Here is a 57,671-nt window from a genome sequence, read left to right on the forward strand (position 1 = left end):
CGGAGGCTGTCACGACGGTGGACGATGGTGACGGACTTGGCGAAGCGGGAGAGGAAGGTCGCTTCCTCCATCGCGGTGTCGCCGCCACCGACGACCGCGATGTCCTGGTCCTTGAAGAAGAAGCCGTCGCAGGTGGCGCACCATGAGACACCACGTCCCGAGAGGGTGTCCTCGTTCGGCAGGCCGAGCTTCCGGTGCTGGGAACCGGTGGTGACGATGACGGCCTTGGCACGGTGCACCGTACCGGCGGTGTCCGTCACGGTCTTGATCTCGCCTGCCAGGTCGACGGCGACGACATCGTCCGGGACCAGCTCAGCGCCGAAGCGCTCAGCCTGTGCCCGCATGTTGTCCATGAGATCCGGGCCCATGATCCCGTCGCGGAAACCGGGGAAGTTCTCCACATCGGTGGTGTTCATCAGCGCGCCACCGGCGGTCACGGCGCCCTCGAACACCAGCGGGTTCAGCGACGCACGCGCGGTGTACAGCGCGGCCGTGTAGCCGGCCGGCCCGGAGCCGATGATGATCACGTTACGGACGTCGCTCACGGGTTTCTTCCTCGTCTCTGCAGATTGCTGCCTACTGGGGCCGGTCAACGACTCTCACCCCACCCAACGGATCCTACGGGGCATGCATTCCCGCCATGGCCGAGCGGCACGGAGGCTGTTTCAGGGGCGAGCGTAGGCATGAGTCAGCAGCAGCTCGCCCTTGCCTGCGGGGGCCGTTTCCACACATGCCGCTGCCACGACATATGCCTGTACCCGGGAGGCGTCCTCGGCGTGCGGCAGCACCACGAGAAAGGCCGGGGTGCCGTCGAAAGTGCCCTGATCGATCGCGATCGCCGCGTCGGTGCGGCCCGTGCCCTTCTGGACACAGGGAGGCACCGGAAAGTCCGGCGAGCGCAGGGGGGTGGATTCCGAGCCGACGGAGGCGTCCTTCTCCACCCGGGGTCGGGTTGCCGTCCAGCTCCCGGAGTCCTGGGGAGCCGCCCCCTCGGAGGACAGGAGCGAGTGCACCCTTGTCTGCAGAGTCGCCGCCGTGAAGTCATGACCGCCCGACGCGGTGCTCGCAGTGGCGTCCGCCTTCTTCTCGGAGGTGTCGCTGCTCGGGCCTCCGAGAGTCTGCAGCAGCACCACACTCAGGCCGACGGCGGCAGCGCTGAACGCGGCAGTGACCACGGTGACCCGCCGCCGACGACCGGCCGAGGGGGCGCGGCCCGGTCCCGCGGCCGCGCGGGCGTGTCCCGCGGGGCGATCGGACGCCGAGGTCTCGGGGCGCTGTGCCGTCGGCGCTGTTTCACGTGAAACATCGGTGGGCTCATCAGCCGGGGCAGTGGCATTCAGCAGAGCTTCGGCCGCCAACGCCGCGTCGATACGGCCGGCGATATCGGCGGGCATGCTCGGCGGGCCGGGCAGGGTGCCGAGCAAGCCGCGGATCTCCTCCAGCGAGGTGCGCACGTCGGCACACAGATCGCAGTCTTCGAGATGCTTCCTCACGGCCGCCTGGCGGGTCGGCGGGAGAAGTCCCTCGGCGAGATCGGCGATCTCGGATACCTCCGGGTGCCGAGCCGTGCCGGTCGTGGAGGTCACGTGCGTCCACCTCCGCCCTTCACAGCAGCAGGTCCATTCGGCCCTGCGTCCCTTTCTCCGGTCGCCGGTGGGACGGATGTCCCAGGCGTCCGGTTCCTTCCCTCATCGGGGACGCCGTTATCCCTCGTATCACCGCGTAGATGTCTGAGCAGAGGAACGAGGCGGGCACGGCCGCGGGCGCATCTGCTCTTCACGGTGCCCGTCGGGACGTCCAGCACACGGGCTGCCTCCGCAACCGGGTATCCCTGCATATCGACCAGCACCAGCGCGGCACGCTGGTCGACGGGAAGTGTGGCGAGCGCCGCCAGGAGTTCGCGATGGAGGTCCTGGCGTTCTGCGGGCGCCTCGGCGGACTCATGGGGCTCGAGGAGCTGCTCCAGCCGCTCGGTGTCGTCCACCGGCGAGGTCTTGCGGGACGCCGCCTTGCGGGCCCGGTCGAGACAGGCGTTGACGGTGATGCGGTGCAGCCAGGTCGTCACGGCGGATTGTCCCCGGAACGTGTGGGCGGCCCGGAAGGCGGAGACGAAAGCGTCCTGTACGGCGTCCGCCGCTTCCTCCCGGTCCCCCAGCGTGCGCAGGGCCACCGCCCAGAGCCGATCGCGGTGGCGCCGTACGAGCTCACCGAAGGCATCCGGATCCCCGGCGACGTGGCGATCCAGGAGTTCCTGATCGTTCGCGCTGCCGAGTGTGGCGTTGTCCAACGGTGAGCCCCCTCCCCATCGTCGTGCTGGTGTCAGCCGGTGAACTGCACGTCGGTGATCGCCTGCTTGTAGCCGGCATTGCTGAAGCGGTCCTGCGGCGAGTAGGGCATCGCGGTCATCCACAGGAGCACATAGCGGCTCTTGACCGGTTCCGCGGCTGTGAGCTTCAGCGATGTACTGCTGGTCTGACCATTCGCGATCTTCTTCATGGAGTCGACGGAGCCGGACGGTGACAAGCGGTCCGTCGCGTACAGCGCGATCTTGGTGTAGTCGCCACCGTGGCGAAGCATTATCGAGGCCGATGTGACCTCCCGCTCCGCGCCCAGGTCGTAGACGATACCCACGCCCTTCTTGACCTGAGGATGCAGGTCGGGGCCGTCTTGGAAGCTGTTGGTGCGCCAGTAGGAGCCGGGATCGTCGTCGTGGGTGCTCCGGGCGTCTTCCGCGTTCTGAGGAGTGCCGTCCGGTGCGTACTCCTGGGCACCCCGGATGGCCAGCGTTACCGGCTCCTTGGGCTTGTCGTTCTGCTTCTCGTCCGTGGTCTGGCTGTTCCCGGGTTCGTCGGGCGTCTGGTCACGATCCAGCAGCTTGTCGGCGATCTGCCAACTGCCCAGTCCCAGTGCGGCGATGAGCAGAGCTGACACCGTCCACTTCAGGAGCTTTCCGGTGCGGCTCTCCAGGGGCGCCGGCGGGACCACCACCGGCTGCGTCAGGCCGCTGCCCGGGTGGGCCGACGTACGGCCGTATGTGCCCTGTTGGTACGTGGTGCGCTGGTACTCCGGCGGGGCGGTGAAGGCCGGCTCCGGCGGACGGATGCGTGGCATTGCCGCCACCGCCTTGGCGAGCTCGTCCGGAGTGGTGCAGGGCGGCTCCTGGCGGGATGCGGTGGCCCCGTCGTTGACCAGGGCACGCATGGCCAGTTCGGAGAGCCCGCGGTGGACGCCGGCGCGCACCTGGTCGGGTGCGATCAGCCCGACGCCCTTGGGAAGCCCGGAGAGGCCGTACGCGTCGCTCTCGTAGGGCCACCGCTGAGTCAGCGCGGCGTACAGCAGAGCCCCGATCGCCTCGGTGTCCGTCCGCTGCGGCCGGTCGGCGCTGATGCCCCGCAGAGCGGCGTTCACGGCAAGGCCGCGGATCCTGTACTGCCCCGTGGAGCTGCGGAGTACGGCGCCGGGGGTGAGCCTCAGATGAGCGAGCCCCTCCCGATGGGCCGCTGCCATGGCCTGGGAGAGCTGGCTCACCAACTGGTAGGCGTCATGGGCCTCCATCGGCCCTGCGGCGAGCAGCGCGGTGAGTTCGGTGGCGTCGGGCAGCCACTCGTGTACGACATAGACGAGGTCGTTCTCCTCGACGGCGTCCAGCACCTGAACGAAACGGGGGTCGCCCAGCAGAGCCGCCGACCGGGCCGCGGCCAGCACGGATCGAGCCCGGGGGTGGTCGGCAGGCAGAATGTGCACGCCGACGGCGCGGCGCAGTTTCTCGTCGACAGCACGCCAACTGCTGAATCCGTCCAGACGGGTGACGCATTCCTCGAGCCGGTAACGTCTGGCGAGTTTGTGGCCGCTGTGCAGTTCGGGCGCGCTGATGGCCGACTGCTCCCGGGTCTTCCGTTCGCCGCCCGTGTCCTGAGCGCCCTGCTCCGCCGCCTCGTCGGCGTGCGCCTCCCCGTCGGTCGCGGCCTTGTCCGCCTGGGCGGCCAGCGGGTCGTCACCGCTGTTGTCGGCCACGTCGACGGCAGCCGTGCTACGTTCTGCCACCGTCGTTCCCTGCCTCCCCATCCGTTGCGCCAAATCCAACAGCCATGCCAATTGTGCCCACAGTCCGCTGCTATGCACGACACACGGTGGCGGACGATGGTTGTGCAGGGACGGCCGGTCCCTACCGACCGAGTCGGCCGCGCACCATGCCGACCAGGGTGTTGAGCTCCTGGATCCTCATCCTTCTCGCCGCGACGAAGAAGACTCCGAGCAGGATCGCACCACCCGCGACGAGTGCGACGAGCGACCCGAGCGCGCCCTCGCCGAAGGCCTTCAGCACGAAGTAGCCCACGGCGCCACCCGCCGCGGCCGCCGGCACGGATGCCAGGCACAGCCGGGCGTAGGTGCGCACCACCTGGGTGCCGTCGAGGTCGCCGCCCAGCCTGTTCCGCAGCCGCCGCCAGGCGACCCCGACGCCGACCGCGTACGCGAGGCCGTAGGAGCCGGCCATGCCGACCACGGCCCACCGGGCCGGAAGGAGGAAGTAGCAGGCAGCCGAGGCGGCTGCGTTCACCGCGGCCACGATCACGGTGTTGTAGAAGGGCGTGCGGGTGTCCTCGTAGGCGTAGAAGCCGCGCAGGACCACGTACTGGACCGAATAAGGGATCAGACCGAGGCCGAACGCCATCAGGATGAAGCCCATCGAGCGGGCCGCCTCGGTGCCCGCCGACGCGTACAGCAGGGTGCACATCGGGACGCCCAGCGCCAGGAAGGAGAACGCGACCGGCACGATCGCGACCGCCGAGTTCCGCAGCCCCTGGGAGATGTCGTCGCGGACCGCGCCGGGGTCGTCGTCGTGAGCGGCTCGGGAGATCCTCGGGAGCAGAGCCGCCATCACCGACACGGTGATGATCGCCTGCGGCATGCCCCAGATCAGCTGGGCGTTCGAGTAGGCGAGGAATCCCGCTCCGTCCTTGCCGGACGCCGCACCGGCGGCGGTGGAGAGCTGGGTGACCACGAGCACGCCGGCCTGGTTGGCGAGGACGAACAGCACCGTCCACTTGGCGAGCCTGACGGTCTTGCCCAGGCCCTGGCCCTTCCAGTCGAAGCGGGGGCGGAAACGGAAACCCGTCTCTCTGAGGTACGGAAGCATCGCGAGAGCCTGGACGACGAGACCCAGCAGGGTTCCGATGGCCAGCAGCCGCACGCCTTCCGGCGGGATCGTCCGGACGCTCATCTGCGACTCGGCGAAGCTGCCGTAGACCCAGATGAACAGGCCGAAGGTGAAGATGATGACGATGTTGTTGAGGACCGGCGTCCACATCATCGCGCCGAACCTGCCGCGGGCATTCAGGATCTGCCCCATGACCACGTGCACACCCATGAAGAAGATCGTGGGCAGGCAGAAGCGGGCGAACGTGACGGCGACGCTGTTCGCCGGGGGATCGCCGGCGATCGTCGGCGACAGGGCCTTGATCAGCAGCGGGGCCGCGAACACGGCGATGAGAACGATCGCGCCGAGGGCGACCATGACGAGGGTCAGCAGCCGGTTGGCAAACGCCTCCCCGCCATCCTCGTCGTTCTTCATGGCCCGGACGAGTTGCGGGACGAACACAGAGTTCAGTCCGCCACCCACCGTGAGGATGTAGATCATCGTCGGCAAAGTCAGGGCGATCGTGTAGGCGTCACCGAGCAGTGCGGCGCCGAGCGCAGCGGTGATCACCAGGCTGCGGACGAAACCGGTGAGGCGGGACACCATGGTTCCGGCGGCCATGACGGCGCTGGATTTCAGCAGGCTGGAGGCCCGGCCGCCGCCCCCTTTCCGGGCGGCGGGCGCAGGGGCGGGCTCCGGCTCCCGTTCAGGTTCGGCAGGAGCCGTGGCGCGCCCGGTGGCCTGCTGGTCCCGGTAGAGGTGGGCGAATGCGTCGGGCTCCGGCTTGTCCTCGCCGGCCCTGGTCACCAGGTCGTCCACGCCGGTGAACTGCACGGTCCGCGCATCGTCCCCGTAGGGCAGATGGCGGGACGGGCCGTCCGGCTCGGGCGGCGGGGTCTGCGCCCAGATCCGGGGGTCGGGAGCGTGCTGCTGAGCCGGAGGTTGCTGATACAGCGGCTGAGGCTGCTGAACGCTGCCCGGCGGTGGTGGGGGGTGCGCGGCACGGTCGTAGAGCGCCTCCGACACGGGATCCTGGGCTGAGAGATCACGGGACCGGTACGGATCGTGGTCGTACGCGTCCTGGATGTACGGGTCGTCGGACGCCTCGCCGGCCTGCGGCGGCACCTGGGCCGTCGACGGCTGCTCCGCCTGCTGAGGACCGTGCGAGGGGTACGGAGCGCCCGAGGAGGGCGCGGTGCCGTCCGCGCCCTGCCCGCGGTCACCGTCGTACGGCGCGTTCATGGTTACCCCACCTCATCGTCCGGCCCGCCGGCCACGACATCGCTCAACGGTCCACCTTCTCACCCGCACCCGACGGGTCGGCGTTTTCCGGTCCGGTGTCCGGTGTCGGGTCACTCTGCTGCGCCGGGGTGCCGGGCACCGCGCTGTCGTGGGTCTCATCAGCCGCTTCGCCTGCGGTGGCAGCCTCCCGGGCCGCTGCCCGCTTGCGCTGGGTGTACATCCTGACGCCTGCGAGGACGAGCAGGAGCACACCGCCGGCAATGACAAGCATCACGGTCGGAGTGATCTCGGAAGCCTTGACCGTGAAGGTCATCGGTCCGCCGTAGAGCTTGCCGTCCTCGGTGTACAGCTGGGCCGTGACCTGGACCGGACCGTTGGCGTTGGCGGCCGCCGTGAACTTCACCGACTGGCTGTGCCCGCCGTTGATCTTGATGGGCTGTTCGGCGACCACACTGCCGTCGTCGAGCTTGAGCCTGGTCGGGTTCGAGGACTTCAGCCGGAGGACGAGGTTATCGACCCCCTGGACCAGCTTGTTCTGCACCGTCACGGGAATCGTGGCGCTGCGGCCCGACAGGGTCAGAGCCGATTTCTGGATCAGCCGCACCTCGGTGGTGAGATCCTCCAGGTAGCTCTGCACGCCGTTGCGGTACTGGGCAGCCACACCAGCCTTACCGCGCCAGGACGTGGACATCTCGCGGTTGATCGCGTTGCCGAACGGGGTCACGACCCGGTCCGGGGACGTGAGGATGACCTTGAAGCTGTCCAGGGTCCCCTGCGTGCTCTTGATGTCCTGGAAGGTCTGGACGGGCAGCTCGCGGGCCCTGAGCTTCTTCGGGTACTGGGATGCGGCCGGTACCCGGGTCGTGGCGTCCGGGTCGGGCTTGGCCTCGGCGGCCCCGATCAGATCCAGCGGCTGGGTCCAGCGCTGGCCGGCCAGTCCCTGCAGCGCCTTGGCCATCGTCTGTGCCTGGCCTGCCGTCGGCATCCGCTGAGGAGCGACCACGATGCTGCGCTGGGCGTCCGGTGCCTGCCGCGTGAGAGCCAGTGACTGGGCCAGGAACTGCTGGACCGCGAGAGTGGAGGTACCGGCCTTGCTCAGGTCCCCGTAGAAGGCCTTGGAGAGCCGTGCGTCCGCGACCACGGCCGTCGTGCCACCGCCGATGGGGCGTGCGGCGGAAGGCGTGTAAGCGACCGATCCGGTCTCCTTGAGGCTGTCGCTGCGGGCGATGATGTTGTGGGCGCCCGCGGAGGTGGCGACGTCGACGACCGACGGATCGACGGCGCCCTCCACAGGCCAGGCGAAGTCCGTCGACGGCTTCACGTGGAGGACGGTCTCCACCGTCGTCTCCGCCACCGCCGTCGCCCGCTGCAGATGGCCGAGCGAACCGGAGACGTCCTTGCCGCGGTGTGCGAGGGACGCCAGGTCGGGGTCAGCGAACGGAAGCGCGACGACCTGACGGTCCTGGACCACCTTCTCCAGGGAGCTCAGCCACTGCTTGGCCACGGCCTGGTTCCGGCCCGGCACGGTGTCCCCCGTCTCCGTCCTGACCTCATAGTTCCGGGTCATCGCATCGACCGTGGCAAGCAGATCCGGATCGATGACCCAGGTGATGGGGAGCTGACTGCCGAGCGAGACGAGCTGATCCAGCCGGCCTCCCGGCGCGAGTTCGGCGGCGAGCGCGTCGTTCTCGAAGACCGGGGTCTGCTGTTCGTCCGATCCGGTCTCCGCCGACAGATGGGTGGTGGAGATCAAGGGCCAGAGGAAGGTGAGCTGCGTCCTCTTGCCCACGGACTCCGGCTGCCAGGGGAGGAAGGTGCGCTCGATACCGAGCACCTGGTCGTAGGAGTCGCCGGCGGCCTGCCCGGAGAGTGACACACCCAGCTGGTAGACCCCTGCCTCGTCCAGCTTCAGCTTGCTGACCGGGACGGTGAGCGTGAAGTCCTCGCTGATCCCGGTGGCGAGCCGGTCGATCTTGACGCTGTACGGGCCGCCGAGTGCCTTGGCGTCGGCCCCCGGGGTGTAGCCGGTGGCCTTCGAGACCTCGTCGATGTCAGGACGGCCCGACAGACGAGGTCCGACGCGCAGATCGACCTCTGCGTCGGTGATGGTCTTCTTGCCCTTGTTGGTGACGGTGCCCGAGATGGTGAGCGTGTCATCCTTCACGGGGGCGCTGGGAGAGAGGCTGTTCAGCGCGACGTCGACGGTGTCGGCGTCGCTCGCCCTGCTCGCGGCGTGCGTGACCGGTGCCGCCGGCAGGTACAGCAGTCCGGCGAGCAACGGAGTCCCTGCGAGGAGGGCGGCTGCGCGCCGCAACCACCGGCGGGCAGGAGAGGGAGCCATCCCCTGGAATTCTGCCGCCTCGGCCACGCGCTCGTCCGTCCCTCGTCGTCTCTTGCCGTTGGTGGGTGTCGCTAGGTGCGTCCCCGCATGGTAACGAGGTGCGCTGTGGCGAAGTGCTCGGGACTGCTCCACATGATCGGAAGGGCGGAGCCGGCGGGCGGAAACAGGGACGCCGCGGGGCCGTAGGTGCACGTACCCTTTTCTGTTGTGCCGAACGCCAACGAAGACAACCTCACCGAACTGAGCCAGGTGCAGCGCCGCGCCGTGAGCGAGCTGCTGCGCGTGTCCCCGGTCGCCGATGATCTCGCCCGTCGATTCCAGGATGCCGGATTCCGTCTGGCGCTGGTCGGTGGCTCCGTACGGGACGCTTTGCTCGGCCGACTCGGCAACGATCTCGACTTCACCACAGATGCCCTTCCTGAGGACGTTCTGAAGATCGTCCGTCCCTGGGCGGACTCCGTGTGGGAAGTGGGGATCGCCTTCGGCACGGTCGGCTGCCAGAAGGACGGTCACGTCGGTGACGGAGTTCAGCGCTTTCAGATCGAGATCACGACCTACCGCTCCGAGGCATACGACCGGACCTCACGGAAGCCGGAGGTCTCCTATGGCGACTCCATCGAGGAAGACCTGGTCCGTCGCGACTTCACCGTGAACGCCATGGCCGTCGCTCTTCCGGAGAAGGAGTTCATCGACCCTCACGGAGGGTTGCAGGACCTTGCCTCACAGGTGCTGCGTACTCCGGGGACCCCGGAGGACTCTTTCTCTGACGATCCGCTGCGCATGCTGCGTGCGGCACGTTTCGCCGCCCAGCTCGACTTCGAGGTCGCGCCCGAGGTCATCGCCGCGATGCGCGAGATGTCCGACCGTATCGACATCGTTTCGGCCGAGCGGGTCCGTGATGAGTTCAACAAGCTGATCCTCGCTCCGAACCCCCGCAAGGGCCTCGCGCTGCTCGTGGACACGGGGCTCGCCGAATGCTTCATGCCGGAACTGCCGGCCCTGCGGCTGGAGCGTGACGAGCACCACCGACACAAGGACGTGTACGAGCACTCACTGATCGTGCTGGAGCAGGCCATCGCCCTGGAGGAGGACGGGCCGGATCTCGTGCTGCGTCTCGCCGCTCTCCTCCACGACATCGGCAAGCCGAGGACCCGGCGCTTCGAGCCGGACGGGCGCGTCTCCTTCCACCACCACGAGGTGGTGGGTGCCAAGATGACGAAGAAGCGACTCACGGCACTGAAGTACTCCAACGACATGGTCAAGGACATCGCCCGCCTTGTGGAGCTGCATCTGCGTTTCCACGGGTACGGCACCGGCGAGTGGACCGACTCGGCCGTGCGGCGTTATGTGCGCGACGCCGGGCCGCTGCTCGAGCGCCTGCACAAGCTGACCCGCTCCGACTGCACTACGCGTAACAAGAGGAAGGCGAGCGCCCTTTCGCGCACCTACGACGGACTGGAGGAGCGCATCGCCCAGCTGCAGGAGCAGGAAGAGCTGGACGCGATCCGTCCGGACCTGGACGGCAACCAGATCATGGAGATCCTGGGGGTCGGCCCTGGACCTGTCATCGGGAAGGCCTATGCGTTCCTGCTCGAGCTGCGACTCGAGAACGGACCGATGGTCCACGACGACGCGGTGGCGGCGCTCAAGGAGTGGTGGGCGACTCAAGGCTGACCGCAAGCGAGGGCATGTTTCACGTGAAACACGCCCTCGCGCCGAGGGTCCCCGGGCGATGTTTCACGTGAAACATCGCCCGTACCTCTTCAAGGGTTTCACTGGCTCGCTCCGGTTCGGCGCCAGTGCAGAAGTGTTGCGGCACTCAGACCGTAGAGCGCGGCAAGCAGGGTGACCAGCGGGACGGATCGCCCGTCCGGGGGCAGCATCAGTGCCGTCACTCCGGCAGCGCCGACGAAGGCGACGTTGAAGAGCATGTCGTAGAGGGAGAAGACACGGCCTCGGTACTCATCGTCGACAGAGGTCTGCACGACCGTGTCCGTAGTGATCTTGGAGCCCTGGGTGACCAGCCCCAGGGCGAACGCTGCGGTGAGGATCGGCGCGGGAGCGAAGGTCAGCCCCAGGGCGGGTTCCAGAACGGCGGCCGCGGCTGCGAGGGTCGCGATCCATCCGTAGTGGCCGAGTCGGTCGACCCCCCAGGGAGTGATGACGGCTGCGGCGAAGAATCCGGCGCCGGAGAGTGCCACGGCCAGGCCGAGGAGCTTCAGACCCTGCGACTCCGTCGAGGACCAGGTGTACCTGCAGAGCATGAGGACCATCACGGTCAGTGCGCCGTAGCAGAAGCGCAACATGGTCATGGCGGCGAGGGCGCGGGCGGCGGTGCGTCGCTCGGCCAGATGGCGTAGTCCGCTGGCGAGGCCGCGGACCGTCGAAGCCAGGGCCGCACTGAGTCGTGGCTGCAGCAATTCCGGGTCGGGGCCGAGGAGTTCGCGACCCATGCGAAGGGAAGCGAGAGCCGCGCAGAGATAGAGCGTCGCCCCGAGGAGTACGACGATCGCGTCCGAGTCGGAGCCGGCGATGCGTACGGCGAATGCGAGGCCGCCGCCGGCCGTGGCTGCGAGCGTGCCGGCCGTCGGCGAGAGGGAGTTGGCCATGACGAGCCGTTCCTCGTCGACGACGCGCGGAAGCGCCGCGGAGAGTCCCGCCAGGACGAAGCGGTTGACTGCCGTGACGCAGAGCGCGGAAGCGTAGAAGAGCCATTCCGGGACCGGGGCGAGCATCAGCATGGCCGTGCAGCAGGCGAGGACGGCTCGCAGGAGATTCCCGTGGAGGAAGACCTGTCGGCGCGGCCATCGGTCCAGAAGGACGCCTGCGAACGGACCGATGAGGGAGTAGGGCAGGAGCAGTACCGCCATGGCAGCGGCGATCGCTCCTGGGGAGGCCTCTTTCTCCGGCGAGAAGACCACGTACGTGGCGAGCGCGACCTGGTACACACCGTCGGCCGACTGCGACAGCAGCCGTACGGTGAGCAGACGGCGGAAGTTCGTCAGGCGCAGGAGTACGCGCAGATCACGTACGACAGGCATGTGGGCAAGCGTCACACACGAAGAGAGCCCCCGGGCAGATGCCACGGGGACTCTCGACAGGGCGGGAGGACGGCGGAGTACGCGGTCCGGTGTCGAACTAGCGCTCGACCTCGCCCTTGATGAACTTCTCGACGTTCTCGCGGGCCACGTCGTCGAAGTACTGGACCGGCGGGGACTTCATGAAGTACGAGGACGCGGAGAGGATCGGGCCGCCGATGCCGCGGTCCTTGGCGATCTTCGCGGCGCGCAGCGCGTCGATGATGACGCCGGCGGAGTTCGGGGAGTCCCAGACCTCGAGCTTGTACTCCAGGTTCAGCGGGACGTCGCCGAAGGCGCGGCCCTCCAGGCGGACGTAGGCCCACTTGCGGTCGTCCAGCCATGCGACGTAGTCGGACGGGCCGATGTGGACGTTCTTCTCGCCGAGCTCCCGGTCGGGGATCTGCGAGGTGACGGCCTGGGTCTTGGAGATCTTCTTGGACTCCAGCCGCTCGCGCTCGAGCATGTTCTTGAAGTCCATGTTTCCGCCGACGTTCAGCTGCATCGTGCGGTCCAGGATGACGCCGCGGTCCTCGAAGAGCTTCGCCATCACACGGTGCGTGATCGTGGCGCCGACCTGCGACTTGATGTCGTCACCGACGATCGGCACACCGGCGGCGGTGAACTTGTCCGCCCACTCCTTGGTGCCCGCGATGAACACCGGGAGGGCGTTGACGAAGGCGACCTTGGCGTCGATGGCGCACTGGGCGTAGAACTTGGCGGCGTCCTCGGAGCCCACCGGGAGGTAGCAGACGAGAACGTCGACCTGCTTGTCCTTGAGGACCTGGACGACGTCGACCGGAGCCTCGGCGGACTCCTCGATGGTCTCGCGGTAGTACTTGCCGAGACCGTCGAGGGTGTGACCGCGCTGGACGGTCACGCCGGTGGACGGCACGTCGCAGATCTTGATGGTGTTGTTCTCGCTGGCACCGATGGCGTCCGCGAGGTCGAGGCCGACCTTCTTCGCGTCGACGTCGAAGGCGGCGACGAACTCGACGTCACGGACGTGGTAGTCGCCGAACTGGACGTGCATCAGACCCGGCACCTTGCTGCCCGGGTCGGCGTCCTTGTAGTACTCGACGCCCTGCACCAGCGAGGCGGCGCAGTTGCCCACGCCGACGATGGCTACGCGAACCGAACCCATTCCGGCTGCTCCCTGTGTGTTCTCGTGCGAGACCCTGCTCAGGCGCGGGGTCTCAGTTGGTGGTGTCTTCGGACGGATCCGGCGGGGTGGGGCGCCGCGGTGCGACACCCTCGGGGGAGGCTTCGTCCCCGTGCCGGGGCAGGCCGCCCGACTCTCCAGAAGTGTTGTCCTGCCGAGCGGCTTCCCCGGTGGCCGTGGACCGTCGCTGGTCCCGCCCCGCCCGCTCGCTCTCGATGAGTTCGTTCAGCCAGCGCACCTCGCGCTCGACGGACTCCATGCCGTGCCGTTGAAGCTCCAGCGTGTAGTCGTCCAGGCGCTCTCGTGTACGGGCGAGGGAGGCGCGCATCTTCTCCAGACGCTCCTCCAGCCGACTGCGCCGGCCTTCCAGCACTCGCATCCGCACCTCGCGCTCCGTCTGGCCGAAGAACGCGAAGCGGGCCGCGAAGTGCTCGTCCTCCCAGGTGTCGGGGCCGGTGTGGGACAGGAGCTCTTCGAAGTGCTCCTTGCCTTCGGCCGTCAGCCTGTAGACGATCTTGGCCCGGCGCCCCGCGAGCGAGGCGGCGAGGGCGTCCTCGGGTGCGCTGCCCGGCTCCTCGATCAACCAGCCGTTGGCGACCAGCGTCTTGAGGCAGGGGTAGAGGGTCCCGTAACTGAAGGCCCGGAAGATCCCCAGCGAGGTGTTGAGCCGCTTACGCAGCTCGTACCCGTGCATGGGGGCCTCACGGAGCAGGCCGAGAACGGCGAACTCGAGGATGCCGGAACGTCGGCTCATCGGTCGCCTCCTCTGCCTTCCCGGATGGTTATGCCGTGCTGATGTATCGAATCGATACATCCAGACGATAGAGCGACGCTCCTGTTGCGACAAGAGGGGCCCTTGTGACCGGCATCACATCACCGATTCGCAGCAAGTGAGTTGCCTTATTTGGGATGAATTTTCAGCCCAAGAGGTTTTTGTTCGTGCGTAGTCTGTGCGCCATGCAGACCACCGGGAACCGTGTGACACCAGGAGGCGTCCTCGTTCTGGATGCATTGCGGATGAGCCCTCCGCCGGGCTGGTCCGTACTGATGTCGGGGGGACCGGATCTCAACTGCCGCTTCCAGGCGTTCGCGCCTGCTCGAGGAGTAGTCGTTCGATGAGCGAGCACCGTCGCAAACCGCCGCAGTCCGAGGGTGGCGGACGTACCGCGGCCCGGCGCGCCGCCCAGCAGCCTCCGACTGGCCGCCGTGCGGCCCGGGGCGCAAGCACCAGTTCTCCCTCCGCGCCGCACGGAGAAGAGCAACCGTACGGAGGCCGGGCTGCCGCCCGGCGCGCCGCCCAGCGCGGTGGGGGCGGCCGCAGAAGGGCCTCGGAGGCCGGCGGCGCCGGGATCGGCGGTCACGGTGGTGGCCGCCGCGGTGGCGGCGGTCCGGGAGGACCGGGGCGCGGTCGGGGCGGTGGGCCCGGGAAGAAGCGGCTGATCGACTATCCGCGCCACGACAAGTACGGCTGGCGCCGCTGGGTGCCGTCGTGGAAGCTCGTGGCCGGCCTCTGCCTCGCGTTCCTCGGCAGTCTGATGACCGCCGGCACCATCGCGTACGCGGTGGTGGGGATTCCCGAGCAGGACAAGGCCGCCAAGGCGCAGAACAACGTCTACTACTGGGCCGACAAGTCGCAGATGGCCGCGACCGGTGGCGAGGTCAACCGTCAGATCATCTTGATCGACAACATCCCCTCCCACATGCAGAACGCGGTGATCTCGGCCGAGAACAAGACGTTCGAGACCGACAAGGGCATCGATCCGATGGGTATCGCCCGTGCCGTGGTCAACATGGCGAAGGGCGGCCAGACCCAGGGTGGCTCGACCATCACCCAGCAGTACGTGAAGAACGCCATGCTCGGCGACCAGTCCCAGACCTTGAGCCGCAAGGTCAAGGAGCTCTTCATCTCCATGAAGGTCGGAACCGAGGTCGAGAAGCCCAAGATCATGGAGGGCTACCTCAACACGTCGTACTACGGCCGCGGCGCCTACGGGATCCAGGCTGCCGCCCGCACCTACTACGGCAAGAACGCGAAGGACCTCACCGCGAGCCAGTGCGCCTTCCTCGCCTCGCTCCTCAAGGGCGCGACGTACTACGACCCCGCCGGCGCGACGGAGATCGACCCCAAGGCCACGCCGAAGGCCAACACCGAGCGCGCCACCAAGCGCTGGATGTGGATCCTCGGCGAGATGCGCAAGGACGGGCACCTGACGGACGCGGAGTACACGGAGGCCGTCAAGGAGTTCCCGAAGCCCGACAAGCCGAAGAAGAACGCGCAGCTCGGCGGTCAGACCGGTTACCTGGTCGACCTCGCGAAGGCCTACTTCATCAACAACAACGACCAGGGCATCACCGCCGAAGAACTCGCCAAGGGCGGCTACGAGATCCACACGACCTTCGACAAGAAGAAGGTCGACAAGCTGACCAAGGCCGTCGAGGACGTCCGCAAGAGGAACATCGACGCGAAGAAGCGCCCGGAGACGGACACCCACGTCCAGTTCGGCGGCGCCTCCGTGAACCCCAAGACCGGGGCGATCGTCGCCATCTACGGCGGTGAGGACGCGACGAAGCACTTCACCAACAACGCGGACAAGACCGGTGCCCAGGTCGGCTCGACCTTCAAGCCGTTCGTACTCGCCGCGGCCATGCGGGACGGCGTGCGCGACCCCAACTCCGGACCCGTCCAGGGCCCGGACGAGCGCAGGATCCTCGACCCGGACAAGAGCCGGTACAACGGCGTCAACAAGCTCAAGATCAAGCAGTACGACGGCAGCGTCTGGCAGAACGAGAAGGGCGAGGAGTGGCTGCAGCGCAACGACGGTGACGAGTCCTACAAGGACATCAGCCTCCGCGAAGCGATGATCCACTCTGCCAACTCGCCCTTCGTCCAGCTGGGCATGGACGTCGGTATCGACAAGGTGCGCGAGGCGGCGATGGACGCCGGACTGCGCGAGGACTCGCTGGTCGAGTCCGACGTCCCCTCCTTCTCGATCGGTATCTCCGACCCCAGCGCGATCCGCATGGCGGGTGCGTACGCCACCTTCGCCGCCAACGGCGAGCAGCGCGAGCCGTACTCGGTGAAGGAGGTGAAGCACAGCGGCGAGGTGATCTTCAAGCACGAGGACAAGTCGGAGCGGAAGTTCTCATCGGCCGTCGCCAGCAACGTCACCGACGTGCTGCGGGACGTCGTCGAGGACCCCGAGGGCACGGGCCGCAACGCCCGTCTCCCCGGTCGTGACGTGGCCGGCAAGACCGGCACCACCGACGGCAACAAGTCGGCGTGGTTCGTGGGCTACACGCCGCAGCTGGCCACCGCCATCGACATGTACCGGATGGACGACAACGCGGAGAACAAGAACCGCAAGTTCCTGGAGATGTTCGGAACGGGCGGTCAGCAGAAGATCCACGGTTCGTCGTTCCCGTCCGAGATCTGGCACGACTACATGGAGGACGCGCTCAAGGGCACCGAGGTCGAGCGCTTCTCCGAGCCCGAGTCCCTCGACGGCGACGCCGTCTACGGCGGCGGTCTCACCAGCCCCGAGCCGACCCCGTCCGAGATCCCGTCGGAGACGCCCTCCGAGACGCCGTCGGAGACGCCCTCCGAGACCCCGTCCAAGTCCCCGAAGCCCTCGAAGTCCTGTGACCGGTTCGACTGGACCTGCGACCCGACCGCCGGGCAGGACGGAGATCCGAGCAACGGCGGGACCGACACGGGCACCACGGACGGCGGCGTGACGGACGGTGGTGTGAGCACCAGCCCGTCACCGTCGGACGGCGGCAACGGCAACGGCACGCAAGGAAACGGGAGCGACGGCGGCTGGCTGGGAGGACCGGAGGGCTGACGCCGCGCTGGTGAACACGCCGAGAGGGCCGTGGCACCCGGAGTCCTCCTCCGGGTGCCACGGCCCTCTTTCGTTGTCCACAGGCCGTTGTCCACAGGTCGTACGCGGTGGCGGCCCCGTACGGCAGGATGTGCTCCATGGCGAGCCCGGAGAAGACGATGCCGCAGCACGACGAGGCGCCGGTCAGTCCCACGCGGAGGGACGAGATCGCGGCCGCCGGCAGTGAGCTGATCGGGGGTCCTCTCGGCCGCTGGGCGCGGGTCGGCGGCAGCCGGCTCACGCCCGTGAGGGTCGTCGCCCTGGTCGCGATCGGGATGTTCGCGCTCGGCATGGTGCAGAAGATCCCCTGCTACGACTGGGCGTGGTTCCGGGGCACCAGCTCGCAGTACACGCACGCCTGCTACTCCGACATTCCGCATCTGTTCCTCGGACGCGGCTTCTCCGACGGCCTGGTGCCGTACTTCGACCGGCTGGAAGGCGGCATGGAGTACCTCGAGTACCCCGTGCTGACCGGCTTGTTCATGCAGGTCGCCGCCTGGCTCACCCCGTCCGGCGGCTCCATCCAGCACCGCGAGCAGATCTACTGGATGGTCAACGCGGGCATGCTGATGATCTGCGCCGCGATCATCGCCGTGTGCGTCGCGCGGACCCATCGCCGCAGGCCGTGGGACGGGCTGCTGGTGGCCCTCGCACCCGCGTTCGCCCTCACCGCCACCATCAACTGGGACCTGCTGGCGGTCGCCCTCACCGCGGCGGCGATGCTCATGTGGTCGCGCGGACGGGCTCTGGCCTTCGGCATCCTCATCGGGCTCGCCACGGCGGCCAAGCTGTACCCGGTGCTCCTCCTCGGCCCCCTGCTGGTGCTGTGCTGGCGGGCCGGCCGGTACCGGGAGTACGGGACGGCCCTCCTCGGCGCGGCGGGGGCCTGGCTGGCGGTGAATCTGCCGGTGATGCTGGCGGCGCCCGAGGGGTGGAAGAAGTTCTACACGTTCAGCCAGGAGCGCCAGGTCGACTTCGGGTCCTTCTGGCTGATCATCACCCAGCGCACGGGCGAGTCGATCGAGGTCGACACGGTCAACACCTACGCCACGGCGCTCATGCTGCTGGCGTGCGCCGGTATCGCCGGGCTGGCCCTCACGGCTCCGCGCAGACCCCGGTTCGCACAGCTCGCCTTCCTGGTCGTGGCGGCGTTCATCCTGACCAACAAGGTCTACTCACCGCAGTACGTGCTGTGGCTGATCCCCCTCGCCGCGCTGGCCAGGCCGCGCTGGCGGGACTTCCTGATCTGGCAGGCCTGCGAGGTCATGTACTTCCTGGGCATCTGGATGTACCTCGCGTACACGACGAGCGGGGACAAGCACCAGGGCCTGCCGCCGGAGGGCTACCAGCTGGCGATCGCCCTGCACCTGCTGGGAACGCTCTATCTGTGTGCCGTGGTCGTGCGGGACGTCCTCATGCCCGAGCGTGACGTGGTGCGGCAGGATGGTTCGGACGACCCGTCCGGCGGTGTCCTGGACAGGGCGACGGACGTCTTCGTACTCGGCCAGGCAGCCCGTCCGCCGCGGCATGCGGCGCACGCCGTGGAGGGCCCGCGGGTGGAATGGGGCAGGACCGGCCCGGCGGCCCGCTGAGAGGAACCTAAGCCCGCTCGCGGGCCTTTGAGGGCCGGCCCTCGGAAGCCGCCCGCCGCGACGGGGCGAACGTTGCCTGACGCGGCACTAGCGGTCGACCAGACGGTCGAACTGGGTGGTCGTATGGCGGAGGTGTGCGACCAGCTCGTCCCCGACCTTCGGCTCCGTCGAGTCGGCCGGGACGAAGAGGATCGAGACCTGCATGTGCGGGGGCTCAGCGAACCAGCGCTGCTTGCCCGCCCAGACGAACGGCGACAGATTGCGGTTGACGGTGGCCAGACCGGCGCGGGCGACGCCCTTGGCCCGCGGCATGACGCCGTGGAGGGCCTTGGGAGCCTCCAGGCCCACTCCGTGTGACGTGCCGCCGGCGACGACCACCAGCCAGCCCTCCGAGGCGGCCTTCTGCTGGCGGTACCCGAAGCGGTCGCCCTTGGCGACGCGGGTCACGTCGAGGACGGCCCCCCGGTACTCGGTGGCCTCGTGGTCGCCGAGCCACAGTCGGGTGCCGATCCGCGCACGGAAGCGGGTCTGCGGGAACTGCTGCTGAAGCCGGGCGAGTTCGTCGGCCCGCAGATGGCTCACGAACATGGTGTGCAACGGCAGCCGCGCGCTTCGCAGCCGGTCCATCCAGGCGATGACCTCCTCCACCGCGTCGGAGCCGTCCGTGCGGTCCAGGGGCAGATGGAGGGCGAAGCCCTCCAGCCGCACGTCCTCGATGGCGGAGTGCAGCTGGTGCAGGTCGCTTTCGGAGACGCCGTGCCGCTTCATCGAGCTCATGCACTCGATGACGACCCGCGCGCCGACCAGGGCGTGTACCCCGTCGACCGACGAGACCGAGCGGATGACCCGGTCGGGCAGCGGCACCGGTTCCTCACCGCGGCGGAAGGGCGTGAGCACGAGGAGGTCGCCGCCGAACCAGTCCTTGATCCGGGCCGCCTCGTAGGTGGTGCCCACGGCGAGCATGTCGGCCCCGAAGCGGGTCACTTCCTCGGCGAGACGCTCGTGGCCGAACCCGTAGCCGTTGCCCTTGCAGACCGGAACGAGTCCCGGGAACTGGTCGATCACGGACTTCTGGTGCGCCCGCCAGCGCGCGGTGTCGACGTAGAGGGAGAGCGCCATGGCCGGGTCCGAAGCCTTTCTGGTGCAGCGGTGTGGGAGAGGTATGAGCGAGGTTACGGAACGATCAGCGGCGCGACATATAGATGTCGAGGGCCTTGTGCAGGAGCTTGTTGAGCGGGAAGTCCCACTCGCCGATGTACTCGACGGCCTCGCCGCCGGTGCCGACCTTGAACTGGATCAGGCCGAAGAGGTGGTCCGACTCGTCGAGCGAGTCGCTGATGCCGCGCAGGTCGTAGACGGTGGCGCCCATGGCGTAGGCGTCCCGCAGCATCCGCCACTGCATCGCGTTCGAGGGCCGGACCTCGCGGCCGATGTTGTCGGAGGCGCCGTACGAGTACCAGACGTGGCCGCCGACGACGAGCATCGTCGCCGCCGACAGGTTCACCCCGTTGTGCCGTGCGAAGTACAGCCGCATGCGGTTGGGGTCCTCGGAGTTCAGGACCGTCCACATGCGCTGGAAGTACGAGAGCGGGCGAGGGCGGAAGCGGTCCCGCTCGGCCGTGATCTCGTAGAGCCGCTGCCACTCCGCCAGGTCCTCGTAGCCGCCCTGGACGACCTCGACGCCGGCCTTCTCGGCCTTCTTGATGTTCCGGCGCCACAGCTGGTTGAAGCCCTTGAGCACGTCGTCGAGGGAACGGTTGGCCAGCGGGACCTGGTAGACGTACCGCGGCTGCACGTCGCCGAAGCCCGCGCCGCCGTCCTCGCCCTGCTGCCAGCCCATCTTGCGGAGCCGGTCCGCGACCTCGAAGGCCCGGGGCTCGATGTGGGTCGCCTCCACGTCGCGCAGACGCTTCACGTCAGGGTCCTGGATACCCGCCTTGATCGCCGGGGCGTCCCAGCGGCGGATCACGACCGGCGGACCCATCTTCACCGAGAAGGCGCCCTGGTTCTTGAGGTGCGCCAGCATCGGCTGGAGCCAGTCGTCCAGATTGGGGGCATACCAGTTGATCACCGGGCCCTCTGGCAGATAGGCCAGGTAGCGCTTGATCTTGGGGAGCTGGCGGTACAGCACGAGGCCGACGCCGACGAGCTGTCCGCCCTTGTCGAACCATCCGAGGCTCTCGGAGCGCCACTCGGTCTTGACGTCCGCCCACGCAGGGACCTGGCAGTGACTCGCCGAAGGCAGGCTCTGGACGTACGCCAGATGCTGCTCTCGGCTGATGGTCCTCAGGGACAGGCTCATGCGGGGCGCTCCTCGGCTGGTGTGTCCCCATGGGTCAGGGGCTCCGGCTCTCGCGCCGAAGCCTACTGGGCCCGGGAAGCGCCCCGCGTGGCCGCGGGCCGAGGGCTAGTAGCCGATCAGGCCGCCGAAGAGCCCACCCTGAGCCATACCGAGGAAGAAGCCGACGGCCGAGGCCCCCAGCCCGATGATCAGAAGGAAGCGTTCCCGGGTGGTGGCCGAGATGAACTGGCCGTACGCGCCCGTGAGGATCCCGATGAGGCCGGACCAGGAACTGAGCAGGTGGAGGTTGTGGAACTGTGCCGTCACGAAGGCCACCGCACCCAGGACCAGGGTCACGACCATCAGGGTGTCCTGGAGTGGATGGGGCTTTCCGTCCGTGGCGAGGAGAGATCCGGTGGGATTCGGTTGCGACTGTGCCATGAAGCACCTCCTGGCATTCCCGGAGGGCGGCGTACTGTGACGCCGCCCACACCCGATGCGTACAGGGTGCGGTGGGTGGACGCCGGATTTCAACCGGAAGCGGGTGTGCGGGTACTGTGTAGCGTCCGCACCGGTGTCTGCCCAGGTCGGCACTCGATACCTCGCCCTCCCGTACCGAAGGCGGGGCCGTTGTCAGAGCCGCCTGATTTACTGCGTAGGCATCGATGCTCAACGCATCACGACCCTCCTGCCACGGAACGACCGTGGCCGCTGAGTCCAAAGGAGGTGGGTTCCACATGCGTCACTACGAGGTGATGGTCATCCTCGACCCCGATCTCGAGGAGCGCGCTGTCTCCCCGCTGATCGAGAACTTCCTCTCCGTCGTCCGTGAGGGCAGCGGAAAGGTCGAGAAGGTCGACACCTGGGGCCGTCGTCGTCTCGCTTACGAGATCAAGAAGAAGCCCGAGGGCATCTACTCGGTCATCGACCTGCAGGCCGAGCCTGCGGTCGTCAAGGAGCTCGACCGCCAGATGAACCTGAACGAGTCGGTCCTCCGGACCAAGGTCCTCCGTCCCGAGACCCACTGAGCACCTAGCTCAGAGGTCATCGGGTTCGAGTAGCAGCAAGCAGCCAGAAGCAATCCCGCCGAGAGGTTCACCCATGGCAGGCGAGACCGTCATCACGGTCGTCGGCAATCTCGTCGACGACCCCGAGCTGCGCTTCACCCCGTCCGGTGCGGCGGTCGCGAAGTTCCGTGTCGCGTCCACTCCCCGCACCTTCGACCGCCAGACCAACGAGTGGAAGGACGGCGAGAGCCTCTTCCTCACCTGCTCGGTCTGGCGTCAGGCGGCGGAGAACGTCGCCGAGTCGCTCCAGCGAGGCATGCGCGTCGTCGTGCAGGGCCGGCTGAAGCAGCGGTCCTACGAGGACCGTGAGGGAGTCAAGCGCACGGTCTTCGAGCTGGACGTCGAGGAAGTCGGCCCCAGTCTCAAGAACGCCACGGCCAAGGTCACCAAGACCACCGGCCGCGGTGGCCAGGGCGGCTACGGCGGTGGCCAGCAGCAGGGCGGCGGCTGGGGCGGCGGCCCCGGCGGTGGCCAGCAGCAGGGCGGCGGCGGTGCTCCCGCCGACGACCCCTGGGCCAGCAGCGCGCCGGCCGGCGGTCAGCAGCAGCAGGGCGGCGGCGGTGGCGGCTGGGGCGGAGGCTCCGGCGGCGGCTACTCGGACGAGCCTCCCTTCTAGGAGTCGGTCCCTCAAGGGGCGGTTCCGGGGAGAGCTCGTACTCCCACTTCTTGATCACACAGGAGAAACACCATGGCGAAGCCGCCTGTGCGCAAGCCGAAGAAGAAGGTCTGCGCTTTCTGCAAGGACAAGGTCACGTACGTGGACTACAAGGACACGAACATGCTGCGGAAGTTCATTTCCGACCGCGGCAAGATCCGTGCCCGCCGCGTGACCGGCAACTGCACGCAGCACCAGCGTGACGTCGCCACGGCCGTCAAGAACAGCCGTGAGATGGCGCTGCTGCCCTACACGTCCACCGCGCGCTAAGGGAAGGGTGACCGAAACATGAAGATCATCCTTACCCACGAGGTGTCCGGTCTCGGAGCTGCCGGCGACGTCGTCGACGTCAAGGACGGCTACGCTCGCAACTACCTGGTCCCGCGCGGTTTCGCGATCCGCTGGACCAAGGGTGGCGAGAAGGACGTCGAGCAGATCCGCCGTGCCCGCAAGATCCACGAGATCGCGACCATCGAGCAGGCCAACGAGATCAAGGCCCGTCTCGAGGGCGTGAAGGTGCGTCTGGCCGTTCGCTCCGGCGACGCCGGCCGCCTGTTCGGTTCCGTCACCCCGGCCGACATCGCTTCGGCGATCAAGTCCGCCGGTGGTCCGGAGGTCGACAAGCGTCGTGTCGAGCTCGGTTCGCCGATCAAGACCCTGGGCTCGCACCAGGTGTCCGTGCGTCTGCACCCCGAGGTCGCCGCGAAGCTCGGCGTCGAGGTCGTCGCCGCCTGAGCGACTGCCCGCAGAGCAGTATGAGAGGGCCGCACCCATCCGGGTGCGGCCCTCTCTTGGTTCCGGTGCGCGGCCCCGCTGCCGTGATGTGCAGTTGGCGGGCTACCTTGTCCTGTGCGTGCGCCCGAAGGGTGCGGCGAAACGGCGTTTCACGTGAAACGCCGTTTGTCAGCGCGTCGCGCCCGTCACGATCCAGCGGCCGGAACGGGTCCGCAGCCACAGAGTCGCCATGCGGACCGTCATCATCAGGACCATGGCCCACCAGAGCGCGGTGAGCCCGCCGCCGAGCGCCGGCACCAGGAGGGCGATCGGTGCGAAAACCGCGAGGGTGATCAGCATGGCCCCGGCCAGATAGGGACCGTCACCAGCGCCCATCAGCACACCGTCGAGAACGAACACCACGCCTGCGATGGGCTGGGAGACGGCCACCACGAGCAGAGCCGGCAGCAGAGTGTCCTTGACCGCGGGGTCGCTGGTGAAGAGGGGGATGAAGAGCGGACGTGCCAGCACGATCAGAAGCCCGAGTACCACGCCCGAGGCGATTCCCCACTCCACCATGCGCCGGCACGCGGCTCGTGCCCCTGCGGGGTCGCCGGCGCCCAGATAGCGGCCGATGATGGCCTGGCCGGCTATGGCGATCGCGTCCAGGGCGAAGGCCGTCAGGCTCCAGAGGGAAAGGATGATCTGGTGCGCGGCGATGCTGGTGTCGCTCAGCCGAGCAGCGACGGCGGTGGCGATCAGCAGCACGGCTCGTAGGGAGAGTGTGCGGATTAGCAGCGGCACACCCGCCTGGGCGCTCGCCCGTATGCCCTCGGTGTCCGGCCGCAGGGAGGCACCGTGGTGACGTGCCCCGCGGACGACCACCACGAGATAGGCGGCGGCCATTGAGCACTGGGCGATGACCGTGCCCCAGGCCGAGCCGGCGATGCCGAGCCCGACGCCGTAGACGAGGCCGAGGTTGAGGGCCGCGTTGGCGGCGAAACCGCCGAGCGCCACATAGAGAGGAGTGCGGGTGTCCTGCAGGCCGCGCAGTACGCCGGTGGCGGCCATGACCACGAGCATGGCCGGGATACCGAAGCTTGAGATGCGCAGATAGGTGATGGCGAACGGAGCGGCCGTGTCGGAGGCTCCGAAGACGTCGACCAGCCATGGAGCCGAGGGCAGAACGACCGCGACGACCGCGACACCGAGCAGCAGCGCAAGCCAGATGCCGTCCATGCCCTGTCGGATCGCGGCGCTCAGGTCCCCCGCGCCCACTCGGCGCGCGACTGCGGCGGTGGTGGCATAGGCGAGAAAGGCGAAGACGCTGACCGCGGTCATCAGCAGTGCGGCTGCGATCCCCAGTCCGGCGAGCTGTGGCGTGCCGAGGTGGCCCACGATCGCGCTGTCGACCATCACGAACAAGGGCTCTGCGACGAGCGCTCCGAAGGCGGGGACTGCGAGCGCGACGATCTCGCGATCGTGTCGGCGGCGGCTGGATCTGGTCGCCGGAGGAGCCTGTGTCATGGGGGCAATCTAATCTTCCACAGGTAAGAGATGCAATGAGTTTGTGATCCTTACCAAATGGTGGGACGGGGCTTCTGCTGTGCGCCGTTTGTTCTGATCTTGATCCGGCTGGGGAAGTTTTTCTCCCCCACAGCCAGTGGATGGAAAAAGCACAGGTCAGCGGCGGCGTGGAGTGGGTGCTATGACTTTGTCCACAGTGCTGTCCCCCGCTCCGTGCACAGGTTCCGCAGGGTTCTCCACAGCATCTGCTCCGTCGTCCACATGGGCTGTGGATAACCAGATTGGCTGACGGTGCCGACGGCCCTAACGTGGACCGGCGCCCGATGTGCCGCCCAGCGGAATCGGGCCTCTCGTGTTGTCAGTGCCGTGTCCTAAAAAGAGTGCCACGCAGAGGTCCGCGGAGCGGACGGGAGGAGGCGGCCGGTGAGCGTTCCCGAGCCCCTTGACGAGCCCTGGACCGACATCGGTCCGGGTGACCGTCTGCCCGTCTCCCGCCCCCGTCGAGGAGATGGCCGGGGACGCGGCGCCCGTGAGGAGCAGCACGAGCGCGGCAGGGAGAGCGTCGCCTGGGACGACGGCTCACCGGGCTTCGAGCGGGTCCCTCCGCAGGATCTCGATGCCGAGCAGTCCGTCCTCGGCGGCATGCTGCTGTCCAAGGACGCCATCGCGGACGTCGTCGAGATCATCAAGGGCCATGACTTCTACCGGCCCGCGCACGAGACCGTCTACCAGGCGATCCTCGATCTCTACGCCAAGGGTGAGCCTGCCGACCCCATCACCGTCGCGGCCGAGCTGACCAAGCGCGGAGAGATCACTCGTGTCGGCGGGGCCTCCTATCTGCACACGCTCGTCCAGTCGGTCCCGACGGCCGCGAACGCCTCGTACTACGCGGAGATCGTGCACGAGCGTGCCGTGCTGCGGCGCCTGGTCGAGGCGGGCACGCGCATCACCCAGATGGGATACGCGGCGGACGGCGACGTCGACGAGATCGTGAACTCGGCGCAGGCGGAGATCTACGCGGTCACCGAGCAGCGCACCAGCGAGGACTACCTTCCGCTCGGCGAGATCATGGAGGGTGCGCTCGACGAGATCGAGGCGATCGGCTCCCGCAGCGGCGAGATGACGGGCGTCCCGACCGGGTTCACCGACTTCGACTCACTCACCAACGGTCTGCACCCCGGGCAGATGATCGTCATCGCCGCCCGTCCCGCGATGGGCAAGTCGACGCTCGCGCTGGACTTCGCACGAGCGGCGTCGATCAAGAACAATCTGCCCAGCGTGATCTTCTCCCTGGAGATGGGCCGGAACGAGATCGCGATGCGTCTGTTGTCCGCCGAGGCCCGCGTCGCCCTGCACCACATGCGCTCCGGCACGATGACGGACGAGGACTGGACCCGGCTCGCCCGTCGTATGCCCGATGTCTCCCAGGCGCCGCTCTACATCGACGACTCCCCGAATCTGTCGATGATGGAGATCCGCGCGAAGTGCCGGCGTCTCAAGCAGCGCAATGATCTGAAGCTCGTCATCATCGACTATCTGCAGTTGATGCAGTCCGGTGGCTCCAAGCGGGCCGAGAGCCGTCAGCAAGAGGTCTCGGACATGTCCCGAAACCTCAAGCTGCTGGCCAAGGAGCTGGAGATCCCGGTGATCGCGCTCTCGCAGCTCAACCGTGGTCCCGAGCAGCGTACGGACAAGAAGCCGATGGTCTCGGACCTGCGTGAGTCCGGCTCCATCGAGCAGGACGCGGACATGGTCATCCTGCTCCACCGCGAGGACGCGTACGAGAAGGAGTCGCCGCGCGCGGGCGAGGCGGACCTGATCGTGGCCAAGCACCGAAACGGTCCGACGGCGACCATCACGGTCGCTTTCCAGGGCCACTACTCGCGTTTCGTGGACATGGCCCAGACCTGAGCCCGCAGTTTGTAGGCTCTCAGATCCCGTGTCATTTTCTCAGCCGCGATGTCATCCGGATGTCATTTCTGACATCCCCATGAGACAGCGCATTTGTCCTGTCGCACTCAGCCTGTCGGATTCTCACCGCTTCTCGTTCGTGCTGGCGGATTCTCATTGCGTCGCGCGCTGAGCGATGAGGTTTGCCCCGTACATGGGGTTTGACCTCACTTTTCTGGTCCGGTTCTCGCTGTACCTGTCACGGTCGTTTCGGCAGGTACGCGGAGCCGGGGGTGGCGATGGATCTGGGTCTGGTCGATGTCGAGTGGGCTGACGGTGAGGGCGGCCGGCTGCGGAAGTCCGTGCTGGAGGCGGTGTCCCGGGTTCGGTTCGAGTCGGTGCTCCCGGTGCGGCGGTTCACGTCGTACCGCGGGCAGCGGCATTTCACGGGCTGGTACTGGGCCGCAGGGCTCTGGAGACCATCGAGGTCGTTCAGACCGCCGAGGACGCCCGTCAGGAACACCGCCGCAACCGGCGGCCCCGCCGCCGGAGGCCGACACAGCCTGACCGGCTCCGCCGGCTGCATCGCTCTCGGGCCCGTCCACAACGAGACCCTCGGTTCCTATCTCCACCGCCTGGCCGTCGCCAACAACCGTCCCGCGGGCTTCCTCGCCCGCCTCCTGGGCCCGCTGCCGCCGGAGTTCTCCCCGCTCAGCAACACCACGGCCGGCTGGAATCCCCACTCACCCGGCCGTCTGGCCATACTCTCCGGGCGCCCAACGCCCCAGCTCGCCTCGGCCCGCCCGCACTCGCCGACTTCCTCAGCCCGCGGGGTCCCGGGCAGCGAACGGAACGGCTGATCAGCCGCCCCTGCCGCTGCCACAGCCCGCCGCAGCCCCACCGCTTCCGTGGTCATCACCCTCTCGCCCGCCCACGTCCACCTCTGCCCGCGGCATCAGCTCTGGACCCGCTCCACTCACGACATCCCGCTCGGCGCCCCACCAGAAGTCATCGAGGCCCAGCGTCGACTCGACCAGCTCGCCCGCCGTCACCCGCAGACCGGACGAGCCCTCGACATGGCACGGAAAATCGTCGAAGACTGGTCCGCTTCCGGAATGCCGATCGACCCCGGGAAGGAGCGGACCGATCGTCTTGACCAAGTCGAGGCCCTCGCCGTCAGTAAGAAGATCTCAGCTGAGGACCGCAGTCACCTCGCAGCGTTCCCCGAGATCGTGGTGCTGACGCACCTGATCCTCGACCCGCGCGATGCACCGCATCTGACGCCGCGCGCTGATCCACCGGCGATTACGGGACAGCCCTCAGACGTCGCTATCGTCAGCCTCACCAAGACCGTCCACGACGAACGGTCCGAGGCTGAGGGCTCGTCCGAGCTGCCGATGGTCGGTGCCATGACCTACCTCTTGACCCGCCAGGGCGACGACTGAAGCATCGCCCTGGCCCAGACGACACCGGTCCGCTGAGCGGCCACTGTGCCGACAGAAGCGCGATTTCCACGCATGCCATGCCCGGGTGAAAACCCGAACCATCAGCGTTCTCAGCGCACATGGCGACTCCGCAGGCCAAAAGTTCGTCGTCGGACAGATGCGCTGAGCCCGCCCAGCGACCGGACGTGGACTGGGCGGAAGTGGAGTCGCGCCGGGGCACCACGGTGCCGAGCGACGACAAGCGCATGATCGAGACGTTCGGCGAAGGCGCCTTCGACGGTTTCCCTCAGCCAGCCGACACGGCCGCTGCTCACGAAGCCCTGACTCTGGCTTCTCCGCAGGACCCAGTGCTGATGATCAAGAGGAACCCGCAGCGGTCTTGCAGGCACATTCGCCATGTCGGGCGGTCGACTCCGGGCGTGCGGTCGGATAGATCTGGTTCATGACCTCACCTTTCGAAGGGCTGCTGCGCAGTACGGAACGCGCACTGCTGCACCGTGTTGCCGTCGCCCAGTCCGAGGGACGCGCGCCCTCCCTCGTCGGGGCGGTGGCCAGGGACGGGCGTCTTGTCTGGAGTGGCGCCCGCGGCCGCGCCGAAGCAGACATGCCGGACGCGGACACCCAGTACCGCATCGGTTCCCTCACCAAGACCTTCACCGCCGTGCTCGTGCTGAGGCTGCGGGACGAAGGGATGCTCGATCTGAACGATCCGCTGGACAAGTACCTGTCGGGAACAGGCGTGGGCGAGTCGACCATCGCCCAGCTCCTCTCTCACAGCGCGGGACTTGCGGCCGAGAGTCCCGCCCCATGGTGGGAGCGCACGCCTGGGGCGCTGCGTCCGGAGCTGGCCGATGTGCTCGGTGAGCAGCCCGTGCTGCACCCCGCCGGGCGCCGCTATCACTACTCCAACACCGGTTACACACTGTTGGGTTTGCTCATCGAGGCGGTGCGGCGCAAGCCGTGGGAGGAGGTGCTGCGTAGCGAGCTCCTCGAGCCGCTGGGCATGCACCGCACGAGCTGTGACCCCCAGGCCCCTCATGCGAGCGGCTGGGCGGTGCATCCGTGGGCGGACGTGGTGATGCCCGAACCGGCCGAGGACCTGGGCCTGATGGCCCCGGCCGGTCAGCTCTGGTCGACCGCAGCCGACCTCTGCCGCTTTGCCGGCTTTCTCGTCGAAGGCGATGAACGGGTACTGAGCGCGGACTCCGTGCGCGAGATGGGAACCGCGTCCGCCCCCTCCGAGCCCGGGGACTGGGACAGCGCCTATGGGCTCGGTCTGCAGATCGTCCGGAGGAACGGACGTACGCTCATCGGCCACTCCGGGTCGCTGCCGGGATTCGTCGCCTGCCTCTGGACGGACGCGGAGGAAGGCGTGGCTGCCGTGGTGCTTGCCAATGCGACGTCGGGGCCGCTGCCGGCCGCCGCTGCCGCGGACCTCGTCCACATCGTGGCGGAGGCCGAGCCTCGCTTGCCGGAGCTCTGGCGTCCGATGCCGGAAGTGGACGAGGCGCTGCTGGAACTGACGGGCGCCTGGTACTGGGGCACCGCCGCCTTCGGGCTGAAGCTCGTCGCGGACAGGGGTGTCGAGCTGTACCCGCTGTCGGGCAACGGGCGGGGCTCGCGGTTCCGCGCTCGTCCCGACGGGACATGGGGCGGGCTGGACGGCTACTTCGCGGGCGAAACCCTGCGTATGGTGCGCGGGTCGGACGGGCATTTGGTCCATCTCGACCTGGGCTCCTTCGTCTTCACTCGGGAACCGTACGATCCGGCTGCCGAGGTGCCCGGTGGTGTGGACGAGGGGGGCTGGCGGGGCCTGCCGCTGTGACGAGCGGATCGCGCGCCTCGGTCGGGCGCCGTCCTGAGTCGGCGCCCGGTGGCGGTTTCACGTGAAACCGTCACCGGCTGCTCGGACGGGCGGCTCGCTCGACGGCGCGGAATCGCGGAGCCTTCGCACCCGACGGGCCCCGGCAGTGGGGAGGCCTCCTTCGATCACGGTTGAGGCCTGCTGCCCGGGCCGGATGGCAGACGCCGGACGGAAGATCGATGTGGGACCCGTGCGCGGGCCGCGAGGGGCCGGGGGAGGCGTCAGAGCACTCGCTTGAAGCCCAGATGCGACGCCTCGAAGCCCAGGCGCTCGTAGAAGCGATGGGCGTCGGTGCGGGAGGCGTCGGACGTCAGCTGGACGAGGCGGCAGCCGAGGCGGCCTGATTCCTCGACCGCCCACTCGATGAGCTGGGTGCCGAGCCCGCTGCCCCGTTCGTCTGCGTGGATCCGTACCGCTTCGATGATCGAGCGGGTGGCTCCGCGGCGGGACAGCCCGGGGATGACGGTGAGCTGCAGGGTGCCGACGGCCCGGCCATCGCGCTCGGCGACCACGAGGTGCTGGTTCGGGTCTGCTGCGAGTCGTTCGAACGCGGCCAGATAGGGGGCCGGGTCGTCGAGCGACTCGCGCTGCGCGCCCAGCGGATCGTCGGCGAGCATCGCCACGATCGCGGGGACGTCGGAGGGGGAGGCGGGCCGTATCTGCAGATCGCTCATGATCCGCACCCTATGCGCCTCTCATGGTGAAGTGGTTGGCGGTCTCACCCGGAGGCGGCGGTCGGTGCGGGGACCGTGGATGCGGGAAGCTTCAGCTCCTCGACCGCCCGGACCAGCGGAGCCAGTTCGGGGTCCTTGGCCGCCTCATCGAGGGCCTCGCGGAGTGCGCGGTCGTTCGTCGGCCGGGCTGCGGTCAGGAGTTCCAGGCCGGCTTCCGTGACATCGGTGTAGATGCCGCGCCGGTCGGTGTCGCACAGGTAGCGGTTCAGCAGTCCACGGTCTTCGAGCCGGGTGACGAGGCGGGTGGTGGCGCTCTGGCTGAGGACGACGGCGTCGGCGACCTGCTTCATCTGGAGGTGTCCGCCCGGGCCGCCGTGCTGGCGGCTGAGTACGTCCAGCAGCGAGTACTCCCGCACGCTCAGATCGTGATGCGTTTGGAGGGCCCGCTCGACATGGCCCTCGATCCTGCCGTGCAACAGGGAGAGAGCGCACCAGCTCTGAGCGAGTGCGGTGAGTGCCGGGTCCGTCGCTGCCATCGATCTCTCCTCCGTCCAGGAGCGTCGTGCGGGCCTGGCCTCGGCCCCTGCGGAGTGACGCGACTCCAAGAGTAGACGATCAATGCAATATCCAGCGTTTACAATTAACCCTATCTGCAATTATTGTTGGCACGTGTAAAGAGCATGCGCAAGCTCTTGAGAAGGTGACCCCCCAGAACAAGACCGCGGCGGCCGTCACCGTCGTTCTCGTCGGCGGGCCGGGCTTCGCCACCATGCCGCCGCTCCAGAAGCGGGTTCTCGACCAGGCTTCGGGTGCACCCACACTGGCGTCGGCCGTCAACATCGGCGCCTTCAACCTCGGTAACGCCCTTGCCGCCTGGCTCGGTGGCATCGCCATCGCGGCCGGGCTCGGGTTCACCGCCCCAACTGGGTGGGTGCGCTGCTCGCCGGATCGGCTCTGGTGCCGGCGGTGCTCTCCGGTGCCCTCGAGCGCCGGGACGTCCACCGGGACAGCCGACTGGCCGCGGCTGCGGCCGCCTCCGAGCCGGTCCCGTCCGTCGCAGCCCGCCACTGACCTCGCGGGACGACCACGGCAGTCCTCTTCGATTCCCCCAGCACCCGCAAGACCTGCACGGCCCTCCGGCTGCGCCCGCTGTGGCCTTCGCGGCCGCGGTCCGGCCCGGCGGCCCTTTCCACACCCTGCAGACCGCCCCAGACCGCCCGCTCTTCTTCAACGCGAGTGGTGTCCCGCCGCGCCGGGACGGTCTCCTCGTCAGTGCGATCGGCATCGGCGGAGGCGCCCCCGAGCAGGACCGCTTCGCGACCACGGCGCAGGAGGTTCTGGCCCGCTGGGTCCCGTCCTCGGCGGAACCGGCCCGGGGCGGAACCGCGGGCCGGCCCGCTCGGGCTCAACCCGCCGCGACGGTCAGTGGCGCGAATCGGCGAGTCCAGTCGCCCGGAAGAGCGGAAGCGCCGCGGAGCATCACGGAATTGAAGGCGATCAGCTCGATGCCGCTCGCCTTCACCCAGGTGAGCAGTTCCTCATGTCGCACATCGATGTCCGTGCGGAGCGGACGCTCCGTCTCCGCGGCCAGCGAGGTGATCAGGGCCTTGGCGGTGTCCGTGTCCCGTGCGACCAGCGGGCCGACGACCTGGGTCTCCATGTTCGGCCATGCGGCCGCGTAGCCCGTGAGGACACCGTCGGCTTCGGCAACCCTCAACTGGTCGGCGAAGGCGGGCAGCCGGGCGAGCATATGTGTCCGGTCCACCCCGAACACCTCGGCGTCCAGACGGAGGATCGCGGGGAGATCCTCCGCCGTGGCCGCCCGGGTCACGGCCCGGGGCGCCGGACCGGAGAGACGGAAGCGGCCACGGACCATCTCGGCGCGGCCGGCGTGGGTGAAGCCCAGTTCTTCGTAGAGCGGCTGTCCGTTCGGCGTGGCATGCAGGGCCAGGGGGGTCTCGCCAGTCTCGGCGAGTACGTGCCTCATCAGACGTCGCCCGACACCCTGCCGGGCGTACCGTTCGGCCACGAGCATCATGCCGAGGGCGGAGAGCGCCGGACCGTACGACGTCACCACACACCCCGCCACGAGCCCTCCGGTTTCGGTGTCGTCGATGCCGTACCCGGTGCCCGCCGCGAGCAGGAGACCCCATTTGTGCTCCTCGCGCGGCCATCCCCGGTCCTCCGAGAGATTCGCGCAGAGGTGCAGGTCCGCGGTGGTCAGACGCCGGACGGGGAACTCGGTGAGCGGAGTTGGCATGAGGTCAGGCTGTCTGACGCAGTGATCTTCCGTCCACCGCTTTCGGGGAAGTGGCCCGGCAGCGAGACGACAGACGCGGCCAGCAGGTCGGCGGTATCGGCCACCGGCAGCCCCGTGGCGGCCGGGTCGGCTGCGGCATCCACACCGGGGCGGAGCGAGAGGGCGGTGGGCGCGGTCGTTGTCGGGGAGGGCCCACCGAGTCGGGCGTTTGAGCGTTTCACGTGAAACACCGTGCCGGGGACGGGTCGCTCTTCGCGTCTGACGAGGGGAGTAGCCGGGCGGACCGGCCTCGCTCCTCATCGCGAGCGGGATTCCTTCGCTCTGACATTGTCCAACCGGAGTGTGCGCGTCGTCGGGGGTTCATCTCCGTCGGCCATTCCGTTCATGGAACCGGTCGAACCGCCCTGCATTCTCGTGCTACGAAGTGGTGAAGGTCGCGAAGGGGCTCTGTGCAGAGATCGGGATGATGGCTGAACGGGCCCTGTCGCCCCTGCCGATTCGCTGCCCGATGCGCAGATCTTTGCCGTGGCGACCGTTGCGGACGCGGTGAATGCGGACCATCATCTGTCCGGGCGGCTCGCCGCACCGCACCGGACGGGATGCGAACCTGCTGGGGACGGGCGAACTGGTGGGATTCTCCTGCTGGTTTCGGGTGAGGTGACATACCCACCGAGACCCGAGTCGTGGCCGCGTAAACGGACATGGGTGCGATGCAGCCTAACGGGAAAGCGGGTGAGGATACCCGGACTTTCCGCTCTTTGTCCGCTGCCGGGCGGGAGCTGGCATGCTGCGACGACGAGCGCTGCGGGCAACGTCACCATCCGGTCCCACTCGCCCGAATCCCATAATCGCGAAGGCTAATGTGGGCGGGCACGAGTCATTGAGAGCAGAGCGGGGAAATCGAGGCGCCTTCCGAACCAGCGGAAGTGCGCAGACCGACCGAGAGATGTTCGAGGCGAGGCACACAATGGACGCTCCGACCGCTACGTCGGCCGACAACGGGACCTCCGGTGAGAACGGCGCGAGGGGCGGGGGAGGCTGGTTCACCCCCCGGAAGCAGCCTGCCGAAGGCCGTCCGGCTCCTGGTGGTACCGAGAGCTCTGCCCGCGGGGGAGCCGAATCGGCGGACGACGGGCGAATAGCCACCCCCAGCCGGCCGGTCGCCTCCATCCGTCCCGTCGGCACGGGAGCCGAGCGGGCTGCCGGGACCCCGCCGCGCGGAGTCGCCGTTCCCCAGACACGCACCGCACCCGAGGCCCGGCGGCCACCGGTCTCGGCGCCGCATGAGACGCCTGCACCGCCGGTCGTTCCCCCCTACGGAGCTGGTGCCGCGTACGACGCCTCATCGCCCTACGGAGGCAACGACCCCCACCACGGCCCCCCTCAGCACGACACCCCGTCCCACGGCGGCGCAGCGCCTCATCAGAGCTCCGCGCCCCACCACCCGCACCAGGCAGTTCCGTCCCACGGTGCCGACGCACCGCACTCCGGCCCCGCCCCCGACCCCGGCGGCCCCGGCTCCGTTCTGTTCTCCAGAGTCTCCGACCAGAAGGCGTCCCCCGACGCGATCCTCATCCGGCGGACCATGGAGGAGATCGCTCCGGTCGCCGACAAGGTCACTTCCTACTTCTACGCCCTGTTGTTCGTCCGCCACCCCGATCTGCGGTCCCTCTTCCCGGCCGCCATGGACACCCAGCGCGACCGGCTCCTCAAGGCGCTGCTCACCGCCGCCGAGCACATGGACAACACGCCCGTACTGGTCGACTACCTCGAGCACCTCGGCCGCGGTCACCGGAAGTACGGCACCCAGCCCGCGCACTACCCGGCCGTCGGCGAGGCGCTCATCGGGGCGCTGACCCGCTACGCGACGACGACCTGGAACGAGGAGACCGAAGCCGCGTGGGTCCGGACCTACACGACCATCTCCCAGATCATGATCGACTCTGCCGCCGAGAACGAACGGCACGCGCCGGCCTGGTGGCACGCCGAGGTGGTGTCCCACGACCTCAGAACTCCGGACATCGCGGTCGTCACCGTGCGACCCGACCAGCCGTACCCGTTCCTGGCCGGTCAGTACACGAGTCTCGAGACGCCGTGGTGGCCGAGGATCTGGCGGCACTACTCCTTCGCGGGTGCGCCCCGTTCCGACGGACTGCTCTCGTTCCATGTGAAGGCCGTCCCGGCGGGCTGGGTCTCCAACGCCCTGGTCCATCACGCCCGGCCCGGCGATGTGCTCCGGCTGGGCCCGCCTGCGGGCTCGATGGTCGTCGACCACACCACCGACAACGGGATGCTCTGCCTGGGTGGCGGTACCGGTATCGCGCCCATCAAGGCGTTGGTCGAGGACGTCGCCGAGCACGGTGAGCGCCGTCCGGTGGAGGTGTTCTACGGGGCGCGCAGCGATCACGACCTCTATGACATCGACACGATGCTGCGGCTCCAGCAGAGCCATCCGTGGCTCCAGGTACGGCCCATCGTGGATGGCAGGACGCAGTTGCCCGACGCCGTGCTCGAGTACGGGCCGTGGAACGAGTACGACGCGTTCCTCTCCGGCCCGGTCGGGATGATCCGCAGCGGAGTGGACACGCTCAGGGGCGTCGGCATCCCGTCGGAGCGGATCCGTCACGACTCGCTCGAAGAGCTCGTCGCCGCCGCCGACTAGGGCGTGTTGCGAAAGTAGCTCCATCCCGGGGCCTGCGGCGTCTGGTGCATGGAGTCTCCCCCGGGCCCTCCGGGCCGAGGGGAAGATCGCAAGGCGCCGGATCGACCCCGCAGTGGGCCTGATCGGTTGATTCGGCAACGCCGCGAGCCGCCGTGCCGGGCGCCGCGACGGGGCGAACGTCGCCCGATGCGGCACTAGGGCGTGTTCTGAGTTGAGATCACGGGAGGGCTGGCAGGCTGCGTAACCAGAGGATGGATCCGCGCAAGTGGAGCCCGGCGGCATAGCTCTCGGGCGTCTTGTCGTAGCGAGTGGCCAGCCCCCGCCATTCCTTGAACTTGTTGATGGCGCGCTCGACGGTGTTGCGATCTTTGTAGAGCGCGGCGTCGTGGCTGACCGGGCGTCCGCCGGAGCGTCCCTTCTTCTTGCGGTTGGCGGCCTGGTCGGCCTTCTCCGGGATCACCGCCTTAATGTTGCGTCTGCGCAGGTGGGCGCGGTTGGCGCGGGAGGAGTACGCCTTGTCGCCAGCGACCGCGTCCGGCCGGGTCCTGGGGCGGCCGACCGGGACACGCACCTTGATCTTCTTGAGGACCGGGATGAAGCGCGGACTGTCCGCGGCCTGGCCGGGGGTGAGGATGATGGACAGCGGGCGGCACCGCCGCTCGACGGCGAGGTGGACCTTGCTGGTCAGCCCGCCCCGGGAGCGGCCCAGTTCGGCGGCCCGCAGCCGGGCCCTGCGGCGTCGGCGCACGGCGCGGCGCTGTTCCCGCCCGGAGTCCTCCATGTCCGCGGGTTGCTCGCCTACGGGGTTGTTTTGTCCCTTTGCTGCAGCCCCTTTTCCTCCGCCACGGCCTTCTCCAGGTCCTCGAGGAGTTCCGGGGCGACGACCATGCCCGCCGCGTGGTGATGCGCGCGGGCAACAGTCGAGTCCACGCTGACCAGGCTGAGATCTACATCGTCGCGGGCCGCCGCCTCGGCGATCATCGCGTCCATGAGGGCCTGAAAGACCCCCTCACGCACCCACATCCGGAACCTGTCGTAGATCGTCGACCAGGAGCCGTAGCTCTCCGGCACATCTCGCCAGGGGCAGCCGGTGCGGAACCGCCACATCACCGCGTTGAAGTAGCTGCGCAGGTCAGGGATCGGTCCGAACGCACCCAGCGGCAGGTGCGGCTCGACCAACCCCCACTCGGCATCGGTCAGATCGCCACGAGTCACGCGACCGGTCTATCGCAACCGGCACCCTCCTGGAGCGGGAATGACCGAGCTCGTGATCTCAACCCAGAACACGCCCTAGCCGCCGCCGACTGCGGCGTGTTGCGAAAGTGGCTCCGGCACAAGGGCAGTCGGGCGGGGCGAGGGACGGTCCGGGGGCTCCGTGCTCAGCCCAGGTCGGGTGCGTGCATCGCCCGGACCCCCTCGATGTTGCCGTCCAGGTAGTGCCGCAGGGACAGCGGGACGAGATGCACTGCGGCGATCCCGACGCGGCTGAAGGGCACCCGGACGATCTCGTATTCTCCGCAGGGGTCCTCCACCTCGGGGCCGTGCCGCCGGGACTCGTCCATGGCCACCAGACGGCAGACGAAGAAATGCTGAACCTTCACGCCCGAGACGCCGCCGTCCACGATGTGCTCGACGGTGTCCACGAAGCAGGGCACCACGTCGACGATCTTGGCGCCGAGTTCCTCGTCCACTTCACGGTGGAGGGCGTCCACGACGGTGGCGTCCTCGGGCTCGACCCCGCCGCCCGGAGTGACCCAGTACGGGTCCATGCCCGGCTTGGTGCGCTTGATCAGGACGAGGTCGTCGCCGTCGAGCAGGATGGCGCGTGCGGTGCGCTTGACCACTGGCCGTTCGGTCATGGTCAGAGAGTGGCCCACGCCACCTGTTCTGAAACTCCCGGCCCCCCTGCTGTCGCCGACCGTCACCAGGCGGATGCGGCACGTAACAGTTCCTCGTGCGCACGTGCGATGTGCGGCAGTGCGAGCGTTCCGGTCCGGACGGCGAGGAAGTACGTGCGCAGCGGTGGAACCGGAGGCTCCAGCAGTGCCACAAGCCGGCCGCTGCCGAGGTCGTCCCGGCACAGATAGCGGGGCAGCACGGCGAGCCCGGCCCCGGCGGCGGCCGATTCCCGCGCGGCCCGCAGATCGGGTGCGATGACCGCGGCCACGGCGGGCGGCCGGCTGTCGAAGACCGAGGACCAGTAGCGGGAGACGAACGGCAGGGACTCGTGGACCTCGACCACCGGCAGCTGCTCCAGCACGACGGCGCCCTTGCGCAGCAGCACTCCGTCGCCCAGCCGGGCCGCCCAGCGCGGGGAGGCGACGAGGACGTGTTCCTCGTCACAGAGCGGGGTCGACGCGAGCAGCCCGCCGCGAGGCCGGGCCGTGGTCACGGCGAGCTCGTGGTGCCCGGCCGCCAGGCCCTCAAGCGCCTCCTCGGCGTTGCCCGTGAAGGACGTCCTCAGCGCCAGTCCCTGCGATACCAGCGGGGCCAGTGCGGGCAGCACCCGCGCGGAGGTGAACTCGGGCGGTCCGGTGAGGTGGAGGGTGCGTACGCCGGACTCGTCGTCCAGACCCGCCTCCACGATCTCGACGAGCGCGTCCAGATGAGGGGCGGTCCGGTGGGCCAGTTCGTCGCCGACGGTCGTGGGCGTGACCCCGCGCGCCTGTCGGAGGAAGAGCGGCCGCCCCAGCTGTCGTTCCAGAGTCCGTATCTGGCTGGTCACCGCGGGCTGGGAGAGTCCCAGGAGAGCGGCGGCGCGGGTGAACGACCCGGCCCGGTGCACCGTGACGAATGTGCGCAGCAGGGCCAGATCCATCGTCCAACTATAAATAAGTCGATACCTCTCTGTCGCTCCTGTGATTGGACACTGACGCAGAGTCAACTAGCCTTGCTGGAGCGGTTTCCGGTTCAGGGCGCTGTATGCGTCGCTACGCGCGGAGTGTGCGTGGTGCCACGTGTCACCGGCCCGGGAACCGCGTGCGGAAGAGGGACGGTCCGAGCCATGAGGGGGGAGGTTCGGACCGTCCTTCGTGCCCGTCCGCAAGACGCTCAGGCCGGCGGTGCCCGCGGCGGCTGACCAGCCGCCGCGCGCGTGCCTCAGCTCTCCGCCGCGTCCAGTGCCCGGAGCACGTCCGCGACGAGGTCGTCCGTGTCCTCCACGCCCGCCGAGAAGCGGATGAAGCCCTCCGCCACGGCGTCGCCGCCCCACCGCCCCCTGCGCTCGGCGCTGGAGCGGACGCTGCCGAAGCTGGTGGCGTCGTCGACGAGCCGTGCCTCCGCGAGGAAGCGCTCTGCGTGGTCACGGCCGGGCAGCTCGAAGGAGACCACCGAGCCGAAGCGACGCATCTGCTCCGCGGCGATCTCGTGCGAGGGGTCCTCGGGCAGCCCGGGGTAGCGCAGTCCGGTGACCTCCGCCCGCCCGGACAGCGCCCGCGCGAGGGCCAGCGCGTTCGCGCACTGCCGGTCGGAGCGGAGCTGGAGCGTGGCCAGCGAGCGATGGGCCAGCCATGCCTCCATGGGGCCCGGGATCGCGCCCACGACCTTGCGCCAGAGCCGTACCCGAGAGGCCAGTGCGGGGTTCCGGCAGACGACGTAACCGAGCAGCAGATCGCCGTGGCCCGTCAGGCCCTTGGTGCCGCTGGCGACCGCGAAGTCGGCACCGAGGGCCAGCGGGCGCTGGCCGAGCGGCGTCGCGAGCGTGTTGTCGACCGCGACCAGGGTGCCGCCGGCGTGCGCGGCGTCCGCGAGCCGTCGTACGTCGCACACGTCGAGCCCCGGGTTCGAGGGCGTCTCGATCCACAGCAGCTTCGCCCCGTCCAGCACGGTGAGCTGGGCGTCGCCGCCGGTGGGTGCGGTCCGCACCTCGACCCCGTACTCCTCCAACTGCTCCCGTACCAGAGGCAGGGCCTGGTAGCCGTCGTCCGGGAGTACCACCGCGTCGCCCGCGCGGACCTGGGAGAGCAGCACGGCCGAGACCGCGGCCATTCCCGAGGCGAAGGCGACGGTCTCGACCCCGGTTTCCCCGGGTGCCTCCAGCTCCCCGACCGCCTGCTCCAGCAGCGTCCAGGTGGGATTGGAGTCCCGCCCGTACGCGTACGGGCCCGTCGGTTCCCCGGGCAGGTGGTAGTGGGCGGCGAAGACCGGCCCCGGCAGCGTCGGTTCGTACTTCCGAGCCTCCGGCAGACCGGCCCGTACGGCCCTCGTTCCCTCGCCCGTGCTCACGCCGCCTCCTCCACCGCCTCGCGCACCGCGGCGAGCAGCCCCTCGCTCGCGGCCTCCACCATGTCCAGGCATTCCTCGAATCCGCCCGTCCCGCCGTAGTAGGGGTCGGGGACGTCGAGGTCGTCACCGGCGGCCGGGTCGTACGAGCGCAGCAGCCGGACCTTCGAGGCGTCCGCCGCGGTCGGTGCCAGTCGGCGCAGCTCCCGCAGATGACCCCGGTCGAGAGCGATCACGAGATCCAGCCGGGAGAACCACGAGGGAAGGAACCGCCGGGCGACATGACCGGACGCGTATCCGTTGTCCCGCAGGACGTCGACGGTGCGGGTGTCGGCGCCGTCGCCCTCGTGCCAGCCTCCCGTGCCGGCGCTGTCCACGACGACGAGGCCGTCGAGTCCGGCGTCCTCCACACGGGCCCGGAACACGGACTCGGCCATCGGCGACCGGCAGATGTTGCCGGTGCAGACGAAACAGACGGAGAAGGGCATCGTGCGGTCAGTCCTTGCCGTCGGGGAGCACCACGTTCAGCGCCCATGACACGATCGAGATGATCAGCCCGCCGAGCACGGCCGTCCAGAAACCCTCCACATGGAAGTTCAGGTCCAGGACGTCGGCGAGCCACGAGGTCAGCAGCAGCATCAGGGCGTTGACGACCAGCGTTATCAGGCCGAGCGTGAGGATGAACAGGGGAAGCGTCAGCAGCCTGACTATCGGCTTCACGAAGAAGTTCACCAGGCCGAAGAGCAGGGCCACGATGATCAGGGTGACGGTCTTCTTCGCGGTGCTGTCGCCGGTGAGCGTGATGTCCTGGACCAGCCAGATCGCCACGGCGAGTGCCCCGGCGTTCGCGATCGTCTTGACGAGGAAATTCTTCATGTGTCTGATCGTGGCAGACGTGATCGGACCGATGACAGGGGCGGACGGACGATGAAGGCATTCCGGCTGGACGAGCTCGAGGCGGAGCGTGCCGCCAACGACGGGGCTTATCTGCAGTTCCTGCATGAGCGGAACATGTCGGTCGGGCTGTACGCGCTGGACGCGGGGGAGCTGGACCCTCAGCAGCCGCACCGGCAGGACGAGGTCTACCTCGTCGTCAGCGGCCGCGCCTCGATCACGGTCGGTACGGAGACGACCCCGGTGGGGCGGGGCAGCGTCGTCTACGTCCCGGCGGGAGTGGCCCACAAGTTCCACCACATCAGCGAGGATCTCCGGGTGCTCGTCGTCTTCTCTCCGCCCGAGAGCTGACCGGCCGGCCCGGCTTTCCCTAGGGGAAGGCTCAGGGGACTTCGGGGGGCGCGGGCGCCCCGTGGACCACCGCCCCGCCTCTAGCATCGACAGCAGGAGAACTCACAGAAGCGAGGTAGGGACGATGGCGGTGCGGGAGATACTGACGGGGATGCCCTGGTGGGTGAAGTGGGTCGCCATCCCTCTGATCGCCCTTGTCGTCTTCGGCGGGATGATCGCGAGTTTGGTCGGTTTTGTGATCTGGCTGCTCTTCAAGGTCCTGCTCTTCGTGGCCATCGTGGGTGGGCTGATCTACGTCGTGCGGAAGTTCATGAGCTCGTCGTCCTCGAAGAGCGACTGGTAAGCGACCGGGCGCGGTACGGTCACCGGCCGGGGGGGGAGTGCGCCGGAGGCGCGAGGGCAGCGCGGGGCGGTGGGTGTCGCGGAGCGGAAAACGGCAGGTGCGTACGCCCGTTAGCCCGCGCGGGGGAATGCCGCAGATGATCCCCGCGGCCCGTCGGAGGCTGCCATTAGAGTGGCAATCCTCCGCCGTCCCCGGGAATCCCCGGTCGATGATCACCGTGAACAGTGGTTCGTGCGACTTCCTGGACAGTTCCCGAATTCGGTCTCAGGAGCAGCCCAGGCCCTCGGGGAGCGCGGCGGGCGTGCGGGGGCGGCCCCTGCACGCGGGCGGTCCGCCCGTCACCATGCCTGGGGGTGACCTTTGGCCACGGCATTGGCTACCAGTTCTGCGCCCACCACCACTTCGCCCGCCGCTCCGACCCTGATCGGTTCGGTGCAAAGGGCTCTGAGACTCATGGAGGCCGTGGCCTCCCACGCCGACGGAGCCCCGGCCAAGCAGCTCGCACGTGAGGCGGGCCTGCCCCTTCCCACCGCCTACCACCTGCTGCGGACCCTCGCGCATGAGGGTTATCTGCGGCGCGAGAAGGGCGTGTTCGTCTTCGGTGAGGCCGCGGTGCGGCTGGCGGTGGGCGGTGCGATGCAGAATCGTCGCACCAAGATCGAGGAATCCCTGGCGCACTGGCGGGACTCGATCGGCGTACCGGTCTATTTCGCACTCTACCGGGAGGAAGAGATCGAACTCGTGGCCGTGGCCGACACCCCGTACGCGCCGGCGGTGGAGGAATGGGCGGACTTCCGGGAGACGGGCCATGCGCACGCCCTCGGCCAGTGCCTGCTCGGCCAGCTCGACGAACGGTCCCGCAAGGATCATCTCGACCGGCATCCGGTGGACCGGATCACGCCCTATACGGTGCGCAATCGGGGAAGTCTGCTGGAACGGCTCGGGGCGATGGGGCAGATGCAACCGGTGATCGAGCGGCAGGAATATGCCCTGGGGACGGTCTGTGCGGCTATTCCCGTCACCGTGGGCGCCACCGCCGGAGCGATGGCGATTTCCCTTCCGCTGCACCAGGAAGATCGTTTGATCCCGGCGGTCGAACAACTACGCAGTGGCGTGGGCAGCCTGCTCAGTTCATTCGCCTTCTCTATCAGTATCTGAAAAACTACTCCTTGTGATCTATCGGTCACTTACAGCACGATGGCGGTGCGGACCCAGGGGAAACCCTCCCGGCCGTTTTCACGAGGTGCTTCATCCACTGCGGGGTTAACACGATGCGCGAGTCGGTTCAGGCAGAGGTCCTGATGAGCTTCCTGGTCTCCGAGGAGCTCTCCTTCCGGATCCCCGTGGAGCTCATGTACGAGACGAGAGACCCCTATGCGGTGCGCATGACGTTCCACCTGCCCGGGGACGCCCCTGTGACCTGGGCGTTCGGCCGGGAGCTGCTGTTGGACGGGATCAACGGCCCCAGCGGGGACGGTGATGTGCACATCGCCCCCACCGAGCCGGAGGGGCTGTCCGACGTCCACATCCGGCTCCAGGTCGGCGTCGACCGGGCGTTGTTCCGGGCCGGAGCCGCGCCCCTGGTGGCCTTTCTCGACCGGACCGACAAACTGGTTCCGCTGGGACAGGAGCGCACGCTCGGGGACTTCGAGGACAACCTGGAAGCCGCCCTGGGCCGGATCCTCACCGAGGAAGCCGCCGGCTGACGGCTGACGACCACGAGCGCCCCCGAGGCCACGAGCGCCCGTCGCGGCCGTGCGCGAAGGAGCTACTTCGCCCGCCGGCGGCGGCCCCTGCTGCGCACCGCTCCCGCGGCCACACCGGTCACCGTGCCGCCGGGCCGGTCGGCGGAGACCACCAGAGCGGCCAGTGCCGTGGTCACCGGCACCGATGCCACCAGACCGATCGAGCCGATGAGGGTCCGGACGATCTCCTCCGCCACCAGCTCACTGGTCGCCACCGTGCCCACCCCCGACTGCGCGATCGAGAACAGCAGGAGAAGCGGCAACGAGGCGCCGGCATAGGCCAGTACGAGCGTGTTGACCACCGAGGCGATGTGGTCGCGGCCGATCCGGATACCCGCCTTGTAGAGGCCACGCGGCCCCATGGCCGGATCCGCCTGGTGCAGCTCCCAGACGGCCGAGGTCTGGGTCACCGTGACGTCGTCGAGCACGCCGAGCGAACCGATGATGACTCCCGCCAGCAGCAGGCCGGACATGTCGATGTTCGGATACAGGCCGTGAATCAGGCCGGTGTTGTCGTCGGTGTTCCCGGACAGGGACGCCCAGCCGATGAACACCGAGCCGAGCAGCCCGATCAGCAGCAGTGAGATCAGCGTCCCCAGCACCGCGACCGAGGTGCGGGCGTTCAGACCGTGGCAGAGGTACAGCGCCATCAGCATGATCGCGCTGGCCCCGACCACCGCCACGATCAGCGGATTCGAGCCCTGAAGGATCGCGGGCAGGATGAACAGGGTCAGTACGGCGAAGCTCAGCACCAGCGCGATCAGCGCCATCACCCCGCGCAGCCGGCCGACCAGCACGACCACGACCGCGAAGATCCCGGCGAGCAGCATCATCGGGAAGTCCCGGTTCACATCGCTCACCGAGTACTGGAGATCGCGCGGCGCGTCGGGGGCGTACGACACGACGACGCCCTGGCCCTGCTTCAGCTGCCGCGAGGCGTCCGGCTGGACGATCTCGATGAACGTACGCCCCTTGTCCTTACCGGACGTGATCTCGACCGTCGCCTTCTTGCACTCTCCCTGCTGGGAGTTGACCGCCTCGCGGCCCTCTGGGGTCGTGGTGTCACCCGTCGGCGGCACCTGACCGGCGTTCACCTCGGAGCAGTCGACCTCCTGCACCCGGACCACCCGGGCCTGTTCCGTCTGCCGGTCGAAGCCGACACCCGTGCGCTCGTGCTCCGGTGCGCCGCCCGGCCAGAGGGCGACGAGACCGACCACCACCGCGGCGGCGAACGGGATGAGGACCGCGGCGATGACCCGCCGCAGATGCCGCGAGACGGGGGCGGCCGGCCCATGGCCGTGCCCGTGGGCATGGGCATGGGAGTGCGGCGAACCGCCCGCGCGATGGTCCGGTTCCGGCGTCTGCTGTGAGGAAGTCACCGACAGATCATCGCAAGAACGGATGGGGGCCCACTGTTCAGCACGCCCGGCGGGGCGCTAGCGTGGTGGCACCTTTGCACACGCGGGAGCTCGGAGCACCGGGCTGAGAGGGCGCTGACCCGCCGTACGACCGTACGGGACAGCTGCGCCGACCGCCGAACCTGTTACCGGGTAATGCCGGCGTAGGGAGTAGGTCTCATGACCACATCGGACACGCGCACGCCTGCCTCCGGAACGTCCGGGGCGGGGAAGCCCATCGGCTGGCACAAGGGGTACGTCGAGGGCTCGCGCCCCGACATCCGGGTGCCGGTCCGCCAGGTGCACCTCACCAACGGCAACGACGTGACCCTGTACGACACATCCGGTCCGTACACCGATCCGCACGCCGAGACGGATGTGCGCCGCGGTCTGCCGCCGCTGCGCGAGAACTGGATCGTCGGCCGCGGCGACACCGAGGAGTACGCCGGCCGTCCCGTGCGGCCCGAGGACGACGGCATCAAGCACACGTCCCCGCGCGGTGGTCTGCGCAACCTCGACGCGGTCTTCCCCGGGCGCCCGCGCCAGCCCCGCCGGGGACGCGGCGGGCAGGCGGTGACGCAGCTCGCCTACGCCCGGCGCGGCGAGATCACGCCGGAGATGGAGTTCGTGGCGATCCGGGAGAACGTCTCCCCGGAGGTCGTCCGCGAGGAGATCGCCGCGGGCCGGGCCGTTCTGCCCGCCAACGTCAACCACCCCGAGATCGAACCGATGATCATCGGCAAGCGGTTCCTCGTGAAGGTCAACGCCAACATCGGGAACTCGGCGGTGACCTCCTCCATCGAGGAGGAGGTGGAGAAGATGACCTGGGCCACCCGGTGGGGCGCGGACACGGTCATGGACCTCTCCACCGGCCGCAACATCCACACCACGCGCGAGTGGGTGCTCCGCAACTCCCCCGTGCCGATCGGCACCGTGCCGCTGTACCAGGCGCTCGAGAAGGTCGACGGCCGTGCCGAGGAGCTGACCTGGGAGATCTACAAGGACACCGTCATCGAGCAGGCGGAGCAGGGCGTCGACTACATGACGGTCCATGCCGGCGTGCTGCTGCGGTACGTGCCGCTCACGGCCCGGCGCAAGACCGGCATCGTCTCCCGGGGCGGCTCGATCATGGCCGCCTGGTGCCTCGCGCACCACAAGGAGTCGTTCCTGTACGAGAACTTCGAGGAGCTCTGCGAGATCCTCGCCGCGTACGACGTCACCTACTCGCTCGGCGACGGACTACGGCCGGGCTCCATCGCGGACGCCAACGACGAGGCGCAGTTCGCCGAGTTGAGGACGCTCGGGGAACTCAACTCGATCGCCAAGCGGCACAACGTGCAGACCATGATCGAGGGCCCGGGGCACGTCCCGATGCACAAGATCAAGGAGAACATCGACCTCCAGCAGGAGATCTGCGAGGAGGCCCCGTTCTACACGCTCGGCCCCCTGACGACCGATGTGGCGCCCGCCTACGACCACATCACCTCCGGCATCGGCGCCGCGATGATCGCCTGGTGGGGTACGGCGATGCTCTGCTACGTCACGCCCAAGGAGCATCTGGGCCTGCCGAACCGGGACGACGTCAAGACGGGCGTCATCACCTACAAGATCGCGGCTCACGCGGCGGACCTCGCCAAGGGGCACCCCGGCGCGCAGGAGTGGGACGACGCGCTGTCGGACGCGCGCTTCGAGTTCCGCTGGGAGGACCAGTTCAACCTGGCCCTGGACCCGGACACGGCACGTGAGTTCCACGACGAGACGCTGCCGGCCGAGCCGGCGAAGACCGCGCACTTCTGCTCCATGTGCGGTCCGAAGTTCTGCTCGATGAAGATCAGCAGAAGCATCACGGAGCAGTTCGGCGGCGACGGGCCGGCGGCGTCGGACACGGAGATCGCCGAGGGCATGCTCCAGAAGTCCAGGGAGTTCGCCGCCTCGGGGAACCGGGTGTACCTGCCGCTGGCGGACTGAGCCGGGTGACGGCACCGGTCCACGGCTTCATGCCGCCGTGGACCGGTGCCGTCACTGCGACGCGGTCGTGTGGTGGATCGCCGTCACGCGGCGTACGTGCTCGAGTGCACCGAGGCTGGGGCCGGTAGAGCCCGGATGGCCCGGTTTGCGGGTTTCCGATGATCACGGAAGTGCGGCGGGTTGATTGCTGTTTCAGTGAGGCTCTGAACTGCTCTGACCCCATGGGGACGCATGGATAATTTTCGGCCGCTTGGCTGAAATTCTATGTGCCTCTGACAAGGGGCCAGGGGAGGGAACCGCAGTGAACTGGTACCTGGCGGTACTCAGGAACTACGTCGGATTCGGGGGGCGTGCGCGCCGCAAGGAGTACTGGATGTTCTCCGTGGTGAACATCGCCGTCTTCGCAGTGCTGGTGGGCCTCGGCTAATGCCATCGACACGATGATCCCGTACTACGTCTACTACGCGGCGATTCTCATCCCGGCGCTCGCCGTCACGGTCCGCCGGCTGCACGACACGGGTCGGTCGGCCTGGTGGCTGCTGATCGCCCTCGTGCCGCTCGTCGGCGGAATCGTTCTCGTGGTCTTCCTGGCCACGGAGGGCGAGGCGGCGCCGAACAAGTACGGCGAGAACCCCAAGTCCGTTCCGGTCGCGGCCTGAAGCCACGGCCGTGACGGCACAACGGCGAAGGCCGGGGCGGCCCGCGGCTGCCCCGGCCTTCGCCGTGCCCGTCCCGGCACGAGAGCTGGAACGACGACGTCCCGCTGTGACCGCTTCTACTCGGGCTGGTGTTCCGGCGGCCCGAACTCGGGGCTGGTGAAGTCCGGGCTCGTGAACGTCGGGCGGGAGCCCGCCGAGGTGCCGTCGCTCGGGCTCGAGAAGTCGGGGCCGCTGTAGCCGACCTTGGGAAGGCGGCTGACCCGGTGGGGCGGGGCGGGGAAGGCAGGATCGGCGCTGGGATCGGCCAGGGCGGCGCGCAGGAAGGGCAGGACGCCGCGCTCCAGGAGCGCGTGCCGCCAGGCATCCTTGGCGCGTGCCACCTCGTCGGGCAGTTCGCCGGTCGTCGCGTCCTCGGCGGGCACCTGGGTGGCCCCGTTCCGGATCGCCGTGATCAGCAGCCCGATCGCGGCGGCGAGCAGTCCGGCCGCCGTCAGGGCGCCGAAGAACCAGCCCGCCGTCAGCAGGGTGTCCGCGAAACCGGTGTCGGGGCTGACGGCCTTCAGGATGTAGCCGACGAGCAGGAAGATGAGCGCGGCGGTTCCGGCGAGGACCGGTGCCAGGACGGTGAGCACCGCGGCGAACCCGGCGCCCGTCTCCGAGGACGCCCCGACCGCGGGCCCGAGGACCGAGTGGCCGACGGGCACTCCCGCGGATGTGCGTGCCTCCTCGCGGACCTTCACGAAGTGGTCGTACTCGGCGGTGGCGGCGCTGGTGATGAGCGCGGTGGCGTTCAGCGCCATCGTGCGCAGCTGTTCGGCGTTGAGCCGTTTGCCCATACCGTCGAGGTCTGGGCGGTCGTGCGCTGTGCGCAGCGCGTCGTCGAGGATGCGCTCGTATTCGGAGCGGTCCTCGGCCAGCAGGTGCGGAGCGCTGTTCATGTGCATCCCCCGATGCTCCGTAGGGCCGGTTTGCCCATGTGGGTCGGGCAGTCGGGCGAAACGGAGGAGAGCCTGCTACGGATATGCCGATGGTAGAGCGGTTATGGCGGGGGGTGACAGGGGGTTTCCGGAAATCGCCTGCGCGGGATTGCCTCAGGCCTGTAGCGGGAGCTGGGCCACCAGCAGCTTTCCGGCCATGGTCACGCCGCCGTCCATGGCGATGGCGAGCCCGTCCGCGTACACGTGCGGCCCTTCCACCAGCGGCTCCGAGTTCCCCTCGCCGTCCGCGTCCTCCGTGCCGACCTCGCCCAGCAGGTACGGAATGGGGCTGTGGCCGTGGACGACCCGGCCGCCGCCGTAGGCGGCGAGCAGTTCCCGGACGGCTTGCGGGCCGTCGTCGTCCCGGAAGGCGAAGCGCTTGGTGAACTTGCGGAAGAGGTCCCAGCACTCGTCCGCGTCATTGCGGTTGATGATCTCGTGGACGTTGTCGTTGACGTCCTCGATCGTGGTGCCGTAGTCGAGGTAGGCGGTCGTGTCGGAGTGCATGAGCAGATGCCCGTCCTCCTCCACCACCGCGTCGAGCCGGGACATCCACTGCAGATGGACGTCCTGGAGGCGGTCCATGTCGCTCTTCTGGCCGCCGTTGAGGAGCCATGCCGCCTGGAAGGTGGCGGTGCCCGCGCCGGAGTTGACGGGCGTGTCGCCGAAGCGTTTGGCGCCGATCAGCAGCAGCTCGTGATTGCCCATCAGGGCCTTGCAGTAGCCGCCGGCCGCCGCGGCCTCGGCCGAGAGCCGCATGACGAGGTCGATGACGCCGATGCCGTCCGGGCCGCGGTCGGTGAAGTCGCCCAGGAACCACAGCCGGGTGTTGCCCGCGGACCAGCGGCCTTCGGCGTCGACCAGGCCCTGGGCGGTGAGCGCGGCGACGAGTTCGTCCAGATAGCCGTGGACGTCCCCGACCACGTAGAGCGGGCCGAGGCCCTCGGCGGCGGGAGCCGGCTGCTCGGCGGGGGCGACGGTGACCTGCACGGTGTCGCCGCGGTTGATCACCGGCAGGTCGCGCTCGGTGGGGGTGTAGCCCTCGGGCGGCTCGTCGTCCGGGAACGCGTCGCCGGGGTGCTCCGGCGGTGCCTGGGGAACGGAGTCCTCGGGGCGGGCCGGGGCCGCCCGGGTGTCGCCGTGTTCCGTTCCGGGGGCGTCGGCGACCCGGTGCGGGGCCTCGGCGGCGGTCGCCGGCCGCGCGGAGGACTCCCCGGCTTCGCGGGGAACCGCCCGTGGGACTGAGTCCTCCGGGTGCGCGAGCACGTATTCATGGGAAGCGGATTCCGACTGCACCGGAACCTGTGCGTACGGCGGGACGCGGAAGTCGCGCAACGTCGCCGTACGCACCACGGGTCCCTGACCGGCCCCCTGAGTCATCGACCCCTCCACCACCGTCGCGCCGCCCTCACCGCCGGACCGGCCTGGTCGGGGACGGTCCGCGGTGTCGTGCGCCCATCATAGGAATGCGGATCGTGCTGTGTGATGCACCAGGGGTGCTGAATCCGGGTACACCGCCGGTTCGCTGTTCGTTTCGCCCCAATTGCGTTGGTCTAGTCCTGGGAAGGCGAACGCGGGGCGCTCACCGTCGTACGGGGAGAGCGCCGCTGTGAAGAGGTCCGGACGATGAGTTCGGTCGGTATCACCTGCTCGACCGGGCGGCCGCCGTCCACTCCCTCGATCGCGTCGATCAGCAACTGCACCACGGCGGTGCCGATGCGCCGGGGCTTGAGGGAGAGAGTGGTGATCGACGGCTCCGTGTTGGCGTACACGGTGGACTCGCTGCAGCAGACCAGCAGCAGGTCGTCCGGGACGCGCAGTCCGTACCGGCGGGCGGCGGCGAGCAGGTCCGTGCCGTTGGGGTCGAAGAGCCCGTACACGGCGTCGGGACGGTCCGGACGGGCGAGCAGCCGGTCGGCGGCGACCGCTCCGGCGCACGGGTCGTGTGCGGGGTAGGCCTCGTACACCGGATCCTGGCCGACGCGTTCGCACCAGTTCAGATAGGCCGTGGTGGAGAGCCGGGTGTACGTGTCCGTGGTGGTCCCGGTGAGCAGGCCGATCCGGCGTGCTCCGCCGGCCGCCAGATGGTCGAGCAGGTCGAGGACTGCGGCCTCGTGGTCGTTGTCGACCCAGGCGGTGACGGGAAGGGTGCCCGCGGGGCGCCCGTCGGAGACGACCGGGAGGCCCTGGCGGACGAGCTCCGCGACCACGGGGTCGTGGTCGGAGGGGTCGATCACGACGGTGCCGTCGAGCGCGACGTTGGACCAGACGTCGTGGCGTGAGGTGGCGGGGAGGATGACCAGGGCGTAGCCGCGGGCGAGTGCGGCGGAGGTGGCGGCTCTCGCCATCTCCGCGAAGTACGCGAACTCCGTGAAGGTGAACGGCTCGTCCCCGTACGTCGTCACCGTGAGGCCGATGAGTCCGGACTTGCCGGTACGGAGCGTGCGGGCCGCGGCCGACGGGCGGTAGCCCAGCCGGTCGGCGACCTCGCGGACATGGCGGCGGGTGGCGTCCGGGAGCCGACCCTTTCCGTTCAGCGCGTCCGAGACGGTCGTGATGGAGACACCGGCTGCGGCGGCTACGTCCCGGATGCCTGCTCGGCCTTGCCGGCTGCCCCGGCGTGATGTCTCCGTCCGGCTCACCTGGTGCTTCCCTGCTGCTGTCATGGCAGGCCGATAGTAGGGCGAGGCGGGGAGGTGGAGTCGGTCGCATATGCAGTCGTTGACAGGAACGTTTCTGCATGGCCATGAGTCGTCAAATGCCATGGAATGCAAGGTAGTTGGGGCCTTGTGTGAGCGTCTCATGGTTGCCGACAGGCGCGGACCTGCCAAATGGCTGAGGCATCGAAGAGGTCTCAACTCACCACTACGAGGGATGCGCGCCACGGCGCGAGCCACCGGCGCGCGGTGATCCGAAGAGCGCTCCTCTCCTCGCTGCCGCTCCCGGTCCGTACCCCGGTTGTTCCTGGCTCGCCCATTCGCAGCAGCCGGGAATCCTCATAGGGTGAGAAGTATTGGTGAGCACGATGCACGACGGTCGAGGAGGACCTGCGGTGAGCGAGACGAGCCCCAAGCTGCGCGCCGAGCTGGACGGCATCCCCACATACAAGCCCGGCAGGCCGGCCGCCGCCGGCGGGCCGGTCGCGTTCAAGCTTTCCTCCAACGAGAACCCCTATCCGCCGCTGCCGGGTGTGATGGAGACCGCCGTCGCCGCCGCGGGCGACTTCAACCGGTACCCGGACATGGCCTGCACCGGCCTGATGAACGAGCTCGCCGACCGCTTCGGGGTCCCGGTCTCACACCTGGCGACGGGCACGGGCTCGGTGGGCGTCGCGCAGCAGCTGCTCCAGGCCACCTCGGGCCCGGGCGACGAGGTCGTCTATGCCTGGCGGTCCTTCGAGGCATACCCGATCATCACCCAGATCAGCGGCGCCACATCGGTTCCGGTGCCGCTGACCGCGGACGACGTGCACGATCTCGACGCGATGGCGGACGCCGTCACCGACCGGACCCGGCTGATCTTCGTCTGCAACCCGAACAACCCGACGGGCACGGTGGTGCACCGCGCCGAGCTGGAGCGGTTCCTCGACCGGGTCCCGTCCGACGTGCTCGTGGTCCTGGACGAGGCGTACCGGGAGTTCATCCGGGACGCCGAGGTGCCGGACGGTCTGGAGATCTACCGCTCGCGACCGAACGTGGCGGTGCTGCGCACCTTCTCCAAGGCCTACGGGCTGGCGGGGCTGCGGGTCGGCTTCGCCGTCGCCCACGAGCCGGTGGCGGCCGCGCTGCGCAAGACGGCCGTGCCGTTCGGCGTCAGCCAGCTCGCCCAGGACGCGGCGGTCGCCTCGCTTCAGGCGGAGGACGAACTCCTGGGCCGGGTCGGCGCGCTGGTGGCGGAGCGGACGCGGGTGTACGAGGGCCTGGTGAAGCAGGGCTGGACGGTGCCGCCGACGCAGGCGAACTTCGTCTGGCTGCGGCTCGGGGAGCGTACGGCCGAGTTCGCCGCGGCCTGCGAGGCGGCCGGGGTCGTGGTGCGGCCGTTCCCGGGCGAGGGAGCGCGGGTCACCATCGGCGAGTCCGAGGCGAACGACATCTTCCTGCACGCAGCGGACGCGTTCCGCAACAGGACGTAGCAGTCGGCCGCCCTTGCGTGATGGCCCGCCCTCGCTCCGGGGGCGGGCCGTCTCCGTTCCAGAGCTTCAACAATCGGTTGACTGGATGAGCGAGGTGCTGTTCGGGCTCCTGTGTACCGACCGGCCGGTGTGTCGCTCGGGGACCCCCGCTCACCGGTTCGGATCCGGTATGGGTCATAATTGCTTGTGAATGTGAACGCGTTCACAAGCGGTCCGGAAGCTCTCGCTATGTCATGGATGTCCTGGGCAACTGTCGTGACGTATCCGACGAGCACGCCGATGTGACCACGCCGACGTAAGGAGAGACGACGTGGACCTCGCTCTGGCGCCAGAGACTCTGGCGCGCTGGCAGTTCGGCATCACCACCGTCTACCACTTCCTCTTCGTTCCTCTGACGATCTCGCTGGCGGCGCTGACGGCCGGCCTGCAAACGGCGTGGGTGCGTACGAACAAGGAGAAGTACCTCCGGGCGACCAAGTTCTGGGGCAAGCTCTTCCTGATCAACATCGCCATGGGTGTCGTCACCGGCATCGTGCAGGAGTTCCAGTTCGGCATGAACTGGTCCGACTACTCGCGCTTCGTCGGCGACGTCTTCGGCGCCCCGCTCGCATTCGAGGCGCTGATCGCCTTCTTCTTCGAGTCCACCTTCATCGGGCTGTGGATCTTCGGCTGGGACAAGCTCCCGAAGAAGATCCATCTCGCCTGCATCTGGATGGTCTCCATCGGCACGATCCTCTCCGCGTACTTCATCCTGGCCGCCAACTCCTGGATGCAGCACCCGGTCGGCTACCGGATCAACCAGGAGAACGGGCGCGCGGAACTCACCGACATCTGGCTCGTACTGACCCAGAACACCACCCTCACCCAGGTGTTCCACACCCTCTCCGCCGCCTTCCTCACCGGCGGTGCGTTCATGGTCGGCATCGCCGCCTTCCACCTGCTGCGCAGGAAGCACGTCCCGGTGATGAAGAGCTCGCTGCGACTCGGCCTGGTCACCGTGGTCATCGCGGGTCTGCTGACGGCGATCAGCGGCGACTTCCTCGGCAAGGTCATGTTCAAGCAGCAGCCGATGAAGATGGCGGCCGCCGAGGCGCTGTGGGACGGCGAGGGCCCCGCACCCTTCTCCGTCTTCGCCTACGGCGACGTGGACAAGGGCCACAACAAGGTCGCCATAGAGATTCCGGGTCTGCTCTCGTTCCTGGCGAACGACGACTTCACGTCGTACGTGCCCGGCATCAACGACACCAACAAGGCGGAGCAGGAGAAGTACGGGCCCGGCGACTACCGGCCCAACATCCCCGTCACGTACTGGGGCTTCCGTTGGATGATCGGTTTCGGCATGACGTCGCTCGCCATCGGCCTGGCCGGGCTCTGGCTGACCCGGAAGAAGTTCATGCTGCCGGCGGCGTCGAGGGTCGGTGAGGACGACGTGCCCCATGTGGTGCTGTTCCGGAAGCCGCTCGGACCGAAGCTCACGCGGCTGTACTGGCTCGCCGCGATCTGGACGCTCGGCTTCCCGCTGATCGCCAACTCCTGGGGCTGGATCTTCACGGAGATGGGGCGGCAGCCCTGGGTCGTGTACGGCGTCCTGCGCACCCGGGACGCCGTCTCCCCCGGCGTCTCCCAGGGCGAGGTGCTCACGTCGATGATCGTGTTCACGCTCATCTACGCGATCCTCGCCGTCATCGAGGTCAAGCTGTTGGTCAAGTACGTCAAGGCCGGGCCTCCCGAGCTCACCGAAGCCGACCTCAACCCGCCCACCAAGATCGGCGGCGACGACCGCGACGCCGACCGGCCGATGGCCTTCTCGTACTGAGACCGAGGACTGGGATCTGAGGCATGGAACTCCACGACGTCTGGTTCGTACTCATCGCCGTCCTGTGGACCGGCTACTTCTTCCTCGAGGGCTTCGACTTCGGGGTCGGCATCCTGACGAAGCTGCTCGCCCGCGACCGGGTCGAGAAGCGCGTCCTCATCAACACCATCGGACCGGTCTGGGACGGCAACGAGGTGTGGCTGCTCACGGCGGGCGGGGCGACCTTCGCCGCCTTCCCCGAGTGGTACGCCACTCTCTTCTCCGGCTTCTATCTGCCGCTGCTGCTCATCCTGGTCTGCCTGATCGTGCGCGGTGTCGCGTTCGAGTACCGGGCCAAGCGGCCGGAGGAGCACTGGCAGCGCAACTGGGAGGAGGCCATCTTCTGGACCTCGCTCATCCCTGCGTTCCTGTGGGGCGTGGCCTTCGGGAACATCGTGCGCGGTGTCAAGATCGACCAGGAGATGGAGTACGTCGGCACCTTCTGGGATCTGCTGAACCCGTACGCGATCCTGGGCGGCCTCGTGACCCTGACGCTGTTCACCTTCCACGGGTCGGTGTTCACGGCGCTGAAGACCGTCGGGGAGATCAGGGAGCGGGCCCGGAAGCTCGCCCGCAACCTCGGGCTGGTCACGGCCGTGCTGGCGCTCGGGTTCCTGGGCTGGACGCAGGCGGACAAGGGCGACGGCGCGAGCCTGGTCGCCATGGTCATCGCCGTCGCGGCGCTGGTCGCCGCGCTCGGAGCGAACCAGGTGGGGCGCGAGGGGTGGTCGTTCGCCCTGTCGGGCGTCACGATCGTGGCCGCGGTCGCGATGCTGTTCCTGACCCTCTTCCCGAACGTGATGCCCTCGTCGCTCAATGAGGCGTGGAGCCTGACGGTCACCAACGCGTCCTCGAGCCCCTACACCCTGAAGATCATGACCTGGTGCGCCGGGATCGCCACCCCCGTGGTGCTGCTGTACCAGGGCTGGACCTACTGGGTGTTCCGGAAGCGGATCGGTACGCAGCACATCGCCGATCCGCACTGAGGCCGGAGTTCCACGGGGACCGTCCGGTCCCCTGACCAAGGGATGTTTCACGTGAAACCCGTCGACCCGCGACTGCTCCGGTACGCCCGTGCCACCCGCCTCTTCCTGGCGACCGTGGTGGCGCTGGGCCTTGCCGGGGCGGCGCTGGTCGTCGCCCAGGCGATGCTCATCGCCGACGTGGTGGTCGGCGCCTTCCAGAACGGGATGGACGCAGGTGAGCTGCGGAACCCGCTGGTGCTGCTGGCCGCCGTCGCCGCCGGCCGCGGACTGGTGGCCTGGCTGACGGAGCTGGCGGCCCACCGGGCGAGCGCGGCGGTCAAGTCCGAGCTGCGGCTGCGGTTGCTGGAGCGGGCCGCGCAGCTGGGACCGGGGTGGCTGAGCGGGCAGCGGAGCGGTTCGCTGGCCGCCCTGGCCACCCGGGGGGTGGATGCGCTCGACGACTACTTCGCGCGCTATCTGCCGCAGTTGGGGCTGGCCGTGGTCGTTCCGGTCGCGGTGCTGGCCCGGATCGTCACCGAGGACTGGGTCTCCGCGGCGGTCATCGTGATCACCCTGCCGCTGATCCCGATCTTCATGGTGCTGATCGGCTGGGCGACCGAAGCCCGGATGAACCGTCAGTGGGCGCTGCTGTCGCGGCTGTCCGGGCACTTCCTCGACGTGGTCGCGGGACTGCCGACACTGAAGGTCTTCGGGCGGGCGAAGGCCCAGGCCGAAGCGATCCGGAAGATCACATCGGAGTACCGGCGGGCGACGCTGAAGACCCTGAGGATCGCCTTCCTCTCCTCGTTCGCCCTGGAGCTGCTGTCGACGCTCTCGGTGGCGCTGGTGGCGGTCGGTATCGGCATGCGGCTCGTCCATGGAGATCTGGATCTCCACACCGGACTCGTCGTGCTGATCCTCGCCCCCGAGGCATATCTGCCACTGCGGCAGGTCGGGGCGCAGTACCACGCCGCGGCGGAGGGACTGTCGGCGGCGGAGGAGATCTTCCGGGTGCTGGAGACCCCGGTCCGGGCCGGCGGCGCGGCGCCGGTGCCTGCTGCCCGGGGGGTTCGGCTGGAGCTGGACTCCGTGACGGTACGCCACGAGGGCCGTGCCGTTCCCTCGCTGGACGGCGCGTCCCTGACGGTCGGGGAAGGCGAGACCGTCGCCCTGGTCGGTCCGAGCGGGGTCGGCAAGTCGACGCTGCTCGACGTGGTGCTCGGCTTCACGGCTCCGGACGAGGGCACGATCCGGGTGGGTGCCCCCGGCGAAGGACTTTCGCAACACGCCCTAGTGGACCTCGCCTCGCTGGACCGGGTGGCCTGGCACCGGCAGATCGCCTGGGTGCCGCAGCGGCCGTACCTCTTCGCGGGGACCATCGCTGAGAACGTACGGCTGGCGCGGTACGAAGCGGACGACGCGGAGGTCCTGGCGGCACTCCGGGAGGCCGGTGCGGCGGACTTCGTGGCCGCGCTGCCGGAGGGCATGGAGACGGCCCTCGGTGAGGACGGCGCGGGGCTTTCCGCTGGTCAGCGCCAGCGGATCGCGCTCGCCCGGGCCTTCCTCGCCGACCGTCCTCTGCTGCTGCTCGACGAGCCCACGGCGGCGCTCGACGGGGAGACCGAGGCGGGGATCGTGGACGCGGTGCGGCGGCTGGCACGGGGCCGGACGGTGCTGCTCGTCGTCCACCGGCCCGCTCTGCTGTCCGTCGCCGACCGGGTGGTCGAACTGCGCCCCGCCCAGCGGGTTCTTGCCGGCGAGGAGGCTCGGGGGGAGCTCGTTCCCTCCCGGGTTCCCCGCCCGTCGCCGTCACCCGACGGCACGGCCGTGACGGCGCAGGCCACGCTGCCCGTCGAACCCATGGAACGGCCGGCCTCCTCCGTTGAGGACCCCGCGTACCGGGCCGCCCGAGGAGCGTCCGGGCCCGTCGGCGTCGGGGTGCTGGCGCGGGTGCGTGGGATGGCCGGGGCGTTGCGCGGCCGGCTGGTGCTGGCGCTGGTGCTCGGAAGCCTGGCGCTGGGCTCGGCCGTGGGCCTCATGGCCGTGTCGGGGTGGCTGATCTCGCGGGCATCGGAGCAGCCGCCCGTGCTCTATCTGATGGTGGCCGTCACGGCGACCCGGGCGTTCGGGATCGGGCGGGCGGTGTTCCGGTACGCCGAGCGGCTCGTCTCGCACGACGCCGTGCTGAGGATGCTGGCCGATCTCCGGGTCGGGGTGTACCGCAGGCTGGAGCGGATCGCGCCCGCCGGGCTGCGCCGCACCCGCCGGGGCGATCTGCTCTCCCGGCTCGTCGCCGATGTGGACGCCCTCCAGGACTACTGGCTGCGCTGGATGCTGCCGGCCGGTGCGGCGCTCTTCGTCGGGGCCGCGTCCGTCGGGTTCACCGCATGGCTGCTGCCCGAGGCCGGCGCCGTGCTGGCCGTGGGCCTGTTCGCGGCCGGGGTGGCCGTACCGGCGCTGAGCGGGATGTTCGCACGCCGGGCCGAGCGACGGCTCGCCCCGGCCCGCGGAGTGCTCGCCACCCAGGTCGTCGATCTGCTCAAGGGCACCGCCGAGCTGACCGTCACCGGGGCTCTGGCACGGCGGACGGCCGGGGTGCGGGAGGCCGACCGCGTTCTGACCCGGATCGCCTCGCGCGCCGCGGCCGCCACCGCGCTGGGCGGCGGGCTGTCGGCCGTGGCCTGCGGTCTGAC

At 68.9% G+C, this 57,671-nt stretch carries 46 protein-coding genes and 4 pseudogenes (2 of these 50 cut by a window edge); 24 read left to right on the forward strand and 26 right to left on the reverse strand.

All coding sequences use genetic code 11. The features are described 5' to 3' along the window. From trxB to FEF34_RS18865, 6 genes are all read right to left on the reverse strand, one after another. On the reverse strand, positions 1–545 hold the 5' portion of the coding sequence (gene trxB / locus FEF34_RS18840; RefSeq protein WP_138054206.1) for a thioredoxin-disulfide reductase. The gene continues 418 nt to the left of window position 1, outside the view; only the first 545 of its 963 coding nucleotides appear in the window; its start codon is at positions 543–545; the stop codon falls past the left edge of the window. Positions 546–665: 120 nt separating this feature from the next. Beyond that, positions 666–1,586 (reverse strand): hypothetical protein, encoded by a 921-nt coding sequence (locus FEF34_RS18845; RefSeq protein ID WP_138054207.1) that lies wholly within the window; start codon positions 1,584–1,586, stop codon positions 666–668. Next, entirely contained in the window at positions 1,583–2,287 is a 705-nt protein-coding gene (sigM, locus tag FEF34_RS18850) for an RNA polymerase sigma factor SigM (RefSeq protein ID WP_138054208.1), read from the reverse strand. Before sigM ends, FEF34_RS18845 begins: the two co-directional genes overlap by 4 nt. 32 nt (positions 2,288–2,319) lie before the next feature. Further along, entirely contained in the window at positions 2,320–4,044 is a 1,725-nt protein-coding gene (locus FEF34_RS18855) for a protein kinase family protein (RefSeq protein ID WP_171053009.1), read from the reverse strand. A gap of 121 nt (positions 4,045–4,165) precedes the next feature. Continuing rightward, positions 4,166–6,379: a murein biosynthesis integral membrane protein MurJ gene (gene murJ, locus FEF34_RS18860; protein ID WP_138054209.1), complete on the reverse strand. Its 2,214-nt coding sequence runs from the start codon at positions 6,377–6,379 to the stop codon at positions 4,166–4,168. A gap of 43 nt (positions 6,380–6,422) precedes the next feature. Continuing rightward, entirely contained in the window at positions 6,423–8,747 is a 2,325-nt protein-coding gene (locus tag FEF34_RS18865; RefSeq protein WP_171053010.1) for a DUF6049 family protein, read from the reverse strand. A gap of 180 nt (positions 8,748–8,927) precedes the next feature. On the opposite strand from FEF34_RS18865, the gene FEF34_RS18870 reads away from it, so the two are divergent. Continuing rightward, positions 8,928–10,394: a CCA tRNA nucleotidyltransferase gene (locus tag FEF34_RS18870; protein WP_138054210.1), complete on the forward strand. Its 1,467-nt coding sequence runs from the start codon at positions 8,928–8,930 to the stop codon at positions 10,392–10,394. A gap of 98 nt (positions 10,395–10,492) precedes the next feature. Here FEF34_RS18870 and FEF34_RS18875 read toward each other — a convergent pair whose 3' ends face one another. The 3 genes from FEF34_RS18875 to FEF34_RS18885 all read right to left on the reverse strand — a co-directional run bounded on the left by FEF34_RS18875 (position 10,493) and on the right by FEF34_RS18885 (position 13,713). Further along, a complete protein-coding gene (locus FEF34_RS18875; protein WP_138054211.1) occupies positions 10,493–11,761 on the reverse strand; it encodes an MFS transporter in 1,269 nt (422 codons plus the stop codon). Between the two features lie 97 nt (positions 11,762–11,858). Continuing rightward, positions 11,859–12,941: an inositol-3-phosphate synthase gene (locus FEF34_RS18880; protein WP_138054212.1), complete on the reverse strand. Its 1,083-nt coding sequence runs from the start codon at positions 12,939–12,941 to the stop codon at positions 11,859–11,861. Between the two features lie 52 nt (positions 12,942–12,993). Beyond that, entirely contained in the window at positions 12,994–13,713 is a 720-nt protein-coding gene (locus tag FEF34_RS18885) for a PadR family transcriptional regulator (protein WP_138054213.1), read from the reverse strand. A 361-nt stretch (positions 13,714–14,074) separates the two neighbouring features. Between FEF34_RS18885 and FEF34_RS18890 the strand changes: the two genes are divergently transcribed. Further along, positions 14,075–16,801: a transglycosylase domain-containing protein gene (locus FEF34_RS18890; protein ID WP_138054214.1), complete on the forward strand. Its 2,727-nt coding sequence runs from the start codon at positions 14,075–14,077 to the stop codon at positions 16,799–16,801. Positions 16,802–16,938: 137 nt separating this feature from the next. Then, positions 16,939–18,432: a glycosyltransferase family 87 protein gene (locus FEF34_RS18895; RefSeq protein WP_138054215.1), complete on the forward strand. Its 1,494-nt coding sequence runs from the start codon at positions 16,939–16,941 to the stop codon at positions 18,430–18,432. Positions 18,433–18,519: 87 nt separating this feature from the next. Here FEF34_RS18895 and FEF34_RS18900 read toward each other — a convergent pair whose 3' ends face one another. From FEF34_RS18900 to FEF34_RS18910, 3 genes are all read right to left on the reverse strand, one after another. Next, positions 18,520–19,551, reverse strand: coding sequence for an alanine racemase (locus tag FEF34_RS18900; RefSeq protein WP_138054216.1), 1,032 nt, complete (start codon positions 19,549–19,551; stop codon positions 18,520–18,522). A gap of 64 nt (positions 19,552–19,615) precedes the next feature. Beyond that, positions 19,616–20,734, reverse strand: coding sequence for a lipid II:glycine glycyltransferase FemX (locus tag FEF34_RS18905; protein WP_138054217.1), 1,119 nt, complete (start codon positions 20,732–20,734; stop codon positions 19,616–19,618). Between the two features lie 105 nt (positions 20,735–20,839). Then, positions 20,840–21,154, reverse strand: a complete 315-nt coding sequence (locus FEF34_RS18910) for a hypothetical protein (protein ID WP_138054218.1) — start codon at positions 21,152–21,154, stop codon at positions 20,840–20,842. A gap of 296 nt (positions 21,155–21,450) precedes the next feature. Between FEF34_RS18910 and rpsF the strand changes: the two genes are divergently transcribed. The 4 genes from rpsF to rplI all read left to right on the forward strand — a co-directional run bounded on the left by rpsF (position 21,451) and on the right by rplI (position 23,170). Next, the gene (rpsF, locus tag FEF34_RS18915; RefSeq protein ID WP_100108075.1) at positions 21,451–21,741 is read left to right on the forward strand and encodes a 30S ribosomal protein S6; all 291 of its coding nucleotides are present in this window, start codon (positions 21,451–21,453) and stop codon (positions 21,739–21,741) included. Between the two features lie 73 nt (positions 21,742–21,814). After that, positions 21,815–22,396: a single-stranded DNA-binding protein gene (locus tag FEF34_RS18920; protein ID WP_138054219.1), complete on the forward strand. Its 582-nt coding sequence runs from the start codon at positions 21,815–21,817 to the stop codon at positions 22,394–22,396. A 72-nt stretch (positions 22,397–22,468) separates the two neighbouring features. Beyond that, on the forward strand, positions 22,469–22,705 hold the full coding sequence (rpsR, locus tag FEF34_RS18925) for a 30S ribosomal protein S18 (RefSeq protein WP_003949403.1): 237 nt from the start codon (positions 22,469–22,471) through the stop codon (positions 22,703–22,705). A gap of 18 nt (positions 22,706–22,723) precedes the next feature. Next, a complete protein-coding gene (rplI, locus tag FEF34_RS18930) occupies positions 22,724–23,170 on the forward strand; it encodes a 50S ribosomal protein L9 (protein WP_138054220.1) in 447 nt (148 codons plus the stop codon). A 168-nt stretch (positions 23,171–23,338) separates the two neighbouring features. On the opposite strand, the gene FEF34_RS18935 is transcribed toward rplI, so the two are convergent. Continuing rightward, positions 23,339–24,676 (reverse strand): MATE family efflux transporter, encoded by a 1,338-nt coding sequence (locus FEF34_RS18935; protein WP_138054221.1) that lies wholly within the window; start codon positions 24,674–24,676, stop codon positions 23,339–23,341. Between the two features lie 423 nt (positions 24,677–25,099). On the opposite strand from FEF34_RS18935, the gene dnaB reads away from it, so the two are divergent. The 4 genes from dnaB to FEF34_RS18960 all read left to right on the forward strand — a co-directional run bounded on the left by dnaB (position 25,100) and on the right by FEF34_RS18960 (position 29,836). Continuing rightward, positions 25,100–26,587 (forward strand): replicative DNA helicase, encoded by a 1,488-nt coding sequence (gene dnaB / locus FEF34_RS18940; protein ID WP_138054222.1) that lies wholly within the window; start codon positions 25,100–25,102, stop codon positions 26,585–26,587. Positions 26,588–26,859: 272 nt separating this feature from the next. Then, positions 26,860–27,426, forward strand: a complete 567-nt coding sequence (locus FEF34_RS42055; protein ID WP_199800677.1) for a hypothetical protein — start codon at positions 26,860–26,862, stop codon at positions 27,424–27,426. A 48-nt stretch (positions 27,427–27,474) separates the two neighbouring features. Continuing rightward, positions 27,475–28,011 carry a hypothetical protein gene (locus FEF34_RS42060; RefSeq protein WP_199800678.1) on the forward strand — a complete coding sequence of 179 codons (537 nt, stop codon included), beginning with the start codon at positions 27,475–27,477 and terminating at the stop codon, positions 28,009–28,011. Positions 28,012–28,453: 442 nt separating this feature from the next. Then, a complete protein-coding gene (locus FEF34_RS18960) occupies positions 28,454–29,836 on the forward strand; it encodes a serine hydrolase domain-containing protein (protein WP_138054224.1) in 1,383 nt (460 codons plus the stop codon). 260 nt (positions 29,837–30,096) lie between these two features. Here the strand turns inward: FEF34_RS18960 and FEF34_RS18965 are convergent, their stop codons facing one another. Together FEF34_RS18965 and FEF34_RS18970 are read right to left on the reverse strand one after the other, a co-directional pair. After that, positions 30,097–30,549, reverse strand: coding sequence for a GNAT family N-acetyltransferase (locus FEF34_RS18965; protein ID WP_138054225.1), 453 nt, complete (start codon positions 30,547–30,549; stop codon positions 30,097–30,099). 44 nt (positions 30,550–30,593) lie between these two features. Then, complete coding sequence (locus tag FEF34_RS18970) at positions 30,594–31,085, reverse strand: MarR family winged helix-turn-helix transcriptional regulator (protein ID WP_138054226.1); 492 nt, start codon at positions 31,083–31,085, stop codon at positions 30,594–30,596. Positions 31,086–31,237: 152 nt separating this feature from the next. On the opposite strand from FEF34_RS18970, the pseudogene FEF34_RS18975 reads away from it, so the two are divergent. Together FEF34_RS18975 and FEF34_RS42965 are read left to right on the forward strand one after the other, a co-directional pair. Continuing rightward, positions 31,238–31,620 (forward strand): annotated as a pseudogene (locus FEF34_RS18975) (MFS transporter); the annotation flags it as partial. A gap of 95 nt (positions 31,621–31,715) precedes the next feature. Next, positions 31,716–31,889 (forward strand): annotated as a pseudogene (locus tag FEF34_RS42965) (heme-binding protein); the annotation flags it as partial. A 65-nt stretch (positions 31,890–31,954) separates the two neighbouring features. On the opposite strand, the gene FEF34_RS18980 reads toward FEF34_RS42965, so the two are convergent. After that, positions 31,955–32,809 (reverse strand): GNAT family N-acetyltransferase, encoded by an 855-nt coding sequence (locus FEF34_RS18980; RefSeq protein WP_138054227.1) that lies wholly within the window; start codon positions 32,807–32,809, stop codon positions 31,955–31,957. Positions 32,810–33,776: 967 nt separating this feature from the next. On the opposite strand from FEF34_RS18980, the gene FEF34_RS18985 reads away from it, so the two are divergent. Further along, positions 33,777–35,471 carry a globin domain-containing protein gene (locus FEF34_RS18985; protein WP_138054228.1) on the forward strand — a complete coding sequence of 565 codons (1,695 nt, stop codon included), beginning with the start codon at positions 33,777–33,779 and terminating at the stop codon, positions 35,469–35,471. A gap of 217 nt (positions 35,472–35,688) precedes the next feature. Here the strand turns inward: FEF34_RS18985 and FEF34_RS18990 are convergent. From FEF34_RS18990 to FEF34_RS19015, 6 genes and pseudogenes are all read right to left on the reverse strand, one after another. Continuing rightward, a pseudogene (locus FEF34_RS18990) lies at positions 35,689–36,686 on the reverse strand (IS5 family transposase). A 164-nt stretch (positions 36,687–36,850) separates the two neighbouring features. After that, positions 36,851–37,330, reverse strand: coding sequence for an NUDIX domain-containing protein (locus FEF34_RS18995; protein ID WP_138054229.1), 480 nt, complete (start codon positions 37,328–37,330; stop codon positions 36,851–36,853). A gap of 62 nt (positions 37,331–37,392) precedes the next feature. Beyond that, positions 37,393–38,289 (reverse strand): LysR family transcriptional regulator, encoded by an 897-nt coding sequence (locus tag FEF34_RS19000; protein ID WP_138054230.1) that lies wholly within the window; start codon positions 38,287–38,289, stop codon positions 37,393–37,395. A 281-nt stretch (positions 38,290–38,570) separates the two neighbouring features. After that, a complete protein-coding gene (locus tag FEF34_RS19005; RefSeq protein WP_138054231.1) occupies positions 38,571–39,695 on the reverse strand; it encodes a cystathionine gamma-lyase in 1,125 nt (374 codons plus the stop codon). After that, a complete protein-coding gene (locus tag FEF34_RS19010) occupies positions 39,692–40,180 on the reverse strand; it encodes a low molecular weight protein-tyrosine-phosphatase (protein ID WP_138054232.1) in 489 nt (162 codons plus the stop codon). Before FEF34_RS19010 ends, FEF34_RS19005 begins: the two co-directional genes overlap by 4 nt. 7 nt (positions 40,181–40,187) lie before the next feature. Further along, positions 40,188–40,568 (reverse strand): phage holin family protein, encoded by a 381-nt coding sequence (locus FEF34_RS19015; protein WP_138054233.1) that lies wholly within the window; start codon positions 40,566–40,568, stop codon positions 40,188–40,190. 51 nt (positions 40,569–40,619) lie between these two features. On the opposite strand from FEF34_RS19015, the gene FEF34_RS19020 reads away from it, so the two are divergent. The 4 genes from FEF34_RS19020 to FEF34_RS19035 all read left to right on the forward strand — a co-directional run bounded on the left by FEF34_RS19020 (position 40,620) and on the right by FEF34_RS19035 (position 42,986). Next, positions 40,620–40,937: a cupin domain-containing protein gene (locus FEF34_RS19020; protein WP_138054234.1), complete on the forward strand. Its 318-nt coding sequence runs from the start codon at positions 40,620–40,622 to the stop codon at positions 40,935–40,937. Between the two features lie 130 nt (positions 40,938–41,067). Further along, positions 41,068–41,280, forward strand: coding sequence for a DUF5326 family protein (locus FEF34_RS19025; protein WP_138054235.1), 213 nt, complete (start codon positions 41,068–41,070; stop codon positions 41,278–41,280). Positions 41,281–41,700: 420 nt separating this feature from the next. Further along, the gene (locus FEF34_RS19030) at positions 41,701–42,438 is read left to right on the forward strand and encodes an IclR family transcriptional regulator (RefSeq protein WP_138057582.1); all 738 of its coding nucleotides are present in this window, start codon (positions 41,701–41,703) and stop codon (positions 42,436–42,438) included. Positions 42,439–42,551: 113 nt separating this feature from the next. Then, positions 42,552–42,986, forward strand: coding sequence for an SsgA family sporulation/cell division regulator (locus tag FEF34_RS19035; RefSeq protein ID WP_138054236.1), 435 nt, complete (start codon positions 42,552–42,554; stop codon positions 42,984–42,986). 62 nt (positions 42,987–43,048) lie between these two features. Here the strand turns inward: FEF34_RS19035 and FEF34_RS19040 are convergent, their stop codons facing one another. Further along, a complete protein-coding gene (locus tag FEF34_RS19040; protein ID WP_138054237.1) occupies positions 43,049–44,404 on the reverse strand; it encodes a YibE/F family protein in 1,356 nt (451 codons plus the stop codon). A 198-nt stretch (positions 44,405–44,602) separates the two neighbouring features. Between FEF34_RS19040 and thiC the strand changes: the two genes are divergently transcribed. Beyond that, on the forward strand, positions 44,603–46,390 hold the full coding sequence (thiC, locus tag FEF34_RS19045) for a phosphomethylpyrimidine synthase ThiC (RefSeq protein ID WP_138054238.1): 1,788 nt from the start codon (positions 44,603–44,605) through the stop codon (positions 46,388–46,390). A gap of 301 nt (positions 46,391–46,691) precedes the next feature. Continuing rightward, positions 46,692–47,049: pseudogene (locus tag FEF34_RS19050) on the forward strand (DUF805 domain-containing protein). A gap of 116 nt (positions 47,050–47,165) precedes the next feature. On the opposite strand, the gene FEF34_RS19055 reads toward FEF34_RS19050, so the two are convergent. From FEF34_RS19055 to FEF34_RS19065, 3 genes are all read right to left on the reverse strand, one after another. Beyond that, on the reverse strand, positions 47,166–47,993 hold the full coding sequence (locus FEF34_RS19055; protein WP_171053011.1) for a hypothetical protein: 828 nt from the start codon (positions 47,991–47,993) through the stop codon (positions 47,166–47,168). 147 nt (positions 47,994–48,140) lie between these two features. Continuing rightward, positions 48,141–49,406: a metallophosphoesterase gene (locus FEF34_RS19060; RefSeq protein WP_138054239.1), complete on the reverse strand. Its 1,266-nt coding sequence runs from the start codon at positions 49,404–49,406 to the stop codon at positions 48,141–48,143. Positions 49,407–49,579: 173 nt separating this feature from the next. Continuing rightward, positions 49,580–50,692, reverse strand: coding sequence for a LacI family DNA-binding transcriptional regulator (locus tag FEF34_RS19065; protein WP_138054240.1), 1,113 nt, complete (start codon positions 50,690–50,692; stop codon positions 49,580–49,582). Between the two features lie 386 nt (positions 50,693–51,078). Between FEF34_RS19065 and hisC the strand changes: the two genes are divergently transcribed. From hisC to cydD, 4 genes are all read left to right on the forward strand, one after another. Then, entirely contained in the window at positions 51,079–52,158 is a 1,080-nt protein-coding gene (hisC, locus tag FEF34_RS19070) for a histidinol-phosphate transaminase (protein ID WP_138054241.1), read from the forward strand. 310 nt (positions 52,159–52,468) lie between these two features. Beyond that, positions 52,469–53,974 (forward strand): cytochrome ubiquinol oxidase subunit I, encoded by a 1,506-nt coding sequence (locus tag FEF34_RS19075; RefSeq protein ID WP_138054242.1) that lies wholly within the window; start codon positions 52,469–52,471, stop codon positions 53,972–53,974. 23 nt (positions 53,975–53,997) lie between these two features. Beyond that, a complete protein-coding gene (gene cydB, locus FEF34_RS19080; RefSeq protein WP_138054243.1) occupies positions 53,998–54,999 on the forward strand; it encodes a cytochrome d ubiquinol oxidase subunit II in 1,002 nt (333 codons plus the stop codon). Between the two features lie 51 nt (positions 55,000–55,050). Further along, positions 55,051–57,671: the 5' portion of a thiol reductant ABC exporter subunit CydD gene (gene cydD / locus FEF34_RS19085; protein WP_138054244.1), read on the forward strand. 1,018 nt of this gene lie beyond the right edge of the window; the window shows 2,621 of its 3,639 coding nt (coding positions 1–2,621); it begins with the start codon at positions 55,051–55,053; its stop codon lies off the right edge, out of view.

It is taken from the genome of Streptomyces marianii, from assembly GCF_005795905.1.
Classification (GTDB): domain Bacteria; phylum Actinomycetota; class Actinomycetes; order Streptomycetales; family Streptomycetaceae; genus Streptomyces; species Streptomyces marianii.

Excerpts from the sequence above, each read along its gene's own strand:
- murJ (WP_138054209.1), bottom strand. The coding sequence starts at position 6,379 with ATGAACGCGCCGTACGACGGTGACCGCGGGCAGGGCGCGGACGGCACC.
- FEF34_RS18875 (WP_138054211.1), bottom strand. The coding sequence starts at position 11,761 with ATGCCTGTCGTACGTGATCTGCGCGTACTCCTGCGCCTGACGAACTTC.
- FEF34_RS18880 (WP_138054212.1), bottom strand. The coding sequence starts at position 12,941 with ATGGGTTCGGTTCGCGTAGCCATCGTCGGCGTGGGCAACTGCGCCGCC.
- FEF34_RS18885 (WP_138054213.1), bottom strand. The coding sequence starts at position 13,713 with ATGAGCCGACGTTCCGGCATCCTCGAGTTCGCCGTTCTCGGCCTGCTC.
- FEF34_RS18890 (WP_138054214.1), top strand. The coding sequence starts at position 14,075 with ATGAGCGAGCACCGTCGCAAACCGCCGCAGTCCGAGGGTGGCGGACGT.
- FEF34_RS18895 (WP_138054215.1), top strand. The coding sequence starts at position 16,939 with ATGGCGAGCCCGGAGAAGACGATGCCGCAGCACGACGAGGCGCCGGTC.
- FEF34_RS18900 (WP_138054216.1), bottom strand. The coding sequence starts at position 19,551 with ATGGCGCTCTCCCTCTACGTCGACACCGCGCGCTGGCGGGCGCACCAG.
- FEF34_RS18905 (WP_138054217.1), bottom strand. The coding sequence starts at position 20,734 with ATGAGCCTGTCCCTGAGGACCATCAGCCGAGAGCAGCATCTGGCGTAC.
- FEF34_RS18910 (WP_138054218.1), bottom strand. The coding sequence starts at position 21,154 with ATGGCACAGTCGCAACCGAATCCCACCGGATCTCTCCTCGCCACGGAC.
- rpsF (WP_100108075.1), top strand. The coding sequence starts at position 21,451 with ATGCGTCACTACGAGGTGATGGTCATCCTCGACCCCGATCTCGAGGAG.
- FEF34_RS18920 (WP_138054219.1), top strand. The coding sequence starts at position 21,815 with ATGGCAGGCGAGACCGTCATCACGGTCGTCGGCAATCTCGTCGACGAC.
- rpsR (WP_003949403.1), top strand. The coding sequence starts at position 22,469 with ATGGCGAAGCCGCCTGTGCGCAAGCCGAAGAAGAAGGTCTGCGCTTTC.
- rplI (WP_138054220.1), top strand. The coding sequence starts at position 22,724 with ATGAAGATCATCCTTACCCACGAGGTGTCCGGTCTCGGAGCTGCCGGC.
- FEF34_RS18935 (WP_138054221.1), bottom strand. The coding sequence starts at position 24,676 with ATGACACAGGCTCCTCCGGCGACCAGATCCAGCCGCCGCCGACACGAT.
- FEF34_RS18960 (WP_138054224.1), top strand. The coding sequence starts at position 28,454 with ATGACCTCACCTTTCGAAGGGCTGCTGCGCAGTACGGAACGCGCACTG.
- FEF34_RS18965 (WP_138054225.1), bottom strand. The coding sequence starts at position 30,549 with ATGAGCGATCTGCAGATACGGCCCGCCTCCCCCTCCGACGTCCCCGCG.
- FEF34_RS18970 (WP_138054226.1), bottom strand. The coding sequence starts at position 31,085 with ATGGCAGCGACGGACCCGGCACTCACCGCACTCGCTCAGAGCTGGTGC.
- FEF34_RS18980 (WP_138054227.1), bottom strand. The coding sequence starts at position 32,809 with ATGCCAACTCCGCTCACCGAGTTCCCCGTCCGGCGTCTGACCACCGCG.
- FEF34_RS18985 (WP_138054228.1), top strand. The coding sequence starts at position 33,777 with ATGGACGCTCCGACCGCTACGTCGGCCGACAACGGGACCTCCGGTGAG.
- FEF34_RS18995 (WP_138054229.1), bottom strand. The coding sequence starts at position 37,330 with ATGACCGAACGGCCAGTGGTCAAGCGCACCGCACGCGCCATCCTGCTC.
- FEF34_RS19000 (WP_138054230.1), bottom strand. The coding sequence starts at position 38,289 with ATGGATCTGGCCCTGCTGCGCACATTCGTCACGGTGCACCGGGCCGGG.
- FEF34_RS19010 (WP_138054232.1), bottom strand. The coding sequence starts at position 40,180 with ATGCCCTTCTCCGTCTGTTTCGTCTGCACCGGCAACATCTGCCGGTCG.
- FEF34_RS19015 (WP_138054233.1), bottom strand. The coding sequence starts at position 40,568 with ATGAAGAATTTCCTCGTCAAGACGATCGCGAACGCCGGGGCACTCGCC.
- FEF34_RS19020 (WP_138054234.1), top strand. The coding sequence starts at position 40,620 with ATGAAGGCATTCCGGCTGGACGAGCTCGAGGCGGAGCGTGCCGCCAAC.
- FEF34_RS19035 (WP_138054236.1), top strand. The coding sequence starts at position 42,552 with ATGCGCGAGTCGGTTCAGGCAGAGGTCCTGATGAGCTTCCTGGTCTCC.
- thiC (WP_138054238.1), top strand. The coding sequence starts at position 44,603 with ATGACCACATCGGACACGCGCACGCCTGCCTCCGGAACGTCCGGGGCG.
- FEF34_RS19055 (WP_171053011.1), bottom strand. The coding sequence starts at position 47,993 with ATGCACATGAACAGCGCTCCGCACCTGCTGGCCGAGGACCGCTCCGAA.
- FEF34_RS19060 (WP_138054239.1), bottom strand. The coding sequence starts at position 49,406 with ATGACTCAGGGGGCCGGTCAGGGACCCGTGGTGCGTACGGCGACGTTG.
- FEF34_RS19065 (WP_138054240.1), bottom strand. The coding sequence starts at position 50,692 with ATGACAGCAGCAGGGAAGCACCAGGTGAGCCGGACGGAGACATCACGC.
- cydB (WP_138054243.1), top strand. The coding sequence starts at position 53,998 with ATGGAACTCCACGACGTCTGGTTCGTACTCATCGCCGTCCTGTGGACC.